Origin of the sequence: Aureimonas sp. SA4125, assembly GCF_019973775.1 — a bacterium.
Lineage (GTDB): Bacteria > Pseudomonadota > Alphaproteobacteria > Rhizobiales > Rhizobiaceae > Plantimonas.
On record NZ_AP025032.1, the window covers coordinates 1,475,976 to 1,530,932 of the forward strand.

Here is a 54,957-nt window from a genome sequence, read left to right on the forward strand (position 1 = left end):
AGCTCGGCCTGTCCACGGGCGACGCCTGCTTCTTCGTCGCCGGCAAGCCGAAGACCTTCGTGTCCTTCGCGGGCGCGGCGCGCACGCAGGTCGGCGAGGAGCTCGATCTCGTCGACCGCGACCAGTTCAAGCTCGCCTGGATCATCGACTTCCCCTTCTACGAATGGGACGAGGACAACAAGAAGGTCGACTTCGCGCACAATCCGTTCTCGATGCCACAGGGCGGCATGGAGGCGCTTGAGACGCAGGATCCGCTGTCGCTGAAGGCGTTCCAGTACGACATCGTCTGCAACGGTTTCGAGATCGCCTCGGGCGGCATCCGCAACCAGCAGCCGGAGACGATGGTGAAGGCCTTCGAGATCGCCGGCTACTCGCGCGAGGAGGTCGAGCAGCGCTTCGGCGGGCTCTACCGCGCCTTCCAGTACGGCGCCCCGCCGCATGGCGGCATGGCGGCGGGCGTCGACCGCATCGTCATGCTGCTCTGCGGCGTCAAGAACCTGCGCGAGATCACCATGTTCCCGATGAACCAGCAGGCCTACGACCTGTTGATGGCCGCGCCGAACGAGGCATCGCCGGCCCAGCTGAAGGAACTCGGCATCCGCGTCGCGCCGACGGCCAAGCCGACCTGAGTCAGGTCGGGGCCTGCGCCGCGGCAATCGCTTTCGTCGCGGCTTGTCGTCATGGTAAGTTAACCAGACTAGGAGCTTTATTGACGGGCGTCGGGCAGGCGAACAGCTTGGGCGAGGCCTCGTCGGCGCGCAACGGACGGCATGATATGAAGCAGGATCCGACCATGGAGAGCGTCACCCCGCCGGCCGTGGGGTCTGACGAGCCGGCCTTCGACTTTGACATGGCCCCGGTGCCGCTGTGGCTGGAGGATTGGTCCGGTATCAGCGCGAAGTTCGACATGTGGCGCCAGGCTGGCGTCACCGATCTCGCCGCCTTCCTCGCGGAGGATCGCGGCCGGGTGCGCGAATGCAGCGCCCTGATCCGCGTGCTGGGGGTGAACAAGCGGACGCTGGCGCTGTTCGAGGCGGCCGACCTGCCGGATCTCATCGCCAATCTCCACAAGGTCTTCAGCGACGAGATGCTGGAAAACCACGTCGACGAACTCGTCCAGCTCTGGAGCGGAGCGTCGGAGTTCACGAGCCAGGCGGTCAATCACACGCTGTCGGGTCGCCGACTGGACATCCAGCTCAAGGCGCAAATGCTGCCCGGCCACGAGCAGGACTGGGCGCGCATCCTGATCGCCACCGAGGACGTGACCGAGCGCGAGGATGCCAGACGCCGCGCGAGTCTCAGCGAGAGCTACGCCCGCGGCCTGTTCGAACACTCCCCGGTATCGCTCTGGGTCGAGGACTTTTCCGCCGTCAAGAACCTCATCGAGGGCGTGCGGGACCGCGGCGTCACCGATTTTCGCACCTTCCTCGACGTGCATCCGGAATTCGTCACGCGCTGCATGAGCGAGATCCGCGTCATCGACGTCAACCAGCACACGCTGGATCTCTTTCACGCCCCCGACAAGGCGACGCTCCTGCGCCGGCTGGGCGAGGTCTTCCGCGACGGGATGGAGCTGCACTTCAAGGAGCAGCTGATCGACCTGTGGATGGGCAAGCTCTTCCAGCAGCGCGAGGTGGTGAACTACTCGCTGGACGGCGACTCGCTCCACGTTCACATGCAGTTCTCGGTGCTTCCGGGCCGCGAGCGCGACTGGACGCTGGTGCAGGTTGCGCTGACCGACATCACGGCGCGCAAGAAGGCCGAGGCCTATCTCGAATATCTGGGCAAGCACGAGGTCCTGACGCGGCTCTACAACCGGTCCTTCTACGTCGACGAGTTGAACCGGCTGGAGCGGATGGGCCCCTATCCCGTCACGGTCATCATCGCCGACTTGAACGGGCTGAAGCCCATCAATGACGAGCTTGGCCATGCCGCGGGCGACGCCATGCTGCGCCGCGCCGGCGAGGTGCTGAACGGTGCCGTCTCGAAGCCGCACCACGCGGCCCGGATCGGCGGCGACGAGTTCTGCGTGCTGATGCCGGCGACGGCCGCGGACGAGGCCCAGGCGATGGTCGACGCGATCGAAAAACTCACCGAGATCAACAACCAGTTCTATGCCGGGAACCGCCTCAGCTTCTCCATCGGCTGCGCCACCGGCGTCGAGGGCGAGCGCCTCGAGGAGGTGGTCAAGCGCGCCGACGCCGCGATGTACGAAAGAAAGCGCGAATACTATTCCGTCGAGGCCATCGACCGCCGCCGGCGCGACGCGAAGACGGATGCGGCGCATCTCTAGGCTTGGCCGGCCGCGGTCACGGTTCGAGCGCGGTGGCGCCTCCAACCCTCTGAAGTAAATCCAACCCTTTGAAGTAAAAGGGGTGTCGGCCGCCGTTCGGCCACGGCGATCCCCTCAGGATCACGATTTGCGATGACAACCTCGCGATGGGGCTGGCCACTCCGCCATCGGCCCGATACAATTTTCCAAGGTCCGGAATAAAAGGACAGGCGACGACGCTGCAAAGCGTCGCGATCGGCAAAAGCCGGCGGGAGGAAAGATGGTCATCAGGAGTGCGGGGAGTACCGTGTCCTGCGGCAAGGCCGACGCGTCGGCGCATGCGGCAGGTGCCCGGCGATCCATCCAGTCGGGTGGCAGGGCCTGGAACGCATGGGTTCTGTCGGTATCCCGACACCAGACCACGGACTGTGCAGGTCCTTTTAACGGCGACATCGCGTGAACCCGGTGCAGGCGCCGCCGTTCGCAACCGGCCCTGTCATTGCCGCGCGGGGCGTCTCGAAATCCTTCGGACAGGTCGAGGTCCTGAACGATATCAGCCTCGACCTTCTGCAAGGCGAGGTCCATGCGCTGATCGGTGAGAACGGCGCCGGCAAGTCGACGCTGATGAATATCCTTGCCGGCCACCTGCAGCCGACGAAGGGCTCGCTTGCCATCGGCGGCGAGACCGTGCGTCTGACTGGCCCGATCGACGCCGAGCGGCGCGGGATCGTGCTCGTCCACCAGGAAATCCTCCTGGCGCCCGACCTGACCGTTGCCCAGAACATCCATCTTGGCCGCGAGGTCCGCCGTGGTCTCGTGCTCGACGATCGGGCGATGAACGAAAGCGCGCGCGCCGCGGTCGAAGGCCTTGGCGCCGATATCGACCCGAAGGCCGTCGTGCGCCGCCTGTCGATCGCCCAGCGCCAGCTGGTGCAGATCGCCCGCGCCCTCTTGGTGCCGCATCGCGCGGTGATCTTCGACGAGCCGACGGCGTCGCTGACGCCGCACGAGACCGAGGCGCTGCTGAGGGTGATCGGCGAGATCCGAAGCCGCGGCGTCGGCATTCTCTACATCTCGCACCGTCTGCCGGAAGTGAAGGCGATCGCCGACCGCGTGACGGTGCTGCGCGACGGCCGGCTGGTGGCCACTCACCCTGCTGCCGCCATCGGCACGGCCGACATGGCGCAACTGATGGTCGGGCGCGACGTCGCCAAACTCTACCCCGGACGGAAGGCCGCCGACAGCCGCGCGCCGGTGTTGGAAGTGTCCGACATGACGGTTCCGGGTTATGTCGAGACCGCAGGCTTCACCCTCGGCTGCGGCGAGATCCTGGGTTTTGCCGGCCTGGTCGGCGCGGGACGCACGGAGCTCTTGGAGGGCCTGCTCGGCCTCAGGCCCGCGACGGGCGAGGTTCGCCTCGACGGAAAGAAGGTGCGCTTCACCTCGGCGCGCCAGAGCATGGACGCCGGGATCGTCTATCTCAGCGAGGACCGCAAGGGCAAAGGCCTGCTGCTCGGCCAGACGCTGCGCACCAACCTCACCCTTGCCGCCCTCGATCGCTTCACCGCCGCCTCCCTCGTCGACGTGGCGAAGGAGGAGCAGGCGCTGACCGACGCGATCGACCGGTTCGACATCCGCACCGGACGGCGCGACGTGCTCGCCGGCCAACTGTCCGGCGGCAACCAGCAGAAGCTGCTTCTTGCCAAGATGATGCTGCTCGATCCGAAGGTGGTCGTCATCGACGAGCCGACGCGCGGCATCGACATCGGCAACAAGCAGCAGATCTACAAGTTCATCGTCGGCCTTGCCGATGCCGGCAAGTCGGTGATCGTGATCTCGTCGGAAATGCCCGAGCTGATCGGCATCTGCGACCGCATTCTGGTGATGCGCGCGGGCCGGATTGCCGGCGAGGTGACGGGCGAGCGGATGAACGAACGCGACATCGTCATGCTGGCGACGGGCGCCAGCGAAAAGGAGGCCGCCCTCGTGGCGGAAAGCGCATGAGCGATGCCGTGAAACCCGCGCCGCGCCGCAGGCCCTTCGGCGACGTCGATCTGCGCGCCGTCGCCCCCTTTGCGGCGCTCGCCGTGCTCATGATCTTCGGCGCGCTCGTCAATCCGAATTTCCTCGCCCTCGACAATCTGACCAACGTCATCACCCGCAGCGCCTTCATCGCCGTGATCGCGGTCGGCGCGACCTTCGTCATCTCGGCGGGCGGGCTCGACCTGTCGGTCGGCTCGATGGCGGCCTTCGTCGCCGGCACGATGATCCTGTTCCTGAATTCGGCGATGCTGTCGGGCAACGAGGCGATGATCGCGACGGCGATGATCCTGGCGCTGGGGACCGGCGCGCTGTGCGGTCTGGCCAACGGTCTGGTGACGACGCTCGGGCGGATCGAGCCCTTCATCGTGACCCTCGGCACGATGGGCATCTTCCGCGCGCTGACCATCTATCTCGCCGAAGGCGGCTCGATCGCCATGAAGAGCCAGGAGCTGCGCGCTGCCTATCGCCCGGTCTATTTCGGCGACGTGCTCGGCATTCCGATCCCGGTCATCGCCATCCTGATCGTCGGCGTGATCGGCGCCTTCCTCCTCTACCGCACGCGCTTCGGCCGGCATGTCATGGCGGTCGGCTCGAACGAGGAGGTGGCGCGCTACTCCGGCATCTCGGTCAACCGGGTGCGCACGGCGACCTACGTGATCCAGGGCCTGTGCGTCGCGATCGCCGTTCTCATCTACGTGCCGCGCCTCGGCGCCGCGACGGCGACGACCGGCCTCCTCTGGGAGCTGCAGGCGATCACCGCCGTCGTGATCGGCGGCACCGCGCTGCGTGGCGGCGTCGGGCGCATCTGGGGCACGATCTGCGGGGCGCTGATCCTCGAGATCGTCGGCAACATCATGGTGCTGTCGGACCTCGTCAGCGAATATCTCATCGGCGCGGTGCAGGGCGCGATCATCATCGTGGCGATGCTGATCCAACGCTCGCTGGCACGGCGCTAGACTTCGGGCTGGCCGGCCGGGCCGGCAGCCTGATTACCGAACGGCGGCATGGGGCCGACCGCGCGCGGGATGAAGAGGCCCCGATGTCTGGGAGGACACAATGAAGAAATCCATTCTGGCACTGGCGGCGATCCTCGCCGTCTCCGTCGCGGCGCAAGCGCAGGAAAAATCGGTCACGATGGCGGTATCGATCCCCGCCGCCGATCATGGCTGGACGGGCGGCGTCGTCTACCATGCCGAACGCGAGAAGGAGATTCTGGAGAAGCGCTATCCCGGTCTCAAGATCGTCGTGAAGACATCGCCCGACGGCGCGAGCCAGGCCAATGCCCTGGAAGACCTGACCGCCCAGGGCATCGATGCCCTGGTCACCCTGCCGCACAATTCCGACGAACTCACCGATCCGATCCGCCAGGTGAAGGACAAGGGCATCTTCGTCACCGTCGTCGACCGGGCGCTGTCCGATCCGACGATCCAGGACCTCTACGTCGCCGGCAACAACCCCGAACTCGGACGCGTCGCCGGCCAGTATCTGAAGGACACGCTCGGCACGGGCGACGTCGTCGTCATCCGCGGCCTGCCGATCGTCATCGACGAGGAGCGGCAGAAAGGGTTCGACGAGGGCATCGAGGGCAGCGGCATCAAGGTCCTCGACCGCCAGTTCGGCAACTGGTCGCGCGACGACGCCTTCAAGGTCATGCAGGACTATCTCGCCAAGTATCCGAAGATCGACGCCGTCTGGTGCCAGGACGACGACATGGCGGTCGGCGTGCTCGAGGCGATCACCCAGTCGAACCGGACCGACATCAAGATGGTCATCGGCGGGGCCGGCATGAAGGACATGATCAAGAAGGTCGCCGACGGCGACAAGATGATGCCCGTCAACGTGCTCTATCCCCCCGCGATGATCGCGACCGCCATGGAACTGACGGCTTCCGGGCTCTACGACCAGAACCCCGTTCGCGGCAGCTACATCCTCGACGCGACGCTGGTGACGAAGGAGAACGCCGAGGAGTTCTACTACCCCGACTCGCCGTTCTAAGGTGCCAATTCGTCCATGCGGGAGAGAACCATCTTCCGCATGGACCGACTGGAAGGCTGGCCGCAGTTCAAGCGACTGACATCGGTCAGCTCACCCGGCCGTACATTTATGGAATTCCAGAACTGCTTCGCGGCGAGTGATCCCGTCCGGTAACCTGCTCCCCGCCGCCATGGGCTCGCACCATGACGACGGGGAGCGACCGGCGTTTACTGGTCGTTCGCGGTGACCTCGAGCTGCAGGACCTGCGGCAGTGTCTGCGGCGCGCCCATGGCGGCGCCGATGATCTGCGTGGCGGCGACGGGGGCATCCGGATCGACCGAGATCGTCAGCGACTTCGGATCCTTGAGGAAGGACGTGACCGCCGTCGTCACCGTGCCCTGGAACTCGGGGTTCTGCAGCATGGCGAGCATGGGCGGAAGCGTCGCGATCACCTGGTCGATCAGCTGCTCGCGCGTCTGGCCGTTCTTCTTGGCGTAGTAGTCGAGGAGCTTGTTCGTCAGGGAATCGTCGGCGAAGCCGATTTCGAGCGAAGCGAGGCTGAGCTGCGACACCAAGCCGATGAGGGCCATGCCTGAATTCGATGCGCCGGCCGGATCGGCCGCCATCTGCGCCTGGATCTGCTGCAGCGACTGTACGAAGGACGGCGTGTAGCCGTTGATCTGGTAGGCGAAGTTGAACTTGCCGGCGTCCTTCACCGTCAGGTCGAAGGGGGCAAGGCTCAGCTCGCCGCTCTTCGGATCCCAGCTCATCTCGACCGAGCCGCTGCCGGCGACCTGGGGATAGCCGACTTCCTGCATCGCCTTCGTCGTCTCGTCCGCCGGCAGCGACGCGAAGTCGAGGCTGAAGTCGCCGAGGTTGAAGTTGGACGTGATGGTGCCGCTGCCGCTCTCGACCGCATTGGTCCATTCGGTGCCGCTGAGGCTGAACAGCGACTTGCCGCCCTCGGTGATCGCGACGGACTCGACACTTGCCTCGTCGAAGAAGATCGGCGAGCCGCCCGGCAGCGTCGAGGCGCCCTGCGATCCCGCCAGCTGCAGGCCGCTGATTGCCATGCCGGTGACGGTCGCCTGCTTGCCTTCTTCGGTCTTGTTGAAATCGGCGAACGGGACCTGCTCGACGTTCCAGCCCTCGGCCGTCGATCCCGTGACGTTCTCGAAGGTCACGTCGCCGATCATGCTGGCCTCGGGGCCGGCGCCAAGGGTCACGCCCTTGAGGATGACGTTTTCGCCGATCGACTCGGCGGCGGTGAAGCTGATCGGCATGTCGCTCTGGCCGGCCAGTTCCTTCAGCCGGTCGCCAAAGGCCTGGGCGTCGGCGGCAAGGCCGGCGGAGCTGCCGAGGAGGACAAAGGCAAGACTGGCGATTACGCGACTGGACGTGGAGGTCATAGGGAGTCCTTTGAAATGGGGTTGAACGGGGGCTGCGCTGCGGGCTGTCGCTGAACCGGATCGATGCAGGTGGCATCAAGATGCGTGGCGACTAGGCTCACCGATATGGCCAGCACTCGGCAGGCCGCGCCAGGCGAGCAGATCGCCGCTTCTGAGTCTGCTTGCCTCTCCTTGCCGGGCCCCGTCAATGGGGAGTTCAGATCAAGCTTTGCGGCGGCAGCATGTCCGGGCCGCAAATTGCCTTTGGAAAACCGGTGTTCCATTCTTGTTCTTGTCCCGCGCCTCCGTTAAACGCGAGACATGGGCAAGGCAGCGGATCCGCCGGTCGGCGGAGGAGACATCGAACCGGTCGACCTGAAGGACGCGCTCGAGGAGCGCTACCTCGCCTATGCGCTGTCGACCATCATGGGCCGCGCGCTTCCGGACGTGCGCGACGGCCTGAAGCCCGTGCATCGGCGCATCGTCCACGCCATGCGCGTGCTGCGTCTCGATCCCGGCCAGGGCTACAAGAAGTCGGCCCGCATCGTCGGCGACGTCATGGGCAAGTTCCACCCGCATGGCGACGCCTCGATCTACGACGCGCTGGTGCGGCTCAGCCAGGATTTCGCGATCCGCTATCCGCTGATCGACGGCCAGGGCAATTTCGGCAACATCGACGGCGATAGCGCCGCGGCCATGCGCTACACCGAGGCGCGGATGACCGACGTCGCGACGCTGCTGTTGCGCGGCATCGACGAGAACGCGGTCGACTTCCGCCCGACCTACAACGAGGAGGACCAGGAGCCGATCGTGCTTCCCGGCGCCTTCCCCAATCTCCTCGCCAACGGTGCCTCGGGCATCGCCGTGGGCATGGCGACCGCCATCCCGCCGCACAATGCCGCCGAACTGTGCGAAGCGGCGCTGATGCTGATCGAGGACCGGGAGACCAGCCTCGACAGGTTGCTGAAGGCTGTCCAGGGCCCGGACTTTCCGACCGGCGGCATCGTCGTCGACACCCAGGAGCAGATCCGCGAGGCCTATGCCACCGGCCGCGGTTCCTTTCGCGTCAGGGCGCGCTGGGAGCGCGAGGAGCAGGGGCGGGGGGGCTATGTCGTCGTCGTCACCGAGATCCCCTACCAGGTGCAGAAGTCGCGGCTGATCGAGAAGATCGCCGACCTCCTTCTGGCCAAGCGCCTGCCGCTTCTGGCCGACGTGCGCGACGAGTCGGCCGAGGACGTGCGCGTCGTGTTCGAGCCGAAGAGCCGGACGGTCGATCCGGCCTTGATGATGGAATCGCTGTTCCGCCTGACCGATCTCGAGACTCGCATTTCGCTGAACATGAACGTCCTGTCCGGCGGCAAGATTCCGCGGGTGATGAATCTCAAGGAGGTTCTGCTGGAGTGGCTCGCGCACCAGCGCGAGGTGCTCGTGCGCCGCGCCCGCTTCCGGCTCGACCAGATCGAGCGGCGGCTGGAGATCCTCTCCGGCTATCTCATCGCCTTTCTCAACCTCGACGAGGTGATCCGCATCATCCGCAGCGAGGACGAGCCCAAGCCCGTCCTGATCGCCGCGTTTACGCTGACGGACGTTCAGGCCGAGGCGATCCTCAACATGCGCCTGCGCTCGCTGCGCAAGCTCGAGGAGTTCGAGCTGAAGCGCGAATACGACACGCTGGCCGAGGAGAAGGCCGAGAAGGAGGCGCTGCTCGGCTCCGACGAGCGCCAATGGACGGCGATCGCCGCCGAGGTGCGTGCGGTCGGCAAGAGTTTTTCCAAGAAGACCAAGCTCGGCAAGCGGCGCACCGATTTCGCCGACGCGCCCAACCACAATCTCGACGATCTCAACGTCGCCTTCATCGAGCGCGAGCCGATCACCGTCGTCCTGTCGCAGAAGGGGTTCCTGCGCTCGCTGCGCGGCCATGTCGCCGATCTCTCGACCCTCGCCTTCAAGGAGGGCGACGCACTGAAGCTCGGCTTCCCCGCCCAGACGACGGACAAGCTGGTTTTCCTCTCGACCGACGGCCGGGCCTATACGATGGGAGCCGACAAGCTCGCCGGCGGTCGCGGGCAGGGGGAGCCGATCCGCCTCGCCTTTGAGCTGGAAGACGCTGCCGACATCGCCCTCGGCTTCGTCGCCTCGCCGACGCGCCAGCGCCTGCTCGTCTCCTCCGACGGCAATGGCTTTCGCATCTCCGAGGCAGAGATGCTGTCCTCGACGCGCAAGGGCAAGCAGCTTCTCAATCTCGCCGGCAAGACGCGGCTGCATCTGGCCGTCGTCGTCGAGGGCGACACCGTCGCCGTCGTTGGCGAGAACCGCAAGATGGTGGTCTTCCCCCTCGTGCAGGTGCCCGAGATGACCCGCGGCAAGGGCGTCCGGCTGCAGCGCTACAAGGACGGCGGCCTCTCCGACCTGAAGATCTTCGCCCTCGACGGCGGCCTGACCTGGCAGGGCGCCGGCGGCCGCTCCTTCCACCGGTCGGCCGAGGAGCTGTTCGAGTGGCGCACCGACCGCGGCCTGGCCGGCCGCCTCGTGCCGAACGGCTTTCCGAAGTCGAACAAGTTCGGCTGATCGGCGGTCCCGCGTCCCAGCGACGATGGATAGAGTTTTTCGAGCTGTCTTAACGGCTGGAAAACATCACTGAAACGTGGTGGGCGAGAGCCCTCGACGGCGATCTGCCGCTACGTCACGCTTCATGCGGGATAACCGGAGTGGCGCCGATGACGAAGATGCACCTGCCCCCGCCGACGGAGACGAGATCGCAGGATGGTCTCGCACTACCGACCCGGCTCTTCGCGATCCTCTTTCTCTTCGCCGCGGCTTACGCCGTCGCCTGTGCGGCCGCAGGCGTCAGCATCGCGCGGCCGGTTCTTGAGATGATCAGTCTTCTGCAGAACTGAGCGCTCCGCCGGCCCTGTCTTTCCCGGCGCAGCCGGTACAAGGTAGTTTTCTGAAAAAACCGGTTCGGCCGCAAGCCCGCTCTGTGCAGGCTCGCCTATTCCGTATTGCGATCGCGGATAGCCTCGATGGCGGTTCTCAGTGGCGCCAGGTTGTCGGTGACGACCACCCACACCGCATCGTCGGCGACCCGGTGATGCTCGTGGCGCAGGACGTTGCCGATGCCGCGGATCCGTTTCCACGGAATGTCGGCATGCGGCGCAAGCAACTCGTCGGGGATATGCCGCGTCGCCTCTGAGATGATTTCCAGCGCCCTCTGCGTGGCGAGCCGCAGGAGCCAGCTGGACCCGAACTCCGCAAAGCTTTTGCCAGCGGTGACCTGCTGGATTCCGTCGATGGCATCGAGAATATCGGCGAGGACGGGGCCGACCTCACGCGACACCATCAGAAGATCTGCACGGCCGATCGCTCGATGTCGGCCTTCAGCAGGGGATGCAGGCTGCTGCGCGTGATCACGTCGACATCCATCGCAAGCTCTTCTTCGAGATACTGCTTGATCCCGACGAGGTCGAGGAGGGAGAAGACAAGGCCGGTTTCGTGATCGATGAACAGGTCGAGATCGCTGGCGGCAAGCGCCTCGTCCCGTGCCGTGGAGCCGAACAAGTAAAGGCCCGTCGCGCCCATCGCTCGAATGGCCTCGGCATGCTGCTTCAGGCTCGAGATTGCTTCGGTCCGGTTCATGGTCTCATCTTACACCAGACCGGCTGCTGTGTCAGCCGATGCACGCCTCGGTGGAAGTCGGTGCGGACGGTGAATCGCCGTGCCCGGCCCGGCCCGCCGGATGCATGCCGGGACTGTCAGCCTGCGTGCTTCAGCCCCTGCGCCCGTTCACGAGATCCTGTTCGATGCTGCCGGGGGCGCCGAGGCGGATCTTGTAGATCTGGTAGTTCTCCATTACGCGCTGGACGTAGTTGCGCGTCTCGGTGAAGGGGATGCGCTCGACCCAGTCGACGACGTCGTCGATCGACTTGCCGCGTGGGTCGCCGAAACGGCTGATCCATTCGCGGGCACGCCGCGGCCCGGCATTGTAGGCGGCGAAGGTGAGGATGTAGGAGCCGTCGAAATTGTCGATCTGTTCGCCGAGGAAGCGGGCGCCGAGCGTGGCGTTGTAGCCGGGATCGGAGGTGAGGCGCGCGAGCGAGTAGCCGACGCCGACCTTGGCGGCCATCGATTTCGCCGTGCCCGGCATCAGCTGCAACAGGCCGAGCGCGCCGGCGCCGGATTTCGCCTGCGGGTTGAACTCGCTCTCCTGGCGGGCAATCGCATAGGCGAGCGCCTTGCCGGAAGCCGAAATGTTCGCCGAGGCCGGAATGACGCCGATCGGAAAGGCGAGGGCGGCGGCGTCGACGCCGCGGAAATTCGCCTGCTTGCCGACCTTCAGCGCGAGATAGTGGTTCTTCTTGCTTTCGGCCATGACGGCGAGCAGGGCGAGTTCGCCGGGACTCGTCAGCTCGTCGGCCAGCGCCCGGTAGAGCGTCGCGGCGCGGCTGTCCATGTCGAGCTGCTCGAGCCGGCGGATGGCGCGCACGGCTTCCCGGCCCTCGAAGCGCTGACGCTCGGCGGCGCTCGGACGGGGATAGTCAACCGCCGGCGGCCGCGTGCCGAGGCGGGCGGAGGCGAGGAGGCCGTAATAGGTGGTGGGATAGGCGGCCGCACGACGAAAATAGTTCGTGGCATTGCCCGAGCCCGACACCTCGGCGGTCCGTCCCAGCCAGTAGTAGGCGCGCGACTGCGACAGCGGCCGGTTCGAGGCCTCGGCGATCTTGGCGAAATGCTGGCCGGCGGTGCGCGTGTCCTTCAGGAAGCGCAGCGCGATCCAGCCGGCATGGAACTCGGCTTCCACCGCATTCGCCGGGCTTTCGGCCTGGGCGACGCTCGCGACGCGGTAGGCGTCCTTGTAGCGGCCGACGTCAAGGAGATCGCGCGCGACGATGCGCCGCTCGTTCCACCAGGCGTCGGGATCGATGAGCGTGGCGGCGTCGCGCGGCGCCTTCAGCAGCGTCGACGCCGCCTGATCGACCTTGCCGGCCTTGCGCTGGACTTCGGCGAGGGCAAAGAGATAGCCGGGATCGGAGCGCTGCCCTGCCGGAACGGCGGAGAGGAGTTTTGCCGCGCCGCCTTCGCCGCGCACGGCCGCTGCACGTGCCGCAAAGAGGCTTTCGGCGCCGGCAAGCTTCTTCATCCGGGCCGCATCGCCGATGCGTTCGGCATAGAGCTGCATGTCCATGCGCCGCTTGTGGTCGGCGCGCGTCAGGAGCGTGCCGAACTGCTTGAGGATCCGCTGCTCCAGCGAGGCGTCGAGGCGTTCCCTGTGCCAGACGCCGGTGATGAGGCGCTTGGCCTCGGCGGCTTGGCCGAGTTCGAGAAGCGCGCGGGCAAGCGACATGGCGCCTTCCGGCGTTTCCGGCCGCGACCCGGCAAACGCGTTGACGACGTCGCTGGCCGACGGCTCCTCGCGCAGGAGCGCCCGTTCCAGGTTGGCGCGCAGCTTGCTCATGCCCGGCCAGCCCTGCAGCTCGGACGCCGCCTGGGCGATCTCATGGGCCGGCACATCGCGCCCACCGTTCAGCGCGATCGCCCAGGTCAGGATGTGGCGGTCGAGCGAGCGGCCAGGCATGCCCTGGCGGATCGAGCGGGCCCGCCGGAGATCGCCGGACGAGACCGCCTTCAGGCCGTCGTTGAGGCCCCCGGCAATGGCGCTGAGATTGCTCGGCCGCGCGGTGATCGCGGTGATCGAGGCGGTGAAGGCGCTGGGGCTGGTATCGACGCTGGCAGGCCGGCGCGTCGTCAGCGGGTTGGCAGCCGGCGCAGCGGCGGCGACGCCAGACCGGGCGGGCGCCGTGCCGAAACGCGACGGATCGAGGGCGACGCCGGTGTCGCGCGCCATCGGGCGCAGCGACGGCATCGGGCCGACCGGCGGCAGCAGCGACTGCGCGTTTGCCGGCTCGCACAGGAGCGCCAGCAGCATTCCCTTGACGATCAGGCTCTTGGCAATTCTCGGCGCAGTCATGGCAACCTTTCGAAGGGCAATCCCCGTTGGACGACCCGTCCCAGCGTGAGTGACGACATGGTCACCGAACCTCTCACGAACGGCATGAATACATCGTAAACCGTCGCCGCGTGTGGATCCTGCCGGGCCCCGAACGCGCCACCCGCCGGCTTGTCTCGCCTGCGGTGCTTCACTATGGTGCCGGCCTTCATGCCGGGCGAAGCCGCCGGTTTTATGTCCCGCGCCGCCAAGCGCTTGGCCGGGACGGTCACCACAGATGAGAAGTCCGGTGCCGGCCGACAAGAGCGGGCAGACGGCGGGAGCGAGACGGGAATGTTCAAGGGTTCGATGCCGGCGCTGGTGACGCCGTTTGCCGAGGGCGGCGCGCTCGACGAGACGGCCTTCCAGGCCTTCGTCGAGTGGCAGATCGCCGAGGGTTCGCACGGTCTGGTGCCGGTGGGCACGACGGGCGAGAGCCCGACGCTCAGCCATGCCGAGCACAAGCGTGTGGTCGAGCTCTGCGTCGCCGTTGCCGGCGGCCGCGTACCGGTCATCGCCGGCGCGGGTTCCAACAACACCGCCGAAGCGATCGACCTCGCCCAGTTCGCCGAAGGCGCGGGCGCGGACGGGCTTCTCGTCGTCACGCCCTACTACAACAAGCCGAACCAGCGCGGCCTCTACGCGCACTACGCCGCCATCGCCAAGGCGGTGACACTGCCGATCATCATCTACAACATCCCGCCGCGCTCGGTCATCGACATGACCGTCGAGACCATGGCGCGGCTCGCCGCCGACTTTTCCAATATCATCGGCGTCAAGGATGCGACCGCCAAGCTCGACCGCGTGTCCGACCAGCGCCTGCAATGCGGCAAGGATTTCCTGCAGCTGTCGGGCGAGGATGCCACCGCCCTCGGCTTCAATGCCCATGGTGGCCGCGGCTGCATCTCGGTGACGGCCAATGTCGCGCCTCGGCTGTGCGCCGAGTTCCAGAATGCCAGTCTCGCCGGCGATTTCGCCGCTGCCCTCGCCATCCAGGACCGGTTGATGCCGCTGCATAAGGCGCTGTTCATCGAGCCCAACCCGGGTGGGCCGAAATACGCCCTGTCGCGCCTCGGCAAGATGGGCAACACGCTGCGCTCGCCGCTCGTTACCATCGAAAAGTCGACCGAACAGGCGATCGACGCAGCCCTCCAGCACGCGGGTCTTCTCAACTAGCGCGGCCCGTCTTGGGGGAAGGGTGCCCGCCGCATAGCCGGCCGCTGACGGCGCCGGCGCTTGAACCGGCGCCGCCGACCCTCATCTGACGGGGTCAACGATCTCGGTCGCGCTTCCTGCGAGAGGCGCCCGCAACAGGCACGTTTGAAACAGAGATGGCAAAGAAACCGAAGGCCAAGACCGGGATCGTCGCGGAAAACCGCAAGGCGCGTCACAACTATTCGATCATCGACACGCTCGAGGCCGGCATGGTGCTGACCGGAACCGAGGTGAAGTCGCTGCGCCTCGGCCGCTCGACCATCGGTGAATCCTATGCGGCCGAGGAGGGGGGCGAGCTCTGGCTCATCAACTCCTACGTCCCCGAATACCTGCAGGCCAACCGCAACAATCACGAGCCCAAGCGCCGCCGCAAGCTGCTCGTCCACCGCGCCCAGCTGAACCGGCTGGCCAGCGCGGTCAACCGCGACGGCATGACCATCGTGCCCTTGAAGATCTTCTTCACGGACAGAGGCATGGCGAAGATTGAAATCGCCGTCGCCAAGGGCAAGAACGCGCCGGACAAGCGCGAGGCGGAAAAGCAGAAGGACTGGAACCGCCAGAAGGAGCGGCTCTTGAAGGACAACCGCTGACGGTTGCCCTCCCGGCTGTCCATAACCTTTGCGTTACTCCAGGCTCACCGCCCGCTCGCCTATCCGTGCGCGCAGAAGGTCGCCCCGCGAACGCTCGCGGACGATAGCAGGCTTGCCTTACCACGCCTTTGGCGGGACCATGCCGGCTCGGAACAGGAGTGGAGGCCTGCGATGACGGACTTGACGAAACTTCCCACGGGGTTGGAGGCGCCGGTCGACGACGGCAGCGCGGCCCACCTCTTCGGCATGCACCTGCCGGCGCTGCGCCTCGCGTCGACGGCGGGCGGGGAAGTCGACCTGTCGCCCCTTCCGGGCCTTGCCGTCGTGTACACCTATCCGATGACCGGCCGGCCCGGCGCGCCGCTGCCGGGGGGCTGGGACGCCATTCCCGGCGCGCGGGGATGCACGCCGCAGGCCTGCGGCTTCCGCGATCATTTCACCGAGATGAAGGCGCTCGGCGTGACCCATGTGTTCGGCATCTCGACGCAGACCACCGCCTACCAGCGCGAGGCCGCGGAGCGCCTGAACCTGCCGTTTCCGCTCCTGTCCGACAGCCGTGGCGAATTGACGGAGATGCTGGAACTGCCGACTTTCGACGTCGACGGCGACACGCTCCTGAAGCGCCTGACGCTGGTCGTGCGCGACGGCCGGATCGAGAAGGTTTTCTATCCCGTGTTTCCGCCGGACCGGAACGCCGCCGACGTCGTCGATTATCTCGACGGGCTGGCACAACCGTAGTTCGCCACGTCGTTCCGGCCGGACGGCAGACCGCTCGGGCCGAAGCCTCCGCGCTCTTCCTGTTACCCCACGCGCGACCCGATCCACGGGTCGCGCGGCTTTCAGCCATGATGGAAACGCCGCGCTGCGGGCGGGCGATATCTTCCCGACGTTGATCGATCAGGCCGCCCGGTTGAAGGAAGCAGCACGCCTGCCGGGTGCAGCGGTACGGGATTGAGGCGTCCTGTCGATCGAAAAGCGCTCGACGATGTCCCGCAGCCGCCGGGCGTCGTCGGCGAGGGCCTGGACGGAGGCCGAGGTCTCGCCGACCAGCGCGGCATTGTGCTGGGTCGCCTTGTCCATCTGGGCCGCGGCGGACGAGACGCTTTTCAGGCTGTTGGCCTGTTCCTTGGCGGAGTCGGCGATCTGCGCGATGACATTCGTCATGGTGGAGACCTCGTTGACGATCTCCTCCAGGCTCTGGCCGGAGGCCGTCACGAGGTCGACACCCATGCGGACCTCGTTGCCCGAGGCCGAGATCAGGCTCTTGATCTGCTTGGCGGCCTCGGCCGAGCGCTGGGCGAGGCCCCGCACTTCCTGCGCGACGACGGCAAAGCCTCGGCCGGCTTCGCCGGCACGCGCCGCCTCGACGCCGGCATTGAGGGCCAGCAGATTGGTTTGGAAGGCGATTTCGTCGATGACGCCGATGATGTTGCCGATCTGCTGGGACGAACTCTCGATGCGGCTCATCGCCTCCACCGCCTGGGCGACGATTTCGCCACCCTTTTCGGCCTTCTGCCGGGCCGAGCTCGCCACCTTGCGGGCGTGGTTGGAACTATCCGCCGTCTGGTTCACCGCGCTGGTGACATCGCCGAGTGCCGCCACCGTCTCCTCTAGTGAGGCGGCTTGCTGCTCGGTGCGGCGGGCCAGGTCGTCGGAGGAGACGGCGATGCCGTTCGTGGCCCCCTCGACGTTGACGACCGTCGAGGCGACATCGGCCATGGCCTCCGCGAGCGTCCCGATGGCGGTGTCGAAATCCGTCCCGATCTTCGTGAAGGCCGTCGGCAGCGTGCCTGACAGCCGTGCCCGCAGGTCGCCCTGGGCAATGCGGCTGAGCGCCTGAGCCAGCGTGTCGATTGCCTGGTTCTGCTCGGCTGCGGCCTTTTCCTCGGCGGCCCTTGCCTTGGCGCCTTCCTCGCGCATGGCGACCATGACGCTGAGATCGACGAGGAAGGTGACGAAGGCTGGCTTGCCATTGATTTCGGTCGCGATGATGGTGACGAAGCCGGGGAAGGTCGAGCCGTCGAGCCGCCGTGTCGTCCATTCGAAGCGCGTGCAGCCATTCTCGGCCGTCTCCGCCAGAAGTTCGCGCGTCCGCTTGTCGCTGCGGCTGCCGCAGGACTGGACCTCGGGCGAGATCTTGTCCGGGCTGAGGCCGACGATCTGCTCGCGGCTGCCGCGAAGCATGGCCTCCGTCGCCGGGTTGCAATCCATGATCACGCCATCCTGGAGCACGTAGTATCCGTCGGGCGAGATCTGGATGACCGCATCGGCGAATTGCTCGCGATAGGTTCTATTTTTCTTGAACATGCCGAGCACGTGCTTCTCCCCCCGGATTTATCGCGAAAGAATGGCTCACTATGCTGAAGAAAGAGTTAGTGGCGGCGACAGTATGTCGCGGGGCGGGCCCGCGGTCGGGGCGGCCCGTGCTCCGGCGACCTGGCTTCTCCCGGCAGGGCGAATTGGGACGGAAGTCGCGTGGTCTCCCTGAAAAGCAAACCGCCGGCTGGGATGCCGCGGCGTCAGCCGGCCAGATAGGTCGAAGCCGACGCGAAGACGTCGCGGAACATCGGCTCGGTCAGCCGGCCGGTGTTCGTGTTGTAGCGCGAACAGTGGTAGCTCGAGATGACCCTGATGCCCGCGACGTCGTGGCTGCCGCCATGCGAGAAGGGTGCCGCCGTCAGCTTCGTGCCGAGGGCACGCAGCGTCGATTCATGCGCGATCCGCCCGAGCGTGACGATGACGGCAAGGTTTTCGAAGCCGAGGAGCCCCGGCGTCAGGAACTGCCGGCATGTGTTGATTTCGGCCGGGACCGGCTTGTTCTCCGGCGGCACGCAGCGGACCGCATTGATGATGGCCGTACCGTAAAGTTCGAGCCCGTCGTCCGTGCGCGCGTCGAAGCGGTCGTTGGCGAAGCCGAAGTCCGACAGCGTGCGGTAGAGGAGCATGCCCGCATAGTCGCCGGTAAAGGGCCGGCCGGTCCGATTGGCCCCGCGCACGCCGGGGGCGAGCCCGACGATTGCCAGCCTGACGGCGTCGGGGCCACCGGGCGGCAGGAAGGCGGGGACCGGCGCATTGTGCCAGGACGGCTCCTTCTCGCGCCAGACCTTGCGGAAGGCGACGAGGCGGGGGCAGAGCGGGCAGTCGCGCGACGGTTCAATAATCCTCGTCGGCATCCGGGCCCTGTTCGACATCGACCTCGGCGCGGCGTGCAAGGCGCGCCTCGCGCTCCGCCGGGCTGCGGCCGATCTCGGCCTTCAGGCTCACGAGGTCGATGAAGTGATCGGCCTGACGGCGCAGATCGTCCGCGATCATCGGCGGGTTGGTTGCCAGCGTCGACACGACGGAGACCTTGCGACCCTTGCGCTGCAGCGCCTCGACCAGCGACCGGAAATCGCCGTCGCCGGAAAAGAGGACGAAATGATCGACCGTGTCGGACAATTCCATCGCGTCGACCGCGAGCTCGATGTCCATGTTGCCCTTGATCTTGCGCCGGCCGGTGGCATCGGTGAATTCCTTCGCCGGCTTCGTCACGAGGCTGTACCCGTTGTAGTCGAGCCAGTCGATCAGCGGTCGGATCGACGAATATTCCTGATCTTCGATCAGTGCCGTGTAGTAATAGGCGCGAAGCAGGTAGCCGCGTTTTTGAAACGCGATCAGCAATTTCTTGTAGTCTATATCAAATCCGAGGCTGCGGGAGGCAGCATAAAGATTGGCTCCGTCAATAAAAAGCGCAATTTTCTCGCGTGAGTCGAACATGAAGAATTCCCGTGAAGAGCGATTTTAAATGAAACCGGGTTCCTGATCGAGCGAATTATGTTCAGCTCGGCAATCATCTGGGTTACCGCACGTCGGACACTGAGTTCCGGTCGCGCATCGGCGCGACACGGGCAATCTTAAACTCGCGCCTGCGGATTGCCAACGCTCTTTTTGCACTGCGTCAGGGCGAGGGCGATCGGAGGGAGCGGTGGTGCAAAGTGCCGTCGCCGCCTTGTGCGCCGCCCGCGAACCCGCTATGGCACGAGCTTCATTGCTCAAAATTGTCGTTGAGGAGACAGGCATGGCCCGCGTCACCGTAGAAGATTGCGTCGATAAGATCGAGAACCGGTTCGAGCTCGTCCTGCTCGCCAGTCATCGTGCCCGCCAGATCGCCCAGGGCCAGCAGATCACCATCGACCGCGACAACGACAAGAACCCCGTCGTCGCCCTGCGCGAGATCGCGGACGAGACGCTGTCGCCGGGCGACCTCAAGGAAGACCTGATCCACTCGCTGCAGAAGCATGTCGAGGTCGACGAGCCGGAGCCGCAGGCTCCCACGACCGCCGAGCGCGCCGACGACACCCGCGGGGCGATTTCCGCCGACGAGGGCGACGACAACATCGCCTTCGACCGGATGAGCGAAGAAGAGCTGCTGTCGGGCATCGAGGGCCTGATCGCGCCAGAGAAAAGCGACGATTTCTAAATCTCTGATGCAGTTGAGCCTTTCGGCTGACGGCATTTGCCACCTATATTGGAAGGGCGTTTCGCAAGTGCGAGGCGCCCTTTTGCCATTCTATGGCCCGGCATGCTCCTAGGGACCCGTTCCTGATTCCATGATGCGTCAATACGAACTCGTCGAGCGGGTGGCGAGCTACAAGCCCGATGTCGACGAAGCGCTTCTCAACCGCGCCTATGTCTACGCCATGCAGAAGCACGGCGCGCAGAAGCGCGCCTCGGGCGATCCCTATTTTTCCCATCCTCTGGAAGTGGCGGCGATCCTCACCACGATGCGGCTCGACGAGGCGACGATCGCCGTCGCCTTGCTGCACGACACGATCGAGGACACCGATGCCACCCGCAAGGAGATCGAGCAGCTCTTCGGCGCCAAGATCGGCCAGCTCGTCGAGGGCCTGACCAAGCTGAAGCGGCTGGACCTCGTCTCGAAGAAGGCCGAGCAGGCGGAAAACCTGCGCAAGCTGCTCCTGGCCATCGCCGACGACATCCGCGTCCTCCTCGTCAAGCTTGCCGACCGCCTGCACAACATGCGCACGCTCGGCCACATGCGCTCCGACAAGCAGGCGCGCATCGCCCAGGAGACCATGGACATCTATGCCCCGCTCGCCGGGCGCATGGGCATGCAGGACATGCGCGAAGAGCTCGAGGATCTCTCGTTCCGCTATGTCAATTTCGAGGCCTACGAGACCATCACGCGCCGGCTCGGCGAGCTTCGCGACAAGCATGCCGACACCATTGCGCGGATCGAGACCGATCTCGCCGAGCGGCTGGCCGAAAAGGGCATCGAGGCCACCGTGAAGGGCCGGCAGAAGAAGCCCTATTCGGTGTTCATGAAGATGGAGCGCAAGGCGCTGTCGCTGGAGCAGCTGTCCGACATCTTCGGCTTCCGCGTGCTGGTGGCGAACGAGGACGACTGCTACCGCACGCTCGGCATCGTCCACCGTGCCTGGCCGCTCGTGCCCGGACGGTTCAAGGACTACATCTCGATCCCCAAGCAGAACGACTACCGCTCGATCCATACGACGATCGTCGGTCCGTCGCGCCAGCGCGTCGAGCTGCAGATTCGCACCCACGAGATGCACCAGATCGCCGAGCAGGGCGTCGCCGCGCACGCGCTCTACAAGGACGGCGCCTTTGCGGAGACCGAGGGCGAGGACGGCCGTGTCGCCCTGTCGACGGAGAGCAACGCCTACGCCTGGCTGCGCCGCACCATCGATCTCCTGGCCGAAGGAGACAATCCGGAGGAGTTCCTCGAACACACCAAGCTCGAGCTTTTCCAGGACCAGGTCTTCTGCTTCACGCCGAAAGGCCGGCTGATCGCCCTGCCACGCGGCGCGACGCCGATCGATTTCGCCTATGCCGTGCACACCGATGTCGGCGACACCTGCGTCGGCGCCAAGATCGACGGCCGCATCATGCCGGTGGTGACGGAACTCGCCAATGGCGACGAGGTCGAGATCATCCGCTCCAAGGGCGCGACGCCGCCCGCGGCCTGGGAAACCGTCGCCGTCACCGGCAAGGCGCGCTCGGCCATCCGGCGGGCGACGCGTATGGCGATCCGCCGGCAGTATTCGGGCCTCGGCCAGCAGATGCTGACGCGCAGCTTCACCCGTTCGGGCAAGACGTTCACACGCGAGGCGCTGAAGCCCTATCTCGGCAAGCTCGGGCACAAGGACGTCGACGACGCCATGGCGGCCGTCGGCCGCGGGGAACTGGCGGCGGGCGACGTGCTGAAAGCGGTCTATCCCGACTTCCAGGACAGCCGCGTCACGCGGCTGCCGCCGCGCGGCGAGGAAGACGGCTGGTTCAACCTGCGCTCCGGCACCGGCATGATGTTCCGCATACCGAGCATCGCGGAGGCCGAGAAACGCGGCCTTGCCATTCCCATCCGCGGCGCCGGAACCGACACGCCGGTGCATTTCGCGCCGGAAGGGGCGGTGCCGGGCGACCGCATCGTCGGCATTCTCGATCCGGGCAGGGGAATCACCATCTACCCGATCCACGCGCCGGCGCTGACCCTGTTCGACGACGAGCCCGAGCGCTGGGTCGACGTGCGCTGGGATCTCGATGCCGAGATGAACATCCGCTTTCCCGCCCGCATCCATATCTCGGCCTCGAACGAGCCGGGCTCGCTCGCCGAGATCGCCGAGACGATCGCCGCCAACGACGCCAATATCCACAGCCTGTCCACCGTGAAGACCGCGCCTGACTTCACCACCATGGTCATCGATCTCGAGGTGTGGGACCTGCAGCATCTGACCCGCACGCTGAACCAGCTGCGCGGCAAGCCCTGCGTGTCGCAGGCCGTGCGGATAAACGACTGAGCGAACCGCGGCCCCGCGGATGCCGCCCGACCTGAAAGGATGACGCTTGACCGACATGCCAGCGACCGACGCTTCGACGATGACGACCCCGGTGACCCGTGCCCCGATGACCAGCGCCGAGGTCCTCGACATCTTCCGCCAGGCCGGCGGCTATCTCGAAGGGCATTTCATCCTGAGCTCGGGCCGCCGCAGCCCCGTCTTCCTGCAGAAGGCGCGCGTCTTCATGCATGCCGACCTCACGGAAAAGCTCTGCCGCGCCCTGGCGGACCGCATCCGCGCGGAAATCCCCGGCCAGATCGACTATGTCGTCGGCCCGGCCGTCGGGGGCCTCATCCCGGCCTACGAGACGTCGCGCCATCTCAAGGTGCCGGCGATCTGGGTCGAGCGCGAGAACGGCGTCTTCCAGCTCCGCCGCTTCGAGATCGCGCCCGGCGCCCGCGTCGTGATCGTCGAGGACATCGTCACGACGGGGCTGTCGATCCGCGAGACGATCACCTGCTGCCGCGCGCTCGGCGCCGAGGTGCTGGCGGCCGCCTGCATCATCGACCGTTCGGCGGGCGTTGCCGATGTCGGCGTGCCGCTGGTCGCGCTCGCCGAGCACGCCGTGCCCTCCTACGCGGCCGACGACCTGCCGCCGGAACTCGCCGCAATTTCGCCGATCAAGCCGGGTAGCCGCTCGCTTTGACCGGTTCTTTGCGAGCGGCGTCAGGCCGGTACGCAGCTCCCGGCAACCGCTTTGCCATAAGGCTCTCGCGGCCAAGGCGATCCAGCCGAGGTCCTGACGGCCTGCCGGTCGACGGCCGAGGCTAGGAATCACCATGCTGTTTCGTCGACGGGAAAAGCTCGGGCTGCGGGCCAAGATGCGGGCGATGTTCTGGCCGAAACGGTCCTTTGCGCGGTCGCTGCGCTACCTGCAAAAGCGCGTGCTGCGCCTGCAGGCGACGCCGCACGCGATCGCCGCGGGCTTTGCCGCAGGCGTCTTCGCCTCCTTCACGCCATTGATCGGCTTCCATTTCCTTCTGTCCTTCGCCGTCGCCTATGTGATCGCCGGCAACATGGCGGCGGCGGCACTCGGCTGCATCATCGGCAACCCGCTGACCTTCCCGGCGATCTGGGCCGGCACCTACGAGGTCGGCCGCTATATCCTGAAGGCGGAGGCGATCGACGGGACGGCGCCCGTCGGCCTCGGCCATGCGTTGACGCACGGCGACTTCCTGGCGATGTGGGAGCCCTATCTGAAGCCGATGCTGGTCGGCTCGCTGCCGCTTGGGCTATTCTTCGGGGCCATCAGCTATGCGCTCATCTACTTTGCCGCGAAGAGCTTCCAGGAACGTCGCGCGCGCAACCTGATGCTGCGTGCCGACCTGCGCCGGCAGGCTCTCTCCGACGTCGGGGCCCGGGGCTCGGCAGGGGAGCCGTCGTGATCATCGGCATCGGCAGCGATCTCATCGACATCCGGCGCATCGAGAAGACGCTCAATCGCCACGGCAGCCGCTTCACCGACCGCATCTTCACCGCCGTAGAAAAGCAGAAGTCGGACCGGCGGGCGCAGCGGGCCGCCTCCTATGCCAAGCGCTTCGCCGCCAAGGAGGCCTGCGCGAAGGCGCTGGGTACGGGGCTTTCGCAGGGCGTTTTCTGGCGCGACATGGGCGTCGTCAACCTGCCCGGCGGCGCTCCCACCATGGTCCTTACCGGCGGGGCGCTCGCCCGGCTGGAGCAGCTGATGCCGGAGGGGCATCGCGCGAGGATCCACGTCACCATCACCGACGACTATCCGCTGGCGCAGGCCTTCGTCATCATCGAGGCCCTGCCGGCCTGATCTCGGCCGCCTTTCCCCGGCGTCGGTTTCGATTGCCCCGACTGGGCTGAGTCGCTAGTACAGCCCGAAAGCGGCCTGCGCGGCCCGTCATATCGAGGAAATATCCATGGTCGATCAGGCCGAAGCAAAGGCAAGCGGCGGTTTCGGCGAAACGGTCAAGGTCATCGTCCAGGCGCTGCTCCTGGCGCTCGTCATCCGGACCGTGCTGTTCCAGCCCTTCTCGATTCCCTCGGGCTCGATGATGCCGACGCTGGTCCAGGGCGACTATCTCTTCGTCTCCAAGTGGAGCTATGGCTACAGCAAGTATTCCTTTCCCTCACTGAAGCCGTGGATCGGCTATCTGCCGATGGAGGGTCGTCTTCTGGACACGGCCCCGACGCGCGGCGACGTCATTGTCTTCCGCAAGCCCGGCGACGAGGAGACCGACTACATCAAGCGGCTGATCGGCCTGCCGGGCGACCGTGTCCAGGTGACGAACGGAATCCTTTCCATCAACGGCGTGGCGGTGCCGCGCGAGGCGGACGGCGAATTCACCGCCGAGGACGGCTCCAAGGTCCAGCAGTACAGGGAAACCCTGCCGAACGGCGTTTCCTACGTCACCCTTGATCTCAGCCCGAATTCCACCGGCGACAACACGCGCGAATTCGTCGTCCCGCCCGCTCATTACTTCATGATGGGCGACAACCGCGACAATTCGCTCGATAGCCGCTTCGACGTCGGCTACGTTCCCGGCGAGAACTTCGTGGGCAAGGCGCAGGTGATCTTCTTCTCCATCGCCGGCGATTCCTCTCCCTTGAAGATCTGGGACTGGCCGACGGAACTTCGCCCGAGCCGCTTCTTTACATGGCTAAGCTGAAGCTGAAGGCGACGCTGGAGGAACTCGAGCGGCGCCTCGGCGTCGAGCCCCTGGATCGCGTCCGGCTGGAGCGCGCTTTGACGCATGCGAGCATGCGCAAGGGCGGCGCCGCATCGAGCTACGAGCGGCTGGAGTTTCTCGGCGACCGGGTGCTCGGCCTCGTCATCGCCGAAAAACTGTTCGAGATGTTCCCGCAGGCGAGCGAAGGGGAGATGTCGCTCCGGCTGAATGCGCTTGTCTCGGCCGAGGCCTGCGCCGAGGTCGCCGACGAGATTGGCCTTGCCGACTTCATCCGGCACGGCGGCGACATCAAGAAGGTGAAGGGCGAGAAGACCCGCAATATCCGCGCCGACGTGGTAGAGTCGCTGATCGCCGCGATCTATCTCGGCAATGGCCTTGCCGATGCGCGCGCGGTGATCCACCGGCTCTGGGGCGCGCGGCTGGCGTCTGCCGTCGCGGCCAGGCGCGATCCGAAGACGGCGCTGCAGGAATGGGTGCACACGCGCACCACCGTGGTGCCGCGCTACGAGATCACGGCGCGCACCGGCCCGGATCATGATCCGATGTTCACCGTCAGGGCGGTGATCGAGAATGTCGACCCTGCCGAGGGAACCGGCCGCTCCAAGCGGCTGGCGGAACAGGAAGCCGCGACCGCGGTCTTGATCCGCGAAGGTGTCTGGAAGGACGAGACGTGAGCGAAGAGCCAGACATGACCGAAGAGCCAGACATGAACCAACCGGAAAAGCCCGCCGAGACCGCCGCGGAAGCGGCGACCGCCGCCGCCGTCGAGGCTGGCACGCGCTCGGGCTTCGTCGCCCTCCTCGGCGCGCCGAACGCCGGCAAGTCGACGCTGGTCAACCAGCTCGTCGGTACCAAGGTCTCGATCGTCACGCACAAGGTGCAGACGACGCGGGCGCTGGTACGCGGCATCGCCATCGAGGACCGCACGCAGATCGTCTTCGTCGACACGCCCGGCGTCTTCCAGCCCAAGCGCCGGCTCGACCGCGCCATGGTCAAGACGGCCTGGAGCGGCGCCAAGGACGCCGACGTGGTGATGGCGATCATCGACGCCGAGCGCGGCATTTCCGGCGACGTCGAATCCATCCTCGACCGCTTGAAGGAATCCAAGCGCCCGGTCGTCCTCCTCCTCAACAAGATCGACGCCGTTCCCCGCGAAAAGCTGCTGGCCTTGACCAAGGATCTCACCGAACGCGGCGTCGAGTTCGAAAAGGTGTTCATGATCTCGGCGCTGAAGGCTTTTGGCTGCGCCGACCTGATGGCCTGGCTCGCGACCCGGCTGCCGCCCGGTCCCTGGTACTATCCGGAAGACCAGATCACCGACCTGCCGATCCGCCAGCTCGCCGCCGAGATCACCCGCGAAAAGCTGTTCCTGCGCCTGCACCAGGAACTGCCCTATGCGAGTCACGTCGAGACCGAACTGTGGGAAAAGCGCGAGGACGGCTCGATCCGCATCGAGCAGACCATCTTCGTCGAGCGCGAGAGCCAGAAGAAGATCGTCATCGGCCACAAGGGCGAGACGATCAAGGCGATCGGCTCGGCGGCGCGGCGCGAGATCGGCGACGTCGCGGAGGAGAAGGTTCACCTCTTCCTCTTCGTCAAGGTGCGCGAGAACTGGGGCGACGATCCCGAGCGCTACCGCGAGATGGGCCTCGACTTCTCGACCTGACGGAAGGGCGCGGCCATGCAATGGCGCGAGGAGGGGATCGTCCTCGGGGTTCGTCGGCTGGGCGAGACGAGCGTCGTCGCCGAGCTGATGACGCGCGAGCGGGGGCGGCACCTTGGCCTCGTGCGCGGCGGCCGGTCGCGCAGGCAGCAGCCGGTGCTGCAGCCCGGCAACCAGGTCGAGGCCTCCTGGCACGCCCGGCTCGACGAGCACATGGGCACGATGACGATCGAGCCGATCGAGCTGCGCGCCGCGCGCCTGATGGAGACGCCGGTCGGTCTCCACGGCATCCAGCTGCTGGCCGCCCATCTCCGGCTCCTGCCCGAGCGCGACCCCCATCCCCGGCTCTATGACGGGTTGAAGATCATCGTCGACCATCTGGACGACCCGGTTCAGGCGGGCGAGCTCGTGCTGCGCTTCGAGATCGCGCTGCTGGAAGAGCTCGGCTTCGGCCTCGACCTCGAGACCTGCGCGGCGACGGGCAGGAGGGACAATCTCGTCTATGTCTCGCCAAAGTCCGGCCGCGCCGTCTCTGCCGAGGCGGGCCTGCCTTGGCACGAGAAGCTTCTCGCCCTGCCGGCCTTTCTCGGGGCCGAAGGGGCGAGGGCCGATGCCACGGCGCTCGGCGACGGCTTTGCCATGACGCGCTATTTTCTCGCCCGGCACGTCTGGTCGCCGCGCGCCATCGCCGAGCCGCCGTCGCGCGAACCGCTGATCACCGCCATCGCGCGGCAGAACGGGGTGGCGCGACCGCCCTCATCGCGCGACGACGCGGCTCTGGCCGACCTTCCGGGCTGAGGGCCGAGGCCGGCCGTCCGCAGGCCGGCGATCCGTTGTTCGTGAGGGTAGGGCCCGCGTCCCGCCGTGCCGCCTGGATCAGGCCGGCGCCAGCGCCCGCTCGACCGGCGCCTCGCGGATCGGCCAGTGGACGATCGCGGCGAAGAGTCCCATGCCGACACCGAGCCACCAGACGACGTCGTAGCTCCCCGTCTGCGCATAGAGCTTGCCGCCGAGCCAGACGCCGAGGAACGAGCCGATCTGGTGCGAGAAGAAGACCAGGCCGCCCAGCAGGCCGAGATATTTCGTGCCGAACATGATGGCGACGAGCGCGTTCGTCGGCGGCACGGTGGAGAGCCAGAGAAGTCCCATGACAATGGCGAAGACCACCACCGTCGCCGGCGAGGCCGGCACCAGCATGAACACCGTCACCACCACCGAGCGGCCGAGATAGATCAGCGCCAGGAAGATCGGCTTGGAATAGCGCTGGCCGATCATGCCCGAGGCGATCGAGCCGATGACGTTGAAGAAGCCGATCAGCGCCAGCGCCGTCACCGCCCAGACCGGGGCGATGCCGAGATCGGCGATGTAGGCGGGAAAATGCGCCGTGATGAACGCCACCTGGAAGCCGCAGACGAAGAAGCCGGAGGTCAGGAGGAGATAGCTCTTCGTGGCAAACGCCTCGCGCAGCGCTGCCCCCATCGTCTGCTCGATCTCGGCCTTGCCGAGTTTTGGCCTGTTGCCATTGCCGCGCAGGCCGATGGCGAGCACCGGCACGAGCAGCATCATCGCCGAGAGCACCAGGAGCGAATCGGCCCAGCCGAAACTGTCGATCAGTCCCTGGCTGAGCGGTGCGAAGACGAACATGCCGAGCGAGCCTGCCGCCGTGCCGAGCCCGAAGACGAAGGAGCGCTGCTCCGGCGCCACCCGCCGCGCGAAGGCCGCAAGAACGATGCCGAAGGAGCCGGCAGCGACCGCAAGGCCGACGAGCACGCCCGAGCCGATGGTCAGCCAGAGCGGCGAGGGCGCAAAGGCTGTGATCGCCAAGCCCGTCGCATAGAGGACGCCCGAGAGAACCAGCACCTTCGCGGTCCCGAAACGGTCCGCGATCGCCCCGAACAATGGCTGCCCGGCGCCCCAGAAGAGGTTCTGGATGGCGATCGCGATGGCGAAATCCTCGCGGCTCCAGCCTTTGTCGGCGAGCATCGGCAGCTGGAAGAAGCCGATCGCCGAGCGCGGCCCGAAGGTCAGCATGGCGATCAGGCAGCCGGCCGTGATGGCGAGCCAGGGCACGGTCGCGGGGGCACGGTCGGGGGCGGGAAGGGTCATGGGGCGGGCTCCAGCGGGGGCGGACGCCGATGTTTAGCTGCTGGCGATGGCGGGGCAAGCGCGTTTGGGTGATGGGAGGGATCAATGCTGGTGATGGGGGCGGGTCCGGCGGCAGCCGTTTTCAGGGCCACAAGCCGACATTGCGATAAGAGACCCGGCTGAAGTCAGAAATGACGTGTGGCGGCGCTGTTTGCAGACAAATCGGCTCCGGAAATCGCTCGAAGCTGTCCCGGAGCCGTCTGATCCTTTGATGGCCCATTCCGGTCTTTGGGTTCAGCCGCCGGACCCTTGGCGACTAGATTCCGAGACCGCCGGCGATGTTCAGGGTTTCGCCATTGATGTAGCCGGCAGAGGGACCTGCAAGGAAGCAAACGCTTTCCGCGACTTCTTCGAGGGTCGCGATGCGGCGGATCGGATGCATATCGAGAATCGCGTCGCGGTTCGGCAGCTCGCCGGCGACATCCGCTGCCATATCTGTCGGCATGATACCGGGCTGCACGACATTCACGGTAATGTTGCGAGGGCCGAGGTCGCGCGCGATACCCTTGGCATAGCCGGCAAGCGCCCATTTGGTTCCCGCATAGTCCGCGACGCCTGCGAAGGGCACGTAGGAGCCAAGGAGGGAGCCGATGAAGATGATGCGACCGCCGTCGCTCAATTTTGGGGCTGCCGCCCGCGTGTTCGCGATGGTGCCGAGGACATTGACCTGCCATTGACGATTGTAGTTGTCGCCATCGAGGGTTGGGTCGTCCACGAGCTGGCCCTGGATCGCAATGCCGGCATTGTTCACGAGAATGTCGAGCTTGCCGAATTCCGCGATGACCGCCTCGATCAGCGGCTTGGCGGTAGCGAGATCGGCCTGATCGCTCCTGATGGCGATCGCGCGAACGCCTTTTGCCTTCAATTTCGCGACGACGGCGTCCGCCTTATCGGCAGAGGCGGCATAGCTGATGGCGACATCCGCGCCGTGCGCTGCGAATGCTTCCGCCGTCGCGGCGCCGAGACCACGAGAGCCGCCTGTGATGAGAACGACCTTACCCTTCAGTGTCTTCGACATGACATACCTTTTTCGTTTGCGATCAGGACACGCCCGATCTCATCGGCCAATCGGGGTGCGATTTCGTAACAATCGTTACAATAACGGTCAGTATGAAAATCGACATAGGCTGTCAAGACGTTTAGGAATGATCGTTATGAAAAAGATTGGATCGTGCTGATGGGCCGCCATCGCGAGTTTGACCTCGACAAGGTGCTCGACGCGGCGCTTTGCGTCTTCTGGCGCAAGGGATACGAAGGCACGTCATACGCGGACCTCACCAAGGCGGCCGGCGTCGAGAGGCCCTCCCTCTATTCCGCCTTTGGTAACAAGGCAGCGCTCTTTCATCAGGCCCTTAGGCGCTACGATGAGCTTTACCTCGGCTACGTCGGCGAGGCGCTCGAACTGCCGACTTCACGGGAGGTCGCCGCGCACATCCTGCTGAACGCTGCGGAGCATAATACTCGGTTTGCCGACCGTCGGGGGTGCCTTGCGCTAAATGGAGCTCTGGCGGCGTCGGACGAGGCGGAACCCGTACGACAGGCCCTGATCGATTATCGCGCGGAAGCCCAGGAACGACTGCGTGAACGTTTCGAAAGGGCGAAGGCGGAAGGCGACCTGCCGGAGACGGCAAGCGCCGACGCTCTTGCCGCCTTTGTCATGGCGGTCACGCACGGAATGGCGGTGCAGGCGAAGGCCGGCTTCAGTCGAGACGCGCTGGAGGCTGTTGCCGGGCAGGCACTTTCGACCTGGCCGACCAATGGATCCATGCCTTCGAAAAAACCAGCCTAGGCATTGGACGCAGCCTATCGTCCCTCGACGGACTACCAGTCGCACGCCACATCCCCCCGCCATTGCCGCGTGACGAACGCCTGCAAAAATGGCAAAGCGTGCCGAAAGCATTGGCACCGTCTGGAATCATGACCCGTCCGACCCTGATCCGCCGCATCTCCGATCTTCGCGCGGCCCTTTCCGCGCCGCGCCGCGAGGGGCAGTCGATCGGGCTGGTGCCGACGATGGGCTATCTGCATCGCGGGCACATGGCGCTGGTAGACCGGGCGCGGGGCGAGAACGGCATCGTGGTCGTCTCGATCTTCGTCAATCCGACGCAGTTCGGCCCGAACGAGGATCTCGACATCTATCCGCGCGATCTCGACGGCGACCTGAAGCTCTGTGCCGCGCACGGCGTCGACATCGTCTTCGCGCCGGAGGTTGACGACATGTATCCCGAGCCCATGGCGACGACGATCGATGTCGCGCCGCTGTCGACGATCCTCATCGGGGCGCAGCGGCCGGGGCATTTTCAGGGGGTCGCGACGGTGGTGGCGAAGCTCTTCAACATCGTCCAGCCGACCCGCGCCTATTTCGGCGAGAAGGATTTCCAGCAGCTGACGGTGGTGCGCCGCATGGTGCGCGACCTCTCCTTCGACATCGCGATCGTCGGCGTGCCGACGGTGCGCGAGGCGGACGGGCTCGCCGCCTCCTCGCGCAATGCAAGGCTGTCGCCGGCGGATCGCCATGCGGCGACCGTGGTTTCACGGGCGCTGGACCTTGCCGAGGCCCTGGTGGCGGGCGGCGAGCGCGATAGCGACAAGGTGGCGGACGCCGTCCGGCAGATGATCGCCGGCGAGAAGCGGGCGGGCACGCCCACGGTCGACCTGCGCGAAGCCGGTACGCTTTCGGAAGTCGGCATGATCGGAGAGACGCCGGTGGTGGTCCTCGTCACCGTGCCGCTCGGCGGCGTCCTTCTGCTCGACCAGCGGGAGATCCACGGCGCCGCCGGCGCAAACCAGGCAAGGAGAACGGCATGAGCGCCGAGATCAGCACCAAGCGCCAGAGCGCGCCCTCGATAAGAGCCCGCAAGGGCGGCGAGAAGCTGGTGACGCTGACGAGCTACAGCGCCGCCACCGCCCGCCTCGTCGATCCCTTCTGCGACCTGCTCCTCGTCGGCGACAGCCTCGCCATGGTCGAGCATGGCCTGCCCTCGACCCTCTCGGCGACGCTGGAAATGATGATCCTGCACGGCGCCAGCGTCGTGCGCGGCTCGTCGCGCGCACTCGTCGTCGTCGACCTGCCGTTCGGCAGCTATGAGGAAAGCCCCGAAGCCGCCTTCCGCAGCGCGGCGCGCATTCTCGCCGAGACCGGCTGCGGCGCGGTCAAGCTCGAGGGCGGCGCCCACATGGCCGAGACGATCCGCTTCCTCACGAGGCGCGGCATTCCCGTCATGGCCCATGTCGGCCTGACGCCGCAGGCGGTGAACACGTTTGGCGGCTTCAAGACGCAGGGGCGCGAGCGGGCCGAGTGGGCGGCGATCGAGGCGGACGCCGCCGCCGTGGCCGAGGCCGGTGCCTTCGCCGTCGTCCTCGAAGGCGTCGTCGAGCCGCTGGCGGTGAGGATCACCGAAAGCCTCGACATCCCGACCATCGGCATCGGCGCCTCGGCCGAGTGCGACGGGCAGATCCTGGTCCTCGAAGACATGCTCGGCCTCTCGCCCCGCGTGCCGCGCTTCGTCCACCGTTTCGGCGCCGTCGGCGATGCGATCACCGCGGCGGTCGAAGACTATGCCGAGGCGGTGCGCACGAAGGCGTTTCCGGGCGAGGCGAACGTCTACCAGCCGAAGGGCTGACGCGGGACCGACTTGGCACCGCCGTCCTGCCGCTGCGCTCAGAGCATCAGCGGCAGGATGAAGGGTGTGCCGCTATAGGCATCCGCGCCGCGCCCGATGGCCGATATCGCCGCGATCATCCGCCCGTCGCGCCCGAGCCTGGCATCGGCGAGCGCCACCAGCCTTGCATTGGGCGTCGCCGAGGGCGCGCGGCGGCGGAGTTCGTTCGCCAGTGCCGCCTCGTCGAGCTCGGCGTTGATCGCGAGCGCCAGGATGTAGGCGGCGGCCGTCGAGCGGCTGATGCCGGCCCAGCAGTGCACCGCGAGCGGCGACGTCCTGTCCCATTTCTGGCCAAAGGCGAGAAGCTGGTCGAGATGATCCTCGGCCGGCGCCGTCATGCCGTCGATCGGAGCGATGATGTCGTTCATGCCGAGAAACAGGTGGCGCTCGGCGGCGATGCTGACGGGACGCTCGACCACGGTGTCGGCATTGATCAGCGTCACCAGGTCCAGCGCGCCGTGGTGGGCGACGGTGGCCGGAAGATCGGCAAGCGACGAGACGACGAGATAGGTCATGGGGCGCTCCGGCGAGGGCAAAGCCGGGACAGACCGGCGCTCGAGAAGGACAGGGAAGAACGGTGAGGCGGGTCTTGCCGCGCAAACGGCGTCATCGCGCGACGGTCGCGGCCACGGGAGGATGCACCAGGCCGTCCAGCGCCTCGAAGCGCGCGATGAAGGCGCGGCCGACGTCGCCGGCGGGGCGGGCAGCGAAGTCGCTCGCCGGCAGCGACGCGCCGTTCGGCGCGCCGAAGAAGGCCGCGGCCTCGTCGGCACGAAAGCCGGCGATCAGTGTCGCCTCAAAATAGGCCGACAGCCGGTCGGCCGCCTTGATCGCCTTGGCGACGGCTGGTGGCAGTCGTGTCGGCAGGCCGAAACGGCGGTGCACGGCCACCTGCAGGCGCTCCTCAACGAGCTTGTAGTCGCCGCCCATGACGCTCTTGAAGGGCGAGATCATGTCGCCGATGACATATTCCGGCGCGTCGTGCAGCAGCGCTGCCAGGCGCCAGCGCGGATCGCTCTCCTTTTCCGCCACCAGCGCCTCGACGATCAGCGAGTGCTGCGCGACGGAGAAGGCGTGTTCGCCCGAGGTCTGGCCGTTCCAGCGGGCGACGCGGGCAAGCCCATGCGCGATGTCCTCGATCTCGACGTCGAGCGGCGAGGGATCGAGGAGGTCGAGCCGCCTTCCCGACAGCATGCGCTGCCAGACACGGGGCGGGGCCTTCGCGCGGCTCATGCCTCGTCCCCGTCGAGGGGGGCGGGCAGGGGCAGATCGTAGCCGGCCCAGGCGGGGATGGCGATCTCCACCGGCACGCCGTCGGCCGAGAGCAGGAGGTCTCCCGCCAGGGCTGCGGCGAGCTTGTCGATGCGCAGGAGGCCGATGCCTTCGCCGCCATCATTGCCTTCGCCGGCGACGGCCGAGAGCACGGTGCCGATCGGTTTTTCGCCCGCAAGGATCACGGCGCCCGGCGTCAGGTGGCCATCGGCCTGGACGAGCATGATACGCCGGCGCGCGGTGCCGCGGTGCTGCATGCGCGACACCACTTCCTGGCCGATATAGCAGCCCTTCTTGAACGAGACGCCGCCGTTCTGGTCGAGCAGCACGTCGTGCGGGAACATCTCCGACGAGGGAAAGTCGCTCTCCGCCTCGGCGACGCCCGCGCGCAGGCGCAGGGCCTCGAAGTGGTCCGGCGACGCTTCCTCCAGCCCGGCCGGCGCCTCGCCATAACAGCGTCGCACGGTGCCGGTGACGAAACGGCGGTCGACCGGGGCGGCGGCGTCGGGCGCGTCCCAGAGGGCGAAGACGGGCATGTCGGCGGCGGTGAAGGCGACCTTTGCCCTGAGACGATAGAGCGTCAGGCGTTTTACCAATGCCTCGCGCGCCCCCGCCGCGACGTCGAGGCGAAGGCCTCCGTCGAGGCGGCTCACCAGGAAATCGAACAGGATCTTTCCCTGCGGCGCCAGCAGCGCCGAGGGTCGGGCTTCATCCGGCCCGAGGAGATCGAGATCCGACGTGACGAGGTTCTGCAGGAATGGTTCGGCCGTCTCGCCGGTCAGATCGAGAACCGCGCGGTCCGGCAGTCGGGCGTAGGGCATGGAACTCGCTTTCGCCGTTTTCGCCCATGGCTGGCTACGTGGCTTGTGACGTAGCTTGTCAGTGGCTCCCGGCTTAACTAAGCCGCAAGGACCCGAGGAACAAGCAAGGATCACGCTCTTGTCCACTCCGACCTTCGACCGCGTCCTGCGCGGCGGCACCGTCGTCAACCAGGACGGCGAGGGCCTGCGCGACATCGGCATCCGTGCCGGCCGCATCGCCCATATCGGCACGATCGCGCCGGAAGCGGGGGGCGAGGTAACCGACTGCACCGGCCTCCATATCCTTCCTGGCGTCATCGACAGCCAGGTGCATTTCCGCGAGCCCGGCCCGACCCAAAAGGAGGACCTCGAATCGGGATCGCGCGCCGCCGTGCTCGGCGGCGTCACCGCCGTCTTCGAGATGCCCAACACCGATCCGCTGACCACGAGCGAGGCGGCGCTCGCCGACAAGGTGTCGCGCGGCCACCACCGCATGCATGGCGACTTCGCCTTCTGGGTCGGCGGCACGCGCGAGAACGCCGCCGACGTCGCCGAGCTGGAACGCCTGCCGGGCGCGGCCGGTATCAAGGTGTTCATGGGCTCGTCCACCGGCAGCCTCCTCGTCGAGGACGACGACGGCGTCCGCGAGATCCTGAAGCGCACCCGCCGGCGCGCCGCCTTCCACTCCGAGGACGAATTTCGCCTGCGCGAACGGCTGGGCGAGCGCATCCCCGGCGATCCCGCGTCGCACCCGGTCTGGCGCGACGAGATCGCGGCGCTGATGTGCACCCGGCGCCTCGTCGGCATCGCCCGCGAGGTCGGCGCGCGCATCCACGTCCTCCACATTTCGACGGCCGAGGAAATCGATTTCCTGCAGGCGCACAAGGACGTCGCCACCGCCGAGGCGACGCCGCACCACCTGACCCTGTCGGCCGACGACTATGCCCGCCTCGGCACGCTGCTGCAGATGAATCCGCCGGTGCGCGACGCCCGCCACCGCGACGGCATCTGGCAGGGCATCGCGCAAGGGGTGATCGACGTTCTCGGCTCCGACCACGCGCCGCACACGCTGGAAGAAAAGCAGAAGGACTATCCGGCCTCGCCCTCGGGCATGACCGGCGTTCAGACGCTGGTGCCGATCATGCTCGACCATGTGGCATCCGGCCGCCTGTCGCTGCAGCGCTTCGTCGACCTGACCTCGGCCGGCCCGCAGCGCATCTTCGGCATCGCGGGCAAGGGCCGCATCGCCTGCGGCTACGACGCCGACTTCACCATCGTCGACCTCAAGCGCCGCGAAACCATCACCAACGCCTGGATCGGCTCGAAATCGCAGTGGACGCCCTATGACGGCAAGGCCGTCACCGGCTGGCCGGTCGGCACGATCGTGCGAGGCAAGACCGTGATGTGGGAGGGGGAGATCGTCGAGGGCGGGCAGGGCGAGGCGCTGCGGTTCGGCGAGGCGCTGCTGCGCGGCTGAGGGGTCGGCCTCGTTGACAGCGTCACTGGCCTGACCAAGTATATGCGCAACTTGCGTAGGGCTTCTGCGTGAAAGTTGATGAGATCGAGATCAGCATCGACGACCATTTGAGCGAGGACCCGATCTTCCTCATACAAGTGATCACGCCGCTAGGCACCCTCGACCTGATGGCCGAAGTTCGCGTTTTGCCCCGCTCGATAGAGGTGCACGGGCTGCATGTCGGAGGCAATGCCGAGACCCGATGGGGATGGTCGACGCTGCGGCGGATCGGCCGGCTGATTGCGGAGAGACTGGATGTCGACGAAATCAACCTTCACGGAGCGATACGGACCACGGGTGCAAATCCGGGACGTCGACCGCGTAGCTGGCGGATCGCCCGAGCGTCTGAGCCTTCGCCTGGCACCCGACTCAAGCGCTAACACGCCTGAAGCGGCCCGCATCCTTGCGCGGCGGCATCTCTCGCTTCGCACGGCCTATGCCGCGTTGACCGAACTCGCCGATCGCGGAAGGGCTTATGTCACAGTGCCCTCCGTCGAGGACCTGACGTTTCTCAAGAGCGAACTGGCATCTGTTGGTGTTCTGGCGCGGCGGCACGCTCCGGCTCGGATCGACGTGCGTGCCGTCCGAGAGCGTCGCCAATTGTCGCAGGAAGCCTTCTCGCTGCGCTTCGGCCTAGACGTCTCGACGGTCGAGAACTGGGAACAGGGCCGGTCCGAGCCGGATGCGGCGGCCACGACATTGCTCTGGACGATCTTTCGCCATCCGGAGGCGGTCGAAGCGTCGATCGGCATGGACGAAGATGAGCCGCCGGTCGCGCATGTTAAATGATCGCTTTTCGCCATGCAGCGACCGGCCCAATTGTAACCTGACCCTCTTCTCATCGGCAGCGGTGGTGGAGCTTCGCTGAAGCAGAGTGTCGCCACAGCGCGAACGCATCCAACTGCCAGTCGAAGCTTCCGGGATAGCGGACCTGTCGACGGCATCTTCCGGCATGCCGGCACGAATGCACCGCGCTCTCGCATCGCCGCAGCCTGCTTTGCCGTCGCAATGAGCTTGTCTCCGGAGATTTGGAACGCTGCGCGCCGCCCTGTTCGGGAGAGGCAGCCGTCAGGTCCCGGAGACGGGCAGCCGGGGAAAGACGACAACCCATCCGAACATTCAATAAATCGGTTGACTATTCGGATGTGGGTATCCATATTCAACCCTATGGTTGAACATAGCGCTCCCGATCTTGATTCCCTCTTCCACGCTCTCGGCGACCCGACCCGCCGGCGCATGATCCGCGCTTTGGCCGGCGGCGAGAAGACGGTGGGCGAACTGGCAAAGCCCTTCGCGATTTCGCTGGCCGCCGCTTCGAAACACATCAAGGCGCTGGAAAGCGCCGGCTTGCTTCGCCGCGAGGTGCGCGGCCGCACCCATTTGTGCCGGCTCGAACCTGGGCCACTCGCCAGCGCCCATGCCTGGCTGGGCTTCTATGAAACCTTCTGGACCGAGCGTCTGGATGCCCTGGACCGGCTCCTCCGCGAGGAGGATGCCCGGAAAACTGAACCCGTGCCCCAACCTGTGACCCAACCCGTGAAAGGAGATATCCCATGAACGAGCTCACCCCGATCGACACCCATGGCGTGCTGACCGAGCCCGCCACGCTGAAGATCCAGCGTTTCCTTCCGGGCCCCGTTGAACGGGTCTGGGACTATCTGACGAAAAGCGAGCTTCGGCGGCAGTGGCTGGCGGCGGGCGACATGACGCTGGAAGTCGGCGCGCCCTTCGAACTGGTCTGGCGCAACGACGCGCTGACCGACTCTCCCGGCCAGCGTCCGGCCGGGGCATCCGATGAGCACCGCCTGGAGGGCCGCATCACCGAAATCGATCCGCCCCGCAGCCTGTCGATCAGCTGGGGCAATACCGGCGGCGTCTCCTTCACGCTGGAGCCGAGAGGCGAGAAGGTGCTCTTGACGCTGGTCCACCGCCGCCTGCCGGATCGCCCCACTCTTCTCAATGTCAGCGCCGGCTGGCACGCGCATCTCGACATCCTCGTCGCCCGCGCGACGGGACGGGAGCCGGGACCGTTCTGGGACGCATGGACGCGTCTGAAGGCCGAGTACGATCAGCGGCTGCCGGAGTGAGGGGCCCGAAGGACGGGCGAGACCCGCGTCTCGCCCCGGAGGATGCGAGCGGGATCGAGTAGCCGGAAGAGGGGAGCGCCGGTGCCAGGCTGGTTCGGCGCTGCCCCTCATTCGGCGCTTCGCGCCATCTTCTCCCGGTGGGGAGCGGCCTCAGCGCTTCACTTCCCAAGTCGTGACGCGCTCGCCGGTGGCGGGGTCCTTGCTGTCCTTCAGCTGGATGCCTTCGGCCAGAAGCGCGTCGCGGATGGCGTCCGCGGCGGCAAAATCCTTCGCCTTGAACAGCGCCAGCCGCTCGCCAATCCGCGCCGCGATCGTATCGGCGGACACCGTCGTCGCAGGTAGGGCGGCCGGTGCCAGCGCGAAGCCGATCAGGGCCAGCGACGCCTTCAGCGCCGAAGGGTCGCTCTTGCGCAGGGCGTGCAGTTCCGCGATCGCCGCCGAGCCGCCGAGATCGTCTGCCCAGGCCTCGACGAAGCGCTGCGACGGCTGCGAGGCCTCGACGCCGTCGACCGCGCGGCGCCAGGCGGAGAGCGCCTCGTCCGCCTCCTCCAGCCGCTTCACCGAAAAGTCGATCGGCTCGCGGTAGTGCGTCATCAGCATGGCCAGCCGCAGCACCTCGCCGGGCCATTTCCGTCCGCCGAATAGTTCCGTCTCCAACAGCTCGGAAATGGTGATGAAGTTGCCGTCGGACTTCGACATCTTCTTCCCCTCGAGCTGGAGGAAGCCGTTGTGCATCCACAGCTGCGCCATCTCGGCCGTGCCATGGGCGCAGCGCGACTGGGCGATCTCGTTCTCGTGGTGGGGGAAGATGAGGTCGAGCCCGCCGCCGTGGATGTCGAAGGTCTTGCCGAGATAGGCCTCGGCCATGACCGAGCATTCGATGTGCCAGCCCGGCCGGCCGCGGCCCCAGGGGCTGTCCCAGCCCGGCTCGTCGTCATCCGAGAGCTTCCACAGCACGAAGTCGGCGGGGTTCCTCTTGTGCGCGTCGACGGCGACGCGCGCGCCGGCCTGCTGCTCGTCGAGCTTTCGGTTGGAGAGCCTGCCATAATCCGGCATCGAGCCGACGTCGAACAGCACCTCGCCGCCCGCCTCGTAGGCATGCCCCTTGTCGATGAGCGCCGCGATCATCGACACCATGTCGGGCCCCCCGTCGCCGCGCGCGGCGACGAAGTCGGTCGCGCGCGGCTGGTGCGTCGGGGCGAGGTTGCCCAGCGCCGCCGCGTCCGTCTGGAACTGCGCGGCGGTCTTTTCGGTGACGCGGCGGATCGCCTCGTTCAGGGCCAGGCCCGGAAAGTCGCGCGCGGCCCGCGCGTTGATCTTATCGTCGACGTCCGTGATGTTGCGGACATAGGTGACGGCCTCCGCGCCGTAGAGATGGCGCAGCAGCCGGAACAGCACGTCGAACACGATGACGGGCCGCGCATTGCCGATATGGGCGAAGTCGTAGACGGTCGGTCCGCAGACATAGAGGCGCACGCGCTTGTCCGCCGCGGGAATCGAATCGTCCTGCCAGTCGAGCGGCCGGAATTCCTGCTTCACCCGGGTCATCGTGTTCGTCAGCCGCAGGCCGCGAAATCCGTCGTCCATCGCCTCAATTCCTTCTCGTGCGATCCGCCTTGCACATGTCCGTCATGTGCGGTGCGGGCCGGTCGCCAGAGCCGCTACCCTGAAATCTGCGCATTGACAAATAGGCGGCCTCAGGCAGGTCGGGCCTCGTTCAGGCTTCGTTCACCATGAATACGGACAATTGTCGCTTTTCGGTCACTTAACGGATTCAATACTGACTGTAAAAATTCGTGCGCAAGATTTAGTTGGATTTCGCCGCTAAACTGTCTCAATCGCAGTCTTATCTCGCCAGTGCCTTAAGTTGAATGGAAAGCAACATGACCGAGACCACCACCCAGTTCCGCTCCAAGCGCGAGCGCGCCGGCGATGTCGACCTCCTGGCGAAATACAGCGCGATCGGCATTGCCGCCATCGCTGCCGCCAACCAGTCCTTTCGCGGCTCTGCGGCCAAGAAGGTCGAGATCCGTCGCCCGACGGTCGAAGCCTACGCCGACTAAGCGTCAAGCGACTGGCGGCGCTGGCCTCTTCGGCCGGCGTCAGAACACGCTGGCGACGAGGCTAAGCGCCAGCGTCGCCATCACGAGGGCGATGAGGCCATCGAGGATGCGCCAGGCGGACGGTCTGGCGAAGAGCGGGGCGAGCAATCGCGCCCCGTAGCCGAGCGCGAAGAACCACACAAACGACGCGGTCATGGCGCCTGAGCCGTAAGCAATTCGAAGTAATTCGTCGGGATAGCGCGCCGACAGGCTGCCGAGCAGCACCACCGTGTCGAGATAGACATGCGGGTTGAGGAAGGTCAGCGCCAGCACCGTGCCGAGCGCGGTCCTCAGCGTCATCGCGCGGCCTGATCGCACGACCATGGCGTCCGGCCGCAGCGCCCGGCGCAGCGCGATCGCCGCATAGGCTGCCAGAAACAGCGCACCGCCAATCGTCACCGCGAGGATCAGGTTCGGCCGCGCCGCGATCAGCGTGCCGAGCCCGGCGACGCCCGCCGCGATCAGCAGGGCATCCGCCAGCGCGCAGACGAGGCACAGGACGAAGACGTGGCTGCGCACCAGCCCCCGCTCCAGGATGAACGCATTCTGCGCCCCGATCGCGACGATCAGGCTGAGACCGAGGACAAAGCCGCGGAGGGCTGCTTCCAGCATGATGCTTCCTTGCGGGCGGGGTCCCATCCGGGCCCGCGGGTTCACGAGCACCGTGCCGGTCCCGCGGCACCGGCCTCCGCTGCCGCTTTACGGAGATCGGATGGCAAAAGCTATCGGGGCAAAGGGCTGGCTTCGACCCCTGAATGGCCATGCAGAGCGCCTTCGTCGCCACCCGAAGCTTCCCTTTGTTCAATACCGGGAGAACCGTAGAGCCCGCCAGGAGCGGACCGGCGGCTTTCGGGGCGGTCGGGCCTGCAACCCGACTTTCGAGCCGGGCATGGCCGGACGATGCCGAAAGCTGGAGCTTTCAGCCTATCCGTCCCATAATCAGGACAGCCGGATGCCCCGTGCCGCCGTAACGATCGCCCATCTGCTCCGCCTGGCCTGGAAGGGCTTTTCCAGGGCACGACCTCCTGACCATGGAACCGATGAACCATGCAGCCTCATGCCGACACCGGGACGCCATATCCTCCGGGCCCCGGGCGTCAGCGGGTCTGCGTGCTGGGCGCCACGGGAACCATCGGCCGCGCCACGGTCGCCGCGCTGGTCCGGCGGGGTCACGAGGTGGTCTGTTTTGTCAGAGCGCATCCCGGCACCGGTGGAGCGCTGTCGCCGGATGAAAGCGCACGGCAGCTTCAAGGCGCGACCGTCAAGCGGGTCGACGCTGCCGATCCGGTTTCGCTGCGCCGCGACGGATTCGAGGGCGATCGCTTCGACGCCGTCATATCGTGCATGGCTTCGCGCACCGGCGCCCCGAAAGACGCCTGGGCCGTCGACCATCGCGCGCACATGAACGTGCTGGACGCCGCCAAGCGCGCGGGGGTCGGCCAGTTCGTCCTGCTCTCGGCCATCTGCGTGCAGAGGCCGCTGCTCGCCTTCCAGCAGGCCAAGCTGGCCTTCGAGGGAGCGCTGATCGCCTCCGGCCTGCGCTATTCGATCGTGCGGCCGACCGCCTTCTTCAAATCGCTGTCGGGCCAAATCGAGCGGGTGCGCAACAATCGCCCTTTTCTGATCTTCGGAGATGGCGCTCTGACGGCGTGCAAGCCGATCAGCGACGCGGACCTTGCGGACTACATCGCCGGCTGCCTCGACACCGAGAATCGCTGGAACCGAATTCTGCCCATCGGCGGCCCCGGCCCTGCGATCACGCCGCGGCAACAGGGCGAAGCGCTGTTCGCGCTCATGCAGCGCCCGGCGCGCTTCCGGTCGGTTCCCGTGGCGCTGCTCGATGTCGTTGCCGCGGGGCTCGCGGCCGCCGGCCGCGTCGTGCCGCGGCTGGCCGACAAGGCGGAACTCGCCCGCATCGGCCGCTATTATGCCACCGAATCGATGCTGGTGCTGGACCCGGAAACCGGCTGCTACGATGCGGACGCCACGCCGTCCACGGGAAGCGAGACGCTGTTCGACTTCTACCGCGCCGTCCTCGCCGGCGCCGCCCCGCCGGACCGAGGCGACCACGCCGTCTTCAGAACCGGCGCCTCGAGGCCATCGCGACGAAGGCGACAGATCCTCGGCTTGCGCCTGTCGCTCCGGGAGTTAGGCTGCAGGCCCTTCGCGCAGGTGAACGAAGGACGCGCAGCCGCGATCCCGGCCGGAAGAATGAAGAGAATGAAGATGATCCTTGCCTGGATTGCGGGCATCGCCGTCGTCGCGATCGTCGCTTCGGCTGTCTTCCTCCATGCTCCCGACAAGCCGCGCGCCGAGCTGGAAGCCGCCTATCCCGGTGATTACCTCGTGGTCGACGGGGTGCGGCTGCGTGTGCGGGACACCGGTCCGCGCGAGGCGCCGGCGGTGATCCTTCTGCACGGATTCGGCGCCAGCCTCGACACCTGGGAGCCCTGGGCACAAGCCCTGTCGGCGCGTCTGCGGGTGATACGCTTCGATCTGCCGGGCTTCGGCCTGACCGGCGCCGACCCGACGGGCGACTATCGCGACGCGCGGGCGATGCAGGTCCTGCTCGGCCTGATGGATCAGCTTGGTCTCGATCGCGCCAGCCTCGTCGGCAATTCCCTCGGCGGGCGCATCGCCTGGACCTTTGCCGCACTTCGTCCCGATCGGGTCTCGCGCCTCGTGCTGGTCGCCCCGGACGGGTTCGCCAGCCCGGGCTTCGAGTATGGCAAGGCCGCCGACATCCCGCCGATGATGCGGGCCCTTCCATACGTCGCGCCGCGCGGCCTGCTGAAGGCCAATCTGGCTGCCGCCTATGCGCGGCCGGAGGCGCTGAGCGAGGCGACCGTCACGCGCTATCGCGACATGATGCTGGCGCCCGGCGTCCGGCCCGCGATCCTTGCCCGAATGGGCCAGACGATCCTCAAAGACCCCGGCCCGATCCTTTCGGGCATCCAGACCCCGACGCTTCTCCTGTGGGGCGAAGGGGACGGGATGATCCCGATCACGAACGCGGCGGACTATCTGCGACTCATGCCGAATGCCACGCTGGTGCGCCTGCCGGATACAGGCCATCTGCCGTTCGAGGAGGATCCGGCGGGTTCCCTTCCTCCGGTCGAGCGGTTTTTGTCGGGCGAGACATCGTGAAGCGAAGCGGCGGAAGGGTCGATCACGGCGTTCGCTCGGCAATCGTGCGGACCGGTGCGGCGGCAAGTCCGTGCCGCGCCGGTTCCGCCCTCAGTGCGCGGCGATGAACGCCGTCAAAATGTCCCGCGCCGCCTTCAGATCGGTGCGGTCGACCATTTCGGTCACGGTGTGGATGTAGCGGGTGCCGACGACGATGCCGATCGCGCGCGCGCCGCTGGCCGCCTGCTGGAGGGCCGCGCCGTCCTGTCCGCCGCTGGCCAGCACGGTGCGCTGGAAGGGGATGTCCTTCTGTTTCGCCAGCGCCTCGAACTCGGCGACGAGGGCGGTGTCGGCGATGAAGGAGCCGTCCTTGATGTGGAGGCCGAACCCGGCGCCGCTGACCGTGGTGCGGTCCTTTTCCGGCACGCCCGGCGTGTCGCAGCACAGCGTCGTGTCGACGCCGATGCCGATGTCGGGCTTCACCTGGAAGGCCACGGTGCGCGCGCCGCGGAGGCCCACTTCCTCCTGCACGGTGAAGGCGACGGTGAGCTCGCAGTCATGGCTGCGCCCCTTGGCGACGAGCCGGCGCACGGCCTCGAGACCGAGCCAGCAGGCGACGCGGTTGTCGAGCGCCTTCGAGACCAGCTTGTCGCCCATTTCGATGAAGGGCTCGTCCATCACCACGGTATCGCCGACGCGGAAGATGTCCTTCGCGGCCGCGCCATGGCCGGTGTCGATGATGAAGTCGCCGGGCTCGGGCACTTTCTTGCGGTCCTCGGCGGCCTGGATGTGGATCGGCTTGCCCTCGGGATTCATGACGCCGCGATGGTCGCCCTTGTCGGTGACGACGAGGACGCGGCGCGAGAAGAGGTTGCGCGGATCGAAGCCGCCGAGCGGCTGGACGTGCAGGAATCCCTTGTCGGTGACGTGGCTGACGATGAAGCCGATCTCGTCCATGTGGCAGGCGAGCATGATCTTTTCCGGGTGCTTGCCCTTGCCCCTGCGGGTGCAGACGAGCGAGCCCATGGCGTCGGTGCGGATGTCGTCGAACAGCGATGCGGCCTCGGCGGCGATGAGGTCGCGGACGCGCTCCTCGCGGCCGGCGACGCCGGGGGTCTCGCAGAGGCGCTTCAGGAGATCGATGTTCACGGGGGAGGCTCCGGGGCGTTGGGCAGACAAAGACGGGCGGATCAGAACAGGCTCGCCTGATCCGGATGATCCCTCGTCTTATCGCCGGGCGGCGGTGCCGGAGCAAGCGGCGCCTGGATCTCGGGGCTCGTATCGGCGATGCGGTTCACCCGGTCGGACACGGGAACCGCTTCGATCAGGCGATCCGGCGCCGGGCGCAGGAGATCGTCGACACCGTCCGCATCATAGGTGCGGCAGTCGAGCCAGCGCGCGAAATCGGCGGGATCCAGCACCACGGGCATGCGGTCGCGGACCGGCGCGAGGGCGGCGCTGGCGGCGGTGGTGAGGATCGCGGCCGTGTCGATTTCCGAGCCGTCGGGCGAAAGCCAGGTTTCCATGAGGCCGGCAAAGGCGATCGGCCCCACCGTCCGCGGCTTCATGAAGAAGGCCTGCTTCTTGCGGCCGCGGCCATCGCGCGACCATTCGTACCAGCCGCTCGCCGGAACGAGGCAGCGGCGATAGCGCAGCGCGGCGCGGAAGGCGTTCTTTTCCGCCGCCATCTCGGCCGTGGCGTTGAACAGCAGGGGAAAGCCCTTCAGGTCCTTCACCCAGCCGGGGATGAGGCCCCAGCGCACCAGGAGGGAGGTCCGGCCCGGGCGTCCGGCATCCGGCCGGTCTTCCGCGCCGCCGAGACAGACGAGAATCGGCTGCGCCGGGGCGATGTTGTAGCGCGGCGGGAACGGCTCGACGCAGCCAAGGCCAAGGAGGGCGGCGGTCTCGGCAGGAGAAGCGGTGAGGGTGAAGCGCGAGCACATCGCAGCGATCAGCGGGGGAAGGCCGATGACTGTCAAGCGGGCGGCGCGGGCGGACCGCCCGGGATTGGCCGGCAAGCCACGGGGCGACCGGATCCGGCCGAGCGTTCGGCCCTTGCCAATCCCGCCGCCCGTGTTACCTCGGTGGCATGACCGACACGCACCCCATCCTCGGCGTCTCCGCCTGCCTGTTTCGCGCCGGCAAGGTTCTGCTCGTCGCACGGCGCGATCAGCCCTATGCCGGCCTCCTCAGCCTGCCCGGCGGCCGGTTGCGCCTGGGCGAGCGGCTGGAAGCGGCGGTCCGGCGCGAGGTGCTGGAGGAGACGGGCCTCGACGTGCCGATTTATCCGTTCTTCTGCCTGCACGAGGTGGTGGAGCCCGATATCCATGCGGTGATCGCCGTCCACCGGGGCGCGCGGGAGATCCCGGTCGGGCAGGATCCGGTTGCGGGCGATGATGCCGCGTCCTGCCGCTTCGTCGACATCGCCGATCTCGCTGGCCTGGACGAGCAGAAGATGCTGACGCCGGGGCTGCGCGCCATCGTCGAGAGCGCCCACCGTTCCCATCTCCTCGGCCTTTGAGCTTTTTCGCTTGATCCGGCCCATGTTGCGGGAATGGCGCACCTTTTGGCCAATGCGTCACGGTGCCGACACCAATTCTTGCAATTCCGTTAACGAGGCGGGAGTGTTCTGCAAGATGATGACCGGTCGATGCGTGATGTTCCTGGCTTTGGCGACCGCGTCATTGCTGCTGCAGCCCGATGCGGGGGCGAGCGAAAGAAGGGCCGAGGCGCGAGGGGCGATCCTCTTGCTGGCCGCGGCAGGGGACGAAACAGAGCCGGCGGAGCCTGCCGCCGTGCGTCCTACCGGGGCGCCTTACATGCAGCCGCTGGGGCGGTTGTCGTCGATCATGGGGTCGGTGCATTTTCTCAGGAAGCTATGCGGCGACGACAAGGCGGAGGTCTGGCGCGACAAGATGAACGAGATTCTGACGACCCTCGCGCCCAACGTGGCCGACCGGCAAATCCTGATCGCCGCCTTCAACGAGGGCTACCGATCCTTCGAGTCGACCTACCGCAATTGCACGACCGCCGCAGGCGTCGCGCTGACGCGCTACCAGAGCGAGGGCGCCCGTCTCAGCCGAGAGATCAGCGCAAGGTACGGGAATTAACTATTCGGTAACGACCCGGAAGATTCGAACGAATCCTCCTGATCGGATCGTGTTAGGACCTTAACGACACGTGAAGCCGAAAGGCTAAATGAGAGGAATGCGAATGGTCGATTTGCAGAGTGCAGAGCTCGACGCGATGATCGAAGCCGAGAAGAAGCAGGTCGCCTTCGAATACCACAACGAGGCCTGGGCCGACGGGATCTCCGACGGTATCGAGGCCGAGATCCTGGCAGAGACAGCCATTTCCACCGCACTGACCGAGCTCGTTCGCCTGCACGGCGAGGGCGAGGTGCTGGAGCTTCTCGACGGGCTTCGCCAGCGAATCGAGTTCGGCGAGTTCCGTTCCGACCGAGGCCTGCATTAGGGCGCGGGGCGCCCGGACGCCGGATGCGACAGGGAAGGGATTCATGTCTCCGGGAATGACCGACGCCTGGCTGCCGATCGCGGCAGCGATCTGGCTCCTGGCCGCCACCGGGGGTGCTGCGGCCTTCTCGCAGATCGGCTCCGAGGATGGCACGCCGAATCAAAAGGAGGGGATCGTCACCGTTCCCCTGCCACCGATCGCGGCACCAGCGGGCGCCGCGGACGCTGAGGCCACGCCCGCGACCGGTGCTGCACCCACCGAGACGACACCCGCCGGTTCCGGCCAGCCGACGCCGTCGATCGTAACGCCGCCGGCCGCATCGCCGCCAGCGGCCGCGCCGACGACAGTCCTGCCGACGACGCCGGCACCGCTTCCGGGAAATGCCAGCCCGGCCACCACGCCGGCCACGACGCCGGCCACGTCCGGCGGGGCACCCACGCCTCCCGCCATGGATCCGGCGGAGCCGGCGACGGACGCAGCCGCACCGACCACCGGCCCGGCCCCGGGCGCGGCGCCGGGCTTGCCGGAGGCGTCCGACGCTGACGACCCCGCCACGGGGACGCAGACATCCGGCGACGCGCTTCCGGTCACGCCGCCCGTTCCGCCGGCCGAGATCTTCTACGGCGATGCCGACCTGCCCAAACCCGTGCGCGACCTTCGCGCGCGGCTGATCGAGATCTGCAAGGCAGGCGAGATCGAGGCGCTCAGGCCCTATCTGGAGCTGGGCGAGGACGGCACGACCGTAACCTTCGGCGGCGCCGCGGAGGATCCGATCGAGTTCCTGAAGTCTGCTTCCGGCGACGGGGAGGGCGTCGAGACACTGGCCATCCTCCTGGAGATCCTTCAGGCCGGCCACGTCCACAACGACGTCGGCAACGACGCCGAGATCTTCGTCTGGCCCTACTTCACCGGCGTGCCGCTGGATCAGTTGACCAAGCCGCAGCAGGTCGAGTTGTTCGAACTCGTCACCGCCGGCGATTACCAGGAAATGCTGAGTTTTGGCGCGTACAATTTCTATCGCGCCGGCATTTCGCCGGACGGCAAGCTCGAATTCTTCGTCGCCGGCGACTGACACGGGGCTTCGACAGGAAGGGCTCCACCGGGGTCCTTGCGCCGGGGCGAAGGCGCAAAGGCCGGGCTCTGCTGGGCCACGGGTCGAATAACGTCCGTCGGCCCGGCTTGTCACCACCGTCGCGATCCGCGATGACGAAGCCATGACACAGACCAGAAACATCGCCGCCCTTTCCGCGACTGCGGTGCCGCCGAGCCATGAACCCGGTGCGGCGCCGAAAGCCTTTCCACCGATCGAGCCCTATGCCTGCGGCCGGCTCGACGTCGGTGACGGCCACGCGCTCTACTGGGAGCTCTGCGGCAATCCGAAAGGGCGCCCGGCCGTGTTCCTGCATGGCGGTCCCGGCAGCGGCGCCGGCGCGCATCATCGCCGCCTGTTCGACCCCGAGCGCTACAACGTCCTTCTCTTCGACCAGCGCGGCAGCGGCCGCTCGACGCCCGTCGGCGGTCTCGAGGCCAACACGACCTGGCACCTCGTCGCCGATCTGGAGCGCCTGCGCGAGTTGATCGGGGTCGAGACCTGGCTCCTCTTCGGCGGCTCCTGGGGCGCGACGCTGGCGCTCGCCTATGCCGAGACGCATCCCGAGCGCGTCTCGGCGATGATCCTGCGCGGCGTCTTCACCGGGCGGCGCCAGGAACTCGACTGGTTCTACCGGAGCGGGGCGAGCCTCCTCTTTCCCGACCGCTGGGCGGATTTCATCGAGCCGATCCCCGAGGCCGAACGCGGCGACCTCATCGCCGCCTTCCGTTCGCGTCTCACCGATGCCGATCGCGACGTCCGCGCCCGTGCCGCCGCGGCCTGGGCCGGCTGGGAGGGACGCACGGTGACGCTGAAGAGCGGCATGGGCGCCCCCGGCGCCAGCGCCGGCGACGGCACCATCGCGTTTGCCCGGATCGAGAACCATTACTTCCTGCACGACCTCTGGCTGGAGGAGGGCCAGCTCCTGCGCGATGCCGGACGTCTCGCCGGCATTCCCGGCACCATCGTCCAGGGCCGCTACGACGTCGTCACCCCGGCAGCGACGAGCTGGGCCCTCCACCGGGCCTGGCCGGAGGCCGACTACCGCATGGTCGAGGGGGCCGGCCACGCTTTTTCCGAACCGGGCGTCCTTGCCGAACTCCTTGCGGCGACGCATCGTTTCTCCGGCGCTCCGGGCGCGGCACCGGTCCTGCAGGAGGAAAAGGCATGACGCTCGACAACAAGCCCCACTACACCGGCGGCTGCCAGTGCGGCGCGGTGCGCTTTCGCATCGACGGCGCGCTCGGCCGCGCCTCGATCTGCCATTGCCGCATGTGTCAGAAGGCGTTCGGCAGCTTCTACGCGCCGCTGGTCGCCTTCGACTGGAAAACGCAGGCCTGGACGCGCGGGGCGCCGGCCTATTTCCAGTCGTCCAACCACGTCCGGCGCGGCTTCTGCGCCGCCTGCGGCACGCCGCTCACCTACGAGGCGCCGACAGGTCCAGCGCTCGCGATCGGTGCCTTCGACGATGCCGAGGCCATCGCGCCGGAGATCCAGTTCGGCACGGAGGCCAAGCTCGCCTATGTCGACCGGCTGGCCGCCTTGCCCGCCAGAGGCACGATGGACGACGAGGAAGACCACGACATGCTCACCACCCTCGTCTCCTACCAGCACCCCGACCACGACACCGACGATTGCGAGTATCCGGCGGGGCCCGCCGCATGAGCGACCTTCGCCAGCTCTATCCCGAGATCGAGCCCTATGATCGCGGCATGCTCGATGTCGGCGACGGCCATACCCTCTACTGGGAGCGCGTCGGCACGCCGGGCGCCAAGCCCGCCGTCTTCCTGCACGGCGGCCCCGGCGGGGGCTGCAGCCCGAGCCATCGCCGGCTGTTCGACCCCCGGCGCTACGACGTGCTGCTGTTCGACCAGCGCGGCTGCGGACGCTCCCTGCCGCATGCGAGCCTCGAGGCGAACACCACCTGGCATCTCGTCGCCGACATCGAGCGGCTGCGCGAGATGGCCGGCATTCCGTCCTGGCTCGTCTTCGGCGGCTCCTGGGGCTCGACGCTGGCACTCGCCTATGCCGAGACGCATCCAGGCCGCGCCAGCGAGATCATCCTGCGCGGCATCTTCACGCTGCGCCGCTCCGAGCTCGAATGGTACTACCAGTACGGGGCCTCGCTGCTCTTCCCCGAGAAGTGGGAGCGGTTCCAGGCGCCGATTCCCGAGGCCGAGCGCGGCGACATGATCGCCGCCTATCGACGCCGCCTTGTCGGCGAGGACCGCGCGGCGCAGATCGAGGCGGCGCGCGCCTGGAGCCTCTGGGAAGGCGAGACGCTGACGCTCTTGCCCGATCCCGCGACCAGCGCTCCCTTCGGCGACGAGGATTTCGCCATCGCCTTCGCCCGCATCGAGAACCACTATTTCGTCCATGCCGGCTGGATGGAGGAGGGGCAGCTGATCCGCGACGCGGAGAGGTTGAGACCCATCCCCGGCGTGATCATCCAGGGCCGCTACGACATGGCGACACCGCCCGTCACTGCCTGGGACCTGCACCAGGCCTGGCCGGAAGCCGAGTTCCATCTCGTCGAGGCGGCCGGCCATGTCTATTCCGAGCCGGGCATCCTCGACCGGCTGATCGCCGCCACCGACGGTTTCGCCGACCGGTGCTGAACCGGGGCGTCTGTCGCACGAGCGCTCAGGCTTGCATTCGTTTTGGGCAGCCCCTATCCGGGCGGAACAGGTGCTGAAGCGCACGCCGGCATTCCCAGGACGAATTCTCATGGCCGCAGACACTTCCGAACAGTCTCGCGGATTCGTCTTCGCGACCTCAGCCTACCTGATCTGGGGGCTGATGCTACCGGCCTTCATGAAGCTTCTCGGCGACGTGCCGGCGCTGGAGATCGTGGCGCATCGCATCGTCTGGGCCGTGCCCTTCGCGGCCCTGATCCTCTGGTGGCTCGGGGGCCTCGCCAATCTCGGACCGATCTTCCGCTCGCCGCGCACACTCCTTCTCGCCAGCGTCACCGCCAGCATCATCTCGGTGAACTGGGGCGTCTATGTCTACGCCATTCTCACCGACCGCACGCTCGACGCCGCGCTCGGCTACTACATCAACCCGCTCGTCAACGTCGTGATGGGGGCGATCTTCCTCGGCGAGCGGCCGACGCGCTGGCAGGGCGTGGCGATCGCGCTCGCGGCGCTCGCCGTCGCCGTGCTGACGGTCCAGGCCGGCGGCCTGCCCTGGATCTCTCTCGTCCTCGCCTTCTCCTTCGGCACCTATGGCCTGCTCCGCAAGATCCTGCCGATCGGGCCGACGGAAGGCTTCTTCGTCGAGGTCGTGCTTCTCTCGGTGCCGTGCCTTGCCTACATCGCCTGGACGCTCAGTGCGGGCACCAGTCATTTCGTCAGCAATCCCAGCGAAGCCTGGCTGCTGATCTGTGCCGGACCGCTGACGGCGATCCCGCTGATCCTATTTGCCGCGGGCGCAAAGCGGCTTGACTACTCGACCATCGGCATCCTGCAGTACATCGCGCCGACGGCGCTGTTCTTCACCGCCGTCTTCGCTTTCGGCGAACCATTCTCGGCATGGCAGGGCGTCGCCTTCGCGCTGATCTGGGTGGCGGTGGTGATCTATGTCTGGTCGCTCGTCGCCGGCGCCCGGGCCCGCCGCGAACGCGCCGTGACGGCGGGTGCGGAGACATGTCCGAGCTGAGGGCCGGCGAGAGCATCTTCGGAAAGGCGGGCTGCCGCCTCGCTGAAAACTCTGCGAGGCCAAAGCACTCCCGCGGGACGGCATTTCGAGGAAATGCCATCCCGCGGGAAGAAGTCGGCTACCAGGCGATGCCGATCTTGCCGAAATGGCTCGCGCCTTCCTCGTAGCGGAAGGCTTCCGCCAGTTCCTCGAGGCCGAAGCGGCGGTCGATGACGGGACGGATGCCCGTCACTTCCAGGGCGCGGACGAAATCCTGCTGCTCGCGTCGGCTTCCGACGATGAGACCCTGCAGGCGCGCCTGCTTGCCCATGAGGGCTGCCGTCGGCACCTCGCCGGCGCCGCCCGTCAGGACGCCGATCAGCGAGATGTGCCCGCCGACGCGCACGGCCTCGATCGACTGCGGCAGCGTGCCGGGACCGCCGACCTCGACGACGTGGTCGACGCCGCGACCGCCTGTCCAGTCCCAGATGGCCTTGCCCCAGGCCGGCTGCGACCGGTAGTTCAGCGTGAAGTCGGCACCGAGGGCTTTCGCCCGCTCGAGCTTCTCGTCGGACGAGGAGGTGATGGCGACGCGCGCGCCAAACGCCTTGGCGATCTGCAGCGCCCAGATCGAGACGCCGCCGGTGCCGAGCAGCAGCACGGTGTCGCCGGCCTTCAGCTGTCCGTCGGTGACGAGGGCCCGCCAGGCTGTAAGCCCGGCCGTGGTGATCGTCGCGGCTTCCACCGCGTCGTAGCCCTTGGGCGCGTGGGTGAAGGCGGTCGCGGGAAGGACGACGAATTCCTGCGCGAATCCGTCGATGCCGTCGCCGGGCGTGCGGGCGAAGTTGCCGATGGTCGGCGTGCCGTCCTGCCAGTCCGGGAAGAAGCAGGAGACGACGCTGTCGCCTGCCTTGAACTCCGTCACGCCGGCACCGACGCTCTCGACGACGCCCGCGCCGTCGGCCAGGAGGATGCGACCGGTTTCGGACGGCATCCGGCCCGTGGCGACGCCGAGGTCGTGGAAATTGAGCGAAGCGCCGTGCAGCGCGACGCGGATCTCGCCCGCCTTGGGCTGGCCGGGGTCGGCGTGGTCTGCAAGCGTGATCGTGTCCAGTCCGGCGGGGGAGCCGAGAGCCATGGCTTTCATGGGGATGCCTTTGATGTTGCGCGCCACGGAGGACGCGGGAGGCCCTACATGGGGGCGCGGCCCCGGCGATACGAGCGGCAGGGGCCCTCGTGTGCGTCTTCGCCATGGTGACGCTCTGTCGCCAATGGAGGCTGTGTCATCGGCGGAAGCCGTCCGGTGGTGCTCCCGCTTGCCCGAACTGCAGCCTCTGTCGGTCGGGCGTCATCCGGTCTCAGTGCGTGATCCCGGCTCGATGCCGGGATCATGAGCCTTGTGGCGCTGCGCGGCCTCAGCCCGCGAAGCGCAGCATCCTGACCCGAAGCCGCTTCTCCTGCGCTTCGGCATGGGTTGTCGGGTCAAGCCCGACAATGACGACAGGAAGGAGGTTTGCGCACTGCGAACGAGCCCCGACGATCCAATTCGTCATCCTCGCGCGCAGCGCGAAGATCCATGCCAGGACGCTCGAAACGTCCGCCTATTCGATCGCGTAGGTCCAGTCGGACGGCTCGAAGTCGTAACCCTCCGCCGCCGCGAGCTTGCGGACATGTCCGATGCCGGGGAAGCTGATATGCATGCCGGCGATGCGGGTGCGATCGCGCGCGACCTCTTCGAGGATGCGCTGGCGGGTCGCGATGGCCATGGCGCCGTCGACGTCGAAGGCGATGCCGACGTCGGGCTTGGCCATCTGGACAGGCCCGACATGAACAATGTCGCCCCAGATGAAGAGCGCATCCTCGCCCTCGCCGATGACGAAACCGCAATGGCCCGGCGTATGGCCGAACAACTCGCGCGACCGGATGCCGGGCACGACCTCGACCTCTCCCGTAAACGTCTTCACCCGGTCGCCATAGGCGGCCAGCGCTGCCTGCGCCAGGTCGAAGAAGGACTTGAACGCGTCCGGCGCAGCTGCCCTCTGCTCGGCGCTGGCAAAATAGGCGACGTCGTTGGCGTGAACGTGGAGATCGGCGTTCGGGAAGGCCGCCTTTCCGTCCACGACGAGGCCGCCGATGTGGTCGACGTGGAGATGCGTCAACAGAACCGCATCGATGTCGGACGCCGCGACGCCCGCCGCAGCGAGGCCCGCGGACAGTGCGCCGAGTTCCGGCGCGTAGCCGGCCCCGCCCGTGTCGATGAGGATGTTCTTCCCGTCCACGGTGACGAGATAGGTGTTGACCCCCGTGGTGACGGGCGACGCCTTGGTGAACTCCTCCGCCAGTACCGTGTTCGCGGCTTCCGGCGTGATGTTGGAGAGATAGGCGACATCGATCTGGAGAAAGCCGTCGGAAATGGCCGTCACCACGGCCTTGCCGGCCTGGACGCGCTGCAAGGCAACGACCTGCGTGGTGCTGCTTGCCGGCGCCTGTGCGGCAGCGGGCAGGATCGACAGTTTCAGGGCAATCGGAGCGATGGCCGCGCCGATGAGCAGTTGGCGACGAGTGGTCATGGATGGAAACTCCTCTGTTTCGGGGCGGCTCTTGCCTTCCCGGGATGGAATACGGTGGAAGCAGCAGCCCTGCCGACGGTCAGGCACGACAGCCCGGGCTTTCTGATTCTCCCGGCACCTGCGGCAGCATCAGCCCGGTGCCGCGGTATCGAGATCATGCTACGTCTCCTCCCGCCGGATCCGTCCCTGATCTAGGAGGTTTCGGCCGCCCGCATAAGGAGGCACAATCTTGTCCGATACGCACATCGATGTTCGCCCGATCGCACCGCTGCGCCCTTGCGGCGCCTCCGATCACGATGACTGCGGGCTTCGCCTCGTCCTCGACCGTCTGGGCGAGCGGTGGACGGTCACGGCGCTGGCGGAGCTCTCTCCAGGTCCCCGCCGCTACAGCGAACTCGAGCGTGCCCTGGAGGGCATTTCGCAGCGGATGATGACTCTGACCCTGCGCCGCCTGGAGCGCGACGGCCATGTCCTGCGCCGTGTCGAGGCGAGCGTCCCACCCAGCGTGACCTACGAACTGACCGACCTCGGCCGTGCCTTCGCCGGCCAGGTCGCGTCCCTGTTGGCCTGGAGCGGGCAGCACCGGGCGCAGATCGCGGCGGCGCAGGCGCGTTTCGACGGGCGATCCGCCGGCCAGGCCGCTGCCCGCCTCTGAGCCCCGTCATTCCAGGTAAGGTCGGACACGCGGGCCCGGCCCGGTTGTGCGATTTCCCGCGTCTTGGCATGGGTCCCGGACTTGATCCGGGATCCATGCCAAAACGCTGAACATGCCGGGTGAGGGGGGACATTCCCTCTGCGATCAACCCGCTGTTTCCGCGCTCCGGCGCCAATCCCT

General features: G+C 67.0%; 54 protein-coding genes and 2 pseudogenes (1 of these 56 cut by a window edge). 38 read left to right on the forward strand and 18 right to left on the reverse strand.

Going from position 1 to position 54,957, the window contains the following annotated elements:
• The 5 genes from aspS to Sa4125_RS06760 form a co-directional block, all read left to right on the forward strand.
• Positions 1-629: the 3' end of an aspartate--tRNA ligase gene (gene aspS, locus Sa4125_RS06740; RefSeq protein ID WP_224005134.1), read on the forward strand. 1,177 nt of this gene lie to the left of the window's left edge; only the last 629 of its 1,806 coding nucleotides appear in the window; its start codon lies off the left edge, out of view; its stop codon occupies positions 627-629.
• A 164-nt stretch (positions 630-793) separates the two neighbouring features.
• On the forward strand, positions 794-2,293 hold the full coding sequence (locus Sa4125_RS06745; protein WP_224007601.1) for a sensor domain-containing diguanylate cyclase: 1,500 nt from the start codon (positions 794-796) through the stop codon (positions 2,291-2,293).
• A gap of 444 nt (positions 2,294-2,737) precedes the next feature.
• On the forward strand, positions 2,738-4,276 hold the full coding sequence (locus tag Sa4125_RS06750; protein WP_224005137.1) for a sugar ABC transporter ATP-binding protein: 1,539 nt from the start codon (positions 2,738-2,740) through the stop codon (positions 4,274-4,276).
• Entirely contained in the window at positions 4,273-5,271 is a 999-nt protein-coding gene (locus Sa4125_RS06755; protein ID WP_224005140.1) for an ABC transporter permease, read from the forward strand. Before Sa4125_RS06750 ends, Sa4125_RS06755 begins: the two co-directional genes overlap by 4 nt.
• A 100-nt stretch (positions 5,272-5,371) precedes the next feature.
• Positions 5,372-6,310: a substrate-binding domain-containing protein gene (locus tag Sa4125_RS06760; protein WP_224005143.1), complete on the forward strand. Its 939-nt coding sequence runs from the start codon at positions 5,372-5,374 to the stop codon at positions 6,308-6,310.
• Positions 6,311-6,516: 206 nt separating this feature from the next.
• Here the strand turns inward: Sa4125_RS06760 and Sa4125_RS06765 are convergent, their stop codons facing one another.
• Complete coding sequence (locus tag Sa4125_RS06765; RefSeq protein WP_224005146.1) at positions 6,517-7,698, reverse strand: hypothetical protein; 1,182 nt, start codon at positions 7,696-7,698, stop codon at positions 6,517-6,519.
• Positions 7,699-7,998: 300 nt separating this feature from the next.
• Between Sa4125_RS06765 and parC the strand changes: the two genes are divergently transcribed.
• Complete coding sequence (gene parC / locus Sa4125_RS06770) at positions 7,999-10,245, forward strand: DNA topoisomerase IV subunit A (RefSeq protein WP_224005148.1); 2,247 nt, start codon at positions 7,999-8,001, stop codon at positions 10,243-10,245.
• Positions 10,246-10,394: 149 nt separating this feature from the next.
• Positions 10,395-10,574 (forward strand): hypothetical protein, encoded by a 180-nt coding sequence (locus Sa4125_RS06775; RefSeq protein ID WP_224005150.1) that lies wholly within the window; start codon positions 10,395-10,397, stop codon positions 10,572-10,574.
• Positions 10,575-10,669: 95 nt separating this feature from the next.
• Here Sa4125_RS06775 and Sa4125_RS06780 read toward each other — a convergent pair whose 3' ends face one another.
• The 3 genes from Sa4125_RS06780 to Sa4125_RS06790 form a co-directional block, all read right to left on the reverse strand.
• On the reverse strand, positions 10,670-11,017 hold the full coding sequence (locus tag Sa4125_RS06780) for a HepT-like ribonuclease domain-containing protein (protein ID WP_224005152.1): 348 nt from the start codon (positions 11,015-11,017) through the stop codon (positions 10,670-10,672).
• Complete coding sequence (locus tag Sa4125_RS06785; protein WP_224005153.1) at positions 11,017-11,313, reverse strand: nucleotidyltransferase domain-containing protein; 297 nt, start codon at positions 11,311-11,313, stop codon at positions 11,017-11,019. The genes Sa4125_RS06780 and Sa4125_RS06785 overlap by 1 nt, the downstream gene beginning before the upstream one ends.
• Before the next feature lie 130 nt (positions 11,314-11,443).
• A complete protein-coding gene (locus Sa4125_RS06790; protein WP_224005155.1) occupies positions 11,444-13,642 on the reverse strand; it encodes a lytic transglycosylase domain-containing protein in 2,199 nt (732 codons plus the stop codon).
• Between the two features lie 312 nt (positions 13,643-13,954).
• Between Sa4125_RS06790 and dapA the strand changes: the two genes are divergently transcribed.
• From dapA to Sa4125_RS06805, 3 genes are all read left to right on the forward strand, one after another.
• Positions 13,955-14,836, forward strand: a complete 882-nt coding sequence (gene dapA / locus Sa4125_RS06795) for a 4-hydroxy-tetrahydrodipicolinate synthase (protein ID WP_224005157.1) — start codon at positions 13,955-13,957, stop codon at positions 14,834-14,836.
• A 155-nt stretch (positions 14,837-14,991) separates the two neighbouring features.
• A complete protein-coding gene (gene smpB, locus Sa4125_RS06800) occupies positions 14,992-15,465 on the forward strand; it encodes an SsrA-binding protein SmpB (RefSeq protein WP_224005159.1) in 474 nt (157 codons plus the stop codon).
• Positions 15,466-15,636: 171 nt separating this feature from the next.
• Entirely contained in the window at positions 15,637-16,203 is a 567-nt protein-coding gene (locus Sa4125_RS06805; protein ID WP_224005162.1) for a peroxiredoxin, read from the forward strand.
• 159 nt (positions 16,204-16,362) lie between these two features.
• On the opposite strand, the gene Sa4125_RS06810 is transcribed toward Sa4125_RS06805, so the two are convergent.
• The 3 genes from Sa4125_RS06810 to Sa4125_RS06820 form a co-directional block, all read right to left on the reverse strand.
• Entirely contained in the window at positions 16,363-17,772 is a 1,410-nt protein-coding gene (locus Sa4125_RS06810; RefSeq protein WP_224005164.1) for a methyl-accepting chemotaxis protein, read from the reverse strand.
• A 212-nt stretch (positions 17,773-17,984) separates the two neighbouring features.
• Positions 17,985-18,638 carry a uracil-DNA glycosylase gene (locus Sa4125_RS06815; protein WP_224005166.1) on the reverse strand — a complete coding sequence of 218 codons (654 nt, stop codon included), beginning with the start codon at positions 18,636-18,638 and terminating at the stop codon, positions 17,985-17,987.
• Complete coding sequence (locus Sa4125_RS06820) at positions 18,619-19,221, reverse strand: NYN domain-containing protein (RefSeq protein ID WP_224005169.1); 603 nt, start codon at positions 19,219-19,221, stop codon at positions 18,619-18,621. Before Sa4125_RS06820 ends, Sa4125_RS06815 begins: the two co-directional genes overlap by 20 nt.
• A 301-nt stretch (positions 19,222-19,522) precedes the next feature.
• Here Sa4125_RS06820 and rpoZ point away from each other — a divergent pair, with 301 nt between their 5' ends.
• The 9 genes from rpoZ (at position 19,523) to recO (ending at position 27,437) form a co-directional block, all read left to right on the forward strand.
• Positions 19,523-19,924, forward strand: coding sequence for a DNA-directed RNA polymerase subunit omega (gene rpoZ / locus Sa4125_RS06825; RefSeq protein WP_224005171.1), 402 nt, complete (start codon positions 19,523-19,525; stop codon positions 19,922-19,924).
• 130 nt (positions 19,925-20,054) lie between these two features.
• Positions 20,055-22,280: a bifunctional (p)ppGpp synthetase/guanosine-3',5'-bis(diphosphate) 3'-pyrophosphohydrolase gene (locus Sa4125_RS06830; protein WP_224005173.1), complete on the forward strand. Its 2,226-nt coding sequence runs from the start codon at positions 20,055-20,057 to the stop codon at positions 22,278-22,280.
• Between the two features lie 106 nt (positions 22,281-22,386).
• A complete protein-coding gene (gene pyrE, locus Sa4125_RS06835; RefSeq protein ID WP_224007604.1) occupies positions 22,387-22,965 on the forward strand; it encodes an orotate phosphoribosyltransferase in 579 nt (192 codons plus the stop codon).
• Between the two features lie 133 nt (positions 22,966-23,098).
• Positions 23,099-23,704 carry a DUF2062 domain-containing protein gene (locus tag Sa4125_RS06840; protein ID WP_224005175.1) on the forward strand — a complete coding sequence of 202 codons (606 nt, stop codon included), beginning with the start codon at positions 23,099-23,101 and terminating at the stop codon, positions 23,702-23,704.
• Complete coding sequence (acpS, locus tag Sa4125_RS06845; protein WP_224005177.1) at positions 23,701-24,099, forward strand: holo-ACP synthase; 399 nt, start codon at positions 23,701-23,703, stop codon at positions 24,097-24,099. The genes Sa4125_RS06840 and acpS overlap by 4 nt, the downstream gene beginning before the upstream one ends.
• A 106-nt stretch (positions 24,100-24,205) precedes the next feature.
• Complete coding sequence (gene lepB, locus Sa4125_RS06850) at positions 24,206-24,955, forward strand: signal peptidase I (protein WP_224005180.1); 750 nt, start codon at positions 24,206-24,208, stop codon at positions 24,953-24,955.
• The gene (gene rnc, locus Sa4125_RS06855) at positions 24,943-25,650 is read left to right on the forward strand and encodes a ribonuclease III (RefSeq protein WP_224005183.1); all 708 of its coding nucleotides are present in this window, start codon (positions 24,943-24,945) and stop codon (positions 25,648-25,650) included. The genes lepB and rnc overlap by 13 nt, the downstream gene beginning before the upstream one ends.
• A gap of 14 nt (positions 25,651-25,664) precedes the next feature.
• On the forward strand, positions 25,665-26,642 hold the full coding sequence (gene era, locus Sa4125_RS06860; protein ID WP_224005186.1) for a GTPase Era: 978 nt from the start codon (positions 25,665-25,667) through the stop codon (positions 26,640-26,642).
• A gap of 15 nt (positions 26,643-26,657) precedes the next feature.
• Positions 26,658-27,437: a DNA repair protein RecO gene (gene recO, locus Sa4125_RS06865; protein WP_224005189.1), complete on the forward strand. Its 780-nt coding sequence runs from the start codon at positions 26,658-26,660 to the stop codon at positions 27,435-27,437.
• A 78-nt stretch (positions 27,438-27,515) separates the two neighbouring features.
• On the opposite strand, the gene Sa4125_RS06870 is transcribed toward recO, so the two are convergent.
• On the reverse strand, positions 27,516-28,745 hold the full coding sequence (locus Sa4125_RS06870) for an MFS transporter (RefSeq protein ID WP_224005192.1): 1,230 nt from the start codon (positions 28,743-28,745) through the stop codon (positions 27,516-27,518).
• Positions 28,746-29,040: 295 nt separating this feature from the next.
• Positions 29,041-29,802, reverse strand: coding sequence for an SDR family oxidoreductase (locus Sa4125_RS06875; protein ID WP_224005195.1), 762 nt, complete (start codon positions 29,800-29,802; stop codon positions 29,041-29,043).
• Positions 29,803-29,961: 159 nt separating this feature from the next.
• On the opposite strand from Sa4125_RS06875, the gene Sa4125_RS06880 reads away from it, so the two are divergent.
• From Sa4125_RS06880 to panB, 3 genes are all read left to right on the forward strand, one after another.
• Positions 29,962-30,573, forward strand: a complete 612-nt coding sequence (locus tag Sa4125_RS06880) for a TetR/AcrR family transcriptional regulator (protein ID WP_224007607.1) — start codon at positions 29,962-29,964, stop codon at positions 30,571-30,573.
• 128 nt (positions 30,574-30,701) lie between these two features.
• Entirely contained in the window at positions 30,702-31,592 is an 891-nt protein-coding gene (gene panC, locus Sa4125_RS06885) for a pantoate--beta-alanine ligase (RefSeq protein ID WP_224005198.1), read from the forward strand.
• Positions 31,589-32,407 carry a 3-methyl-2-oxobutanoate hydroxymethyltransferase gene (gene panB / locus Sa4125_RS06890; protein WP_224005201.1) on the forward strand — a complete coding sequence of 273 codons (819 nt, stop codon included), beginning with the start codon at positions 31,589-31,591 and terminating at the stop codon, positions 32,405-32,407. The genes panC and panB overlap by 4 nt, the downstream gene beginning before the upstream one ends.
• 38 nt (positions 32,408-32,445) lie before the next feature.
• Here the strand turns inward: panB and Sa4125_RS06895 are convergent, their stop codons facing one another.
• The 3 genes from Sa4125_RS06895 to Sa4125_RS06905 form a co-directional block, all read right to left on the reverse strand.
• A complete protein-coding gene (locus Sa4125_RS06895) occupies positions 32,446-32,961 on the reverse strand; it encodes a tyrosine protein phosphatase (RefSeq protein WP_224005203.1) in 516 nt (171 codons plus the stop codon).
• Between the two features lie 91 nt (positions 32,962-33,052).
• Positions 33,053-33,679 (reverse strand): HD family hydrolase, encoded by a 627-nt coding sequence (locus Sa4125_RS06900; RefSeq protein ID WP_224005205.1) that lies wholly within the window; start codon positions 33,677-33,679, stop codon positions 33,053-33,055.
• A complete protein-coding gene (locus Sa4125_RS06905) occupies positions 33,676-34,539 on the reverse strand; it encodes a folate-binding protein (protein WP_224005207.1) in 864 nt (287 codons plus the stop codon). The genes Sa4125_RS06900 and Sa4125_RS06905 overlap by 4 nt, the downstream gene beginning before the upstream one ends.
• Before the next feature lie 118 nt (positions 34,540-34,657).
• On the opposite strand from Sa4125_RS06905, the gene Sa4125_RS06910 reads away from it, so the two are divergent.
• The 4 genes from Sa4125_RS06910 to Sa4125_RS06925 all read left to right on the forward strand — a co-directional run bounded on the left by Sa4125_RS06910 (position 34,658) and on the right by Sa4125_RS06925 (position 38,121).
• Positions 34,658-35,995: a dihydroorotase gene (locus tag Sa4125_RS06910; RefSeq protein ID WP_224005210.1), complete on the forward strand. Its 1,338-nt coding sequence runs from the start codon at positions 34,658-34,660 to the stop codon at positions 35,993-35,995.
• A gap of 294 nt (positions 35,996-36,289) precedes the next feature.
• Positions 36,290-36,823 carry a helix-turn-helix domain-containing protein gene (locus tag Sa4125_RS06915; protein WP_224005214.1) on the forward strand — a complete coding sequence of 178 codons (534 nt, stop codon included), beginning with the start codon at positions 36,290-36,292 and terminating at the stop codon, positions 36,821-36,823.
• Positions 36,824-37,201: 378 nt separating this feature from the next.
• Positions 37,202-37,591, forward strand: a complete 390-nt coding sequence (locus Sa4125_RS06920; protein WP_224005217.1) for a metalloregulator ArsR/SmtB family transcription factor — start codon at positions 37,202-37,204, stop codon at positions 37,589-37,591.
• The gene (locus Sa4125_RS06925; protein WP_224005220.1) at positions 37,588-38,121 is read left to right on the forward strand and encodes an SRPBCC family protein; all 534 of its coding nucleotides are present in this window, start codon (positions 37,588-37,590) and stop codon (positions 38,119-38,121) included. The genes Sa4125_RS06920 and Sa4125_RS06925 overlap by 4 nt, the downstream gene beginning before the upstream one ends.
• A 150-nt stretch (positions 38,122-38,271) precedes the next feature.
• On the opposite strand, the gene cysS is transcribed toward Sa4125_RS06925, so the two are convergent.
• Entirely contained in the window at positions 38,272-39,708 is a 1,437-nt protein-coding gene (gene cysS, locus Sa4125_RS06930; protein WP_224005223.1) for a cysteine--tRNA ligase, read from the reverse strand.
• Positions 39,709-40,004: 296 nt separating this feature from the next.
• Between cysS and Sa4125_RS06935 the strand changes: the two genes are divergently transcribed.
• The gene (locus Sa4125_RS06935; protein ID WP_224005226.1) at positions 40,005-40,184 is read left to right on the forward strand and encodes a hypothetical protein; all 180 of its coding nucleotides are present in this window, start codon (positions 40,005-40,007) and stop codon (positions 40,182-40,184) included.
• A 39-nt stretch (positions 40,185-40,223) separates the two neighbouring features.
• Here the strand turns inward: Sa4125_RS06935 and Sa4125_RS06940 are convergent, their stop codons facing one another.
• A complete protein-coding gene (locus Sa4125_RS06940) occupies positions 40,224-40,835 on the reverse strand; it encodes a LysE/ArgO family amino acid transporter (RefSeq protein ID WP_224005229.1) in 612 nt (203 codons plus the stop codon).
• A gap of 498 nt (positions 40,836-41,333) precedes the next feature.
• Here Sa4125_RS06940 and Sa4125_RS06945 point away from each other — a divergent pair.
• Positions 41,334-42,302 (forward strand): annotated as a pseudogene (locus Sa4125_RS06945) (NAD(P)H-binding protein); the annotation flags it as partial.
• A gap of 330 nt (positions 42,303-42,632) precedes the next feature.
• Positions 42,633-43,370 (forward strand): annotated as a pseudogene (locus tag Sa4125_RS06950) (alpha/beta hydrolase); the annotation flags it as partial.
• A 90-nt stretch (positions 43,371-43,460) separates the two neighbouring features.
• On the opposite strand, the gene Sa4125_RS06955 reads toward Sa4125_RS06950, so the two are convergent.
• Together Sa4125_RS06955 and Sa4125_RS06960 are read right to left on the reverse strand one after the other, a co-directional pair.
• Positions 43,461-44,498 carry a M20/M25/M40 family metallo-hydrolase gene (locus Sa4125_RS06955; RefSeq protein WP_224005232.1) on the reverse strand — a complete coding sequence of 346 codons (1,038 nt, stop codon included), beginning with the start codon at positions 44,496-44,498 and terminating at the stop codon, positions 43,461-43,463.
• Between the two features lie 41 nt (positions 44,499-44,539).
• On the reverse strand, positions 44,540-45,328 hold the full coding sequence (locus tag Sa4125_RS06960) for an SOS response-associated peptidase (protein WP_224005235.1): 789 nt from the start codon (positions 45,326-45,328) through the stop codon (positions 44,540-44,542).
• A gap of 110 nt (positions 45,329-45,438) precedes the next feature.
• Here Sa4125_RS06960 and Sa4125_RS06965 point away from each other — a divergent pair, with 110 nt between their 5' ends.
• The 8 genes from Sa4125_RS06965 to rarD all read left to right on the forward strand — a co-directional run bounded on the left by Sa4125_RS06965 (position 45,439) and on the right by rarD (position 51,573).
• Positions 45,439-45,870: an NUDIX domain-containing protein gene (locus Sa4125_RS06965; RefSeq protein WP_224005238.1), complete on the forward strand. Its 432-nt coding sequence runs from the start codon at positions 45,439-45,441 to the stop codon at positions 45,868-45,870.
• 115 nt (positions 45,871-45,985) lie between these two features.
• Positions 45,986-46,459: a TIGR02301 family protein gene (locus tag Sa4125_RS06970; RefSeq protein WP_224005241.1), complete on the forward strand. Its 474-nt coding sequence runs from the start codon at positions 45,986-45,988 to the stop codon at positions 46,457-46,459.
• 97 nt (positions 46,460-46,556) lie between these two features.
• The gene (locus Sa4125_RS06975) at positions 46,557-46,823 is read left to right on the forward strand and encodes a hypothetical protein (RefSeq protein WP_224007613.1); all 267 of its coding nucleotides are present in this window, start codon (positions 46,557-46,559) and stop codon (positions 46,821-46,823) included.
• A gap of 43 nt (positions 46,824-46,866) precedes the next feature.
• Positions 46,867-47,895, forward strand: coding sequence for a hypothetical protein (locus Sa4125_RS06980; RefSeq protein ID WP_224005244.1), 1,029 nt, complete (start codon positions 46,867-46,869; stop codon positions 47,893-47,895).
• 142 nt (positions 47,896-48,037) lie between these two features.
• The gene (gene pip, locus Sa4125_RS06985) at positions 48,038-49,084 is read left to right on the forward strand and encodes a prolyl aminopeptidase (protein WP_224005247.1); all 1,047 of its coding nucleotides are present in this window, start codon (positions 48,038-48,040) and stop codon (positions 49,082-49,084) included.
• The gene (locus Sa4125_RS06990; RefSeq protein WP_224005250.1) at positions 49,081-49,578 is read left to right on the forward strand and encodes a GFA family protein; all 498 of its coding nucleotides are present in this window, start codon (positions 49,081-49,083) and stop codon (positions 49,576-49,578) included. Before pip (Sa4125_RS06985) ends, Sa4125_RS06990 begins: the two co-directional genes overlap by 4 nt.
• Positions 49,575-50,531 carry a prolyl aminopeptidase gene (gene pip / locus Sa4125_RS06995; RefSeq protein WP_224005252.1) on the forward strand — a complete coding sequence of 319 codons (957 nt, stop codon included), beginning with the start codon at positions 49,575-49,577 and terminating at the stop codon, positions 50,529-50,531. Before Sa4125_RS06990 ends, pip (Sa4125_RS06995) begins: the two co-directional genes overlap by 4 nt.
• Before the next feature lie 109 nt (positions 50,532-50,640).
• Positions 50,641-51,573, forward strand: coding sequence for an EamA family transporter RarD (gene rarD, locus Sa4125_RS07000; protein ID WP_224005256.1), 933 nt, complete (start codon positions 50,641-50,643; stop codon positions 51,571-51,573).
• Positions 51,574-51,691: 118 nt separating this feature from the next.
• Here rarD and Sa4125_RS07005 read toward each other — a convergent pair whose 3' ends face one another.
• Together Sa4125_RS07005 and Sa4125_RS07010 are read right to left on the reverse strand one after the other, a co-directional pair.
• Complete coding sequence (locus Sa4125_RS07005; RefSeq protein ID WP_224005260.1) at positions 51,692-52,699, reverse strand: NAD(P)-dependent alcohol dehydrogenase; 1,008 nt, start codon at positions 52,697-52,699, stop codon at positions 51,692-51,694.
• Positions 52,700-53,153: 454 nt separating this feature from the next.
• Positions 53,154-54,122: an MBL fold metallo-hydrolase gene (locus Sa4125_RS07010; protein WP_224005263.1), complete on the reverse strand. Its 969-nt coding sequence runs from the start codon at positions 54,120-54,122 to the stop codon at positions 53,154-53,156.
• Positions 54,123-54,351: 229 nt separating this feature from the next.
• On the opposite strand from Sa4125_RS07010, the gene Sa4125_RS07015 reads away from it, so the two are divergent.
• Positions 54,352-54,777, forward strand: coding sequence for a helix-turn-helix domain-containing protein (locus Sa4125_RS07015; RefSeq protein WP_224005266.1), 426 nt, complete (start codon positions 54,352-54,354; stop codon positions 54,775-54,777).
• Positions 54,778-54,957: the final 180 nt, after the last annotated feature.

What these genes read in the sequence shown, in the direction of transcription:
- Sa4125_RS06745 (WP_224007601.1), top strand. Translation starts at nt 794, where the DNA reads ATGGAGAGCGTCACCCCGCCGGCCGTGGGGTCTGACGAGCCGGCCTTC.
- Sa4125_RS06755 (WP_224005140.1), top strand. Translation starts at nt 4,273, where the DNA reads ATGAGCGATGCCGTGAAACCCGCGCCGCGCCGCAGGCCCTTCGGCGAC.
- Sa4125_RS06760 (WP_224005143.1), top strand. Translation starts at nt 5,372, where the DNA reads ATGAAGAAATCCATTCTGGCACTGGCGGCGATCCTCGCCGTCTCCGTC.
- Sa4125_RS06765 (WP_224005146.1), bottom strand. Translation starts at nt 7,698, where the DNA reads ATGACCTCCACGTCCAGTCGCGTAATCGCCAGTCTTGCCTTTGTCCTC.
- parC (WP_224005148.1), top strand. Translation starts at nt 7,999, where the DNA reads ATGGGCAAGGCAGCGGATCCGCCGGTCGGCGGAGGAGACATCGAACCG.
- Sa4125_RS06775 (WP_224005150.1), top strand. Translation starts at nt 10,395, where the DNA reads ATGACGAAGATGCACCTGCCCCCGCCGACGGAGACGAGATCGCAGGAT.
- Sa4125_RS06780 (WP_224005152.1), bottom strand. Translation starts at nt 11,017, where the DNA reads ATGGTGTCGCGTGAGGTCGGCCCCGTCCTCGCCGATATTCTCGATGCC.
- Sa4125_RS06785 (WP_224005153.1), bottom strand. Translation starts at nt 11,313, where the DNA reads ATGAACCGGACCGAAGCAATCTCGAGCCTGAAGCAGCATGCCGAGGCC.
- Sa4125_RS06790 (WP_224005155.1), bottom strand. Translation starts at nt 13,642, where the DNA reads ATGACTGCGCCGAGAATTGCCAAGAGCCTGATCGTCAAGGGAATGCTG.
- dapA (WP_224005157.1), top strand. Translation starts at nt 13,955, where the DNA reads ATGTTCAAGGGTTCGATGCCGGCGCTGGTGACGCCGTTTGCCGAGGGC.
- smpB (WP_224005159.1), top strand. Translation starts at nt 14,992, where the DNA reads ATGGCAAAGAAACCGAAGGCCAAGACCGGGATCGTCGCGGAAAACCGC.
- Sa4125_RS06805 (WP_224005162.1), top strand. Translation starts at nt 15,637, where the DNA reads ATGACGGACTTGACGAAACTTCCCACGGGGTTGGAGGCGCCGGTCGAC.
- Sa4125_RS06810 (WP_224005164.1), bottom strand. Translation starts at nt 17,772, where the DNA reads ATGTTCAAGAAAAATAGAACCTATCGCGAGCAATTCGCCGATGCGGTC.
- Sa4125_RS06815 (WP_224005166.1), bottom strand. Translation starts at nt 18,638, where the DNA reads ATGCCGACGAGGATTATTGAACCGTCGCGCGACTGCCCGCTCTGCCCC.
- Sa4125_RS06820 (WP_224005169.1), bottom strand. Translation starts at nt 19,221, where the DNA reads ATGTTCGACTCACGCGAGAAAATTGCGCTTTTTATTGACGGAGCCAAT.
- rpoZ (WP_224005171.1), top strand. Translation starts at nt 19,523, where the DNA reads ATGGCCCGCGTCACCGTAGAAGATTGCGTCGATAAGATCGAGAACCGG.
- Sa4125_RS06830 (WP_224005173.1), top strand. Translation starts at nt 20,055, where the DNA reads ATGATGCGTCAATACGAACTCGTCGAGCGGGTGGCGAGCTACAAGCCC.
- pyrE (WP_224007604.1), top strand. Translation starts at nt 22,387, where the DNA reads ATGACCAGCGCCGAGGTCCTCGACATCTTCCGCCAGGCCGGCGGCTAT.
- Sa4125_RS06840 (WP_224005175.1), top strand. Translation starts at nt 23,099, where the DNA reads ATGCTGTTTCGTCGACGGGAAAAGCTCGGGCTGCGGGCCAAGATGCGG.
- lepB (WP_224005180.1), top strand. Translation starts at nt 24,206, where the DNA reads ATGGTCGATCAGGCCGAAGCAAAGGCAAGCGGCGGTTTCGGCGAAACG.
- rnc (WP_224005183.1), top strand. Translation starts at nt 24,943, where the DNA reads ATGGCTAAGCTGAAGCTGAAGGCGACGCTGGAGGAACTCGAGCGGCGC.
- era (WP_224005186.1), top strand. Translation starts at nt 25,665, where the DNA reads ATGACCGAAGAGCCAGACATGAACCAACCGGAAAAGCCCGCCGAGACC.
- recO (WP_224005189.1), top strand. Translation starts at nt 26,658, where the DNA reads ATGCAATGGCGCGAGGAGGGGATCGTCCTCGGGGTTCGTCGGCTGGGC.
- Sa4125_RS06870 (WP_224005192.1), bottom strand. Translation starts at nt 28,745, where the DNA reads ATGACCCTTCCCGCCCCCGACCGTGCCCCCGCGACCGTGCCCTGGCTC.
- Sa4125_RS06875 (WP_224005195.1), bottom strand. Translation starts at nt 29,802, where the DNA reads ATGTCGAAGACACTGAAGGGTAAGGTCGTTCTCATCACAGGCGGCTCT.
- Sa4125_RS06880 (WP_224007607.1), top strand. Translation starts at nt 29,962, where the DNA reads ATGGGCCGCCATCGCGAGTTTGACCTCGACAAGGTGCTCGACGCGGCG.
- panC (WP_224005198.1), top strand. Translation starts at nt 30,702, where the DNA reads ATGACCCGTCCGACCCTGATCCGCCGCATCTCCGATCTTCGCGCGGCC.
- panB (WP_224005201.1), top strand. Translation starts at nt 31,589, where the DNA reads ATGAGCGCCGAGATCAGCACCAAGCGCCAGAGCGCGCCCTCGATAAGA.
- Sa4125_RS06895 (WP_224005203.1), bottom strand. Translation starts at nt 32,961, where the DNA reads ATGACCTATCTCGTCGTCTCGTCGCTTGCCGATCTTCCGGCCACCGTC.
- Sa4125_RS06900 (WP_224005205.1), bottom strand. Translation starts at nt 33,679, where the DNA reads ATGAGCCGCGCGAAGGCCCCGCCCCGTGTCTGGCAGCGCATGCTGTCG.
- Sa4125_RS06905 (WP_224005207.1), bottom strand. Translation starts at nt 34,539, where the DNA reads ATGCCCTACGCCCGACTGCCGGACCGCGCGGTTCTCGATCTGACCGGC.
- Sa4125_RS06915 (WP_224005214.1), top strand. Translation starts at nt 36,290, where the DNA reads ATGTCGACGAAATCAACCTTCACGGAGCGATACGGACCACGGGTGCAA.
- Sa4125_RS06920 (WP_224005217.1), top strand. Translation starts at nt 37,202, where the DNA reads ATGGTTGAACATAGCGCTCCCGATCTTGATTCCCTCTTCCACGCTCTC.
- Sa4125_RS06925 (WP_224005220.1), top strand. Translation starts at nt 37,588, where the DNA reads ATGAACGAGCTCACCCCGATCGACACCCATGGCGTGCTGACCGAGCCC.
- cysS (WP_224005223.1), bottom strand. Translation starts at nt 39,708, where the DNA reads ATGGACGACGGATTTCGCGGCCTGCGGCTGACGAACACGATGACCCGG.
- Sa4125_RS06935 (WP_224005226.1), top strand. Translation starts at nt 40,005, where the DNA reads ATGACCGAGACCACCACCCAGTTCCGCTCCAAGCGCGAGCGCGCCGGC.
- Sa4125_RS06940 (WP_224005229.1), bottom strand. Translation starts at nt 40,835, where the DNA reads ATGCTGGAAGCAGCCCTCCGCGGCTTTGTCCTCGGTCTCAGCCTGATC.
- Sa4125_RS06965 (WP_224005238.1), top strand. Translation starts at nt 45,439, where the DNA reads ATGACCGACACGCACCCCATCCTCGGCGTCTCCGCCTGCCTGTTTCGC.
- Sa4125_RS06970 (WP_224005241.1), top strand. Translation starts at nt 45,986, where the DNA reads ATGATGACCGGTCGATGCGTGATGTTCCTGGCTTTGGCGACCGCGTCA.
- Sa4125_RS06975 (WP_224007613.1), top strand. Translation starts at nt 46,557, where the DNA reads ATGCGAATGGTCGATTTGCAGAGTGCAGAGCTCGACGCGATGATCGAA.
- Sa4125_RS06980 (WP_224005244.1), top strand. Translation starts at nt 46,867, where the DNA reads ATGTCTCCGGGAATGACCGACGCCTGGCTGCCGATCGCGGCAGCGATC.
- pip (WP_224005247.1), top strand. Translation starts at nt 48,038, where the DNA reads ATGACACAGACCAGAAACATCGCCGCCCTTTCCGCGACTGCGGTGCCG.
- Sa4125_RS06990 (WP_224005250.1), top strand. Translation starts at nt 49,081, where the DNA reads ATGACGCTCGACAACAAGCCCCACTACACCGGCGGCTGCCAGTGCGGC.
- pip (WP_224005252.1), top strand. Translation starts at nt 49,575, where the DNA reads ATGAGCGACCTTCGCCAGCTCTATCCCGAGATCGAGCCCTATGATCGC.
- rarD (WP_224005256.1), top strand. Translation starts at nt 50,641, where the DNA reads ATGGCCGCAGACACTTCCGAACAGTCTCGCGGATTCGTCTTCGCGACC.
- Sa4125_RS07005 (WP_224005260.1), bottom strand. Translation starts at nt 52,699, where the DNA reads ATGAAAGCCATGGCTCTCGGCTCCCCCGCCGGACTGGACACGATCACG.
- Sa4125_RS07010 (WP_224005263.1), bottom strand. Translation starts at nt 54,122, where the DNA reads ATGACCACTCGTCGCCAACTGCTCATCGGCGCGGCCATCGCTCCGATT.